54 protein-coding genes and 1 pseudogene (1 of these 55 running past the window's edge) are annotated in these 57671 nt (G+C 47.6%); 10 read left to right on the top strand and 45 right to left on the bottom strand.

Annotated elements, in window-relative coordinates; translation table 11 throughout:
* The 14 genes and pseudogenes from QVD32_RS00815 to QVD32_RS00745 all read right to left on the bottom strand — a co-directional run.
* Positions 1-141, bottom strand: the 5' portion of a protein-coding gene (locus QVD32_RS00815) for a hypothetical protein (protein WP_287709975.1). 99 nt of this gene lie to the left of the window's left edge; only the first 141 of its 240 coding nucleotides appear in the window; its start codon is at positions 139-141; the stop codon falls past the left edge of the window.
* Positions 142-159: 18 nt separating this feature from the next.
* The gene (locus QVD32_RS00810; protein WP_287709974.1) at positions 160-1431 is read right to left on the bottom strand and encodes a hypothetical protein; all 1272 of its coding nucleotides are present in this window, start codon (positions 1429-1431) and stop codon (positions 160-162) included.
* A 2842-nt stretch (positions 1432-4273) separates the two neighbouring features.
* Positions 4274-5899, bottom strand: a pseudogene (locus QVD32_RS13280) (hypothetical protein); the annotation flags it as partial.
* 44 nt (positions 5900-5943) lie between these two features.
* Positions 5944-6408: a hypothetical protein gene (locus tag QVD32_RS00795; RefSeq protein WP_287710016.1), complete on the bottom strand. Its 465-nt coding sequence runs from the start codon at positions 6406-6408 to the stop codon at positions 5944-5946.
* 32 nt (positions 6409-6440) lie between these two features.
* On the bottom strand, positions 6441-10187 hold the full coding sequence (locus QVD32_RS00790; protein WP_287709971.1) for a viral A-type inclusion protein: 3747 nt from the start codon (positions 10185-10187) through the stop codon (positions 6441-6443).
* Positions 10188-10194: 7 nt separating this feature from the next.
* A complete protein-coding gene (locus tag QVD32_RS00785; RefSeq protein WP_337804483.1) occupies positions 10195-10380 on the bottom strand; it encodes a hypothetical protein in 186 nt (61 codons plus the stop codon).
* A gap of 38 nt (positions 10381-10418) precedes the next feature.
* Positions 10419-10907, bottom strand: a complete 489-nt coding sequence (locus QVD32_RS00780) for a hypothetical protein (RefSeq protein WP_287709969.1) — start codon at positions 10905-10907, stop codon at positions 10419-10421.
* Between the two features lie 3 nt (positions 10908-10910).
* On the bottom strand, positions 10911-11402 hold the full coding sequence (locus tag QVD32_RS00775) for a hypothetical protein (protein ID WP_287709968.1): 492 nt from the start codon (positions 11400-11402) through the stop codon (positions 10911-10913).
* Positions 11392-11697, bottom strand: coding sequence for a hypothetical protein (locus QVD32_RS00770; protein ID WP_229036968.1), 306 nt, complete (start codon positions 11695-11697; stop codon positions 11392-11394). Before QVD32_RS00770 ends, QVD32_RS00775 begins: the two co-directional genes overlap by 11 nt.
* Before the next feature lie 25 nt (positions 11698-11722).
* Positions 11723-12166: a hypothetical protein gene (locus QVD32_RS00765; RefSeq protein WP_287709967.1), complete on the bottom strand. Its 444-nt coding sequence runs from the start codon at positions 12164-12166 to the stop codon at positions 11723-11725.
* 12 nt (positions 12167-12178) lie between these two features.
* Positions 12179-12571 carry a hypothetical protein gene (locus QVD32_RS00760; RefSeq protein WP_195331000.1) on the bottom strand — a complete coding sequence of 131 codons (393 nt, stop codon included), beginning with the start codon at positions 12569-12571 and terminating at the stop codon, positions 12179-12181.
* A 13-nt stretch (positions 12572-12584) separates the two neighbouring features.
* Positions 12585-13046, bottom strand: coding sequence for an N-acetylmuramoyl-L-alanine amidase (locus tag QVD32_RS00755; RefSeq protein ID WP_195330999.1), 462 nt, complete (start codon positions 13044-13046; stop codon positions 12585-12587).
* Positions 13047-13049: 3 nt separating this feature from the next.
* Positions 13050-14255, bottom strand: coding sequence for a BACON domain-containing protein (locus tag QVD32_RS00750; RefSeq protein WP_195330997.1), 1206 nt, complete (start codon positions 14253-14255; stop codon positions 13050-13052).
* Positions 14256-14257: 2 nt separating this feature from the next.
* Positions 14258-15295 carry a head maturation protease, ClpP-related gene (locus tag QVD32_RS00745; protein WP_287709966.1) on the bottom strand — a complete coding sequence of 346 codons (1038 nt, stop codon included), beginning with the start codon at positions 15293-15295 and terminating at the stop codon, positions 14258-14260.
* A 200-nt stretch (positions 15296-15495) separates the two neighbouring features.
* Between QVD32_RS00745 and QVD32_RS00740 the strand changes: the two genes are divergently transcribed.
* From QVD32_RS00740 to QVD32_RS00720, 5 genes are all read left to right on the top strand, one after another.
* On the top strand, positions 15496-15939 hold the full coding sequence (locus tag QVD32_RS00740; protein WP_195330992.1) for a helix-turn-helix domain-containing protein: 444 nt from the start codon (positions 15496-15498) through the stop codon (positions 15937-15939).
* A gap of 11 nt (positions 15940-15950) precedes the next feature.
* Positions 15951-17483 (top strand): hypothetical protein, encoded by a 1533-nt coding sequence (locus QVD32_RS00735; protein WP_287709965.1) that lies wholly within the window; start codon positions 15951-15953, stop codon positions 17481-17483.
* Positions 17484-17502: 19 nt separating this feature from the next.
* Positions 17503-17928: a phage protein Gp36 family protein gene (locus tag QVD32_RS00730; RefSeq protein ID WP_287709964.1), complete on the top strand. Its 426-nt coding sequence runs from the start codon at positions 17503-17505 to the stop codon at positions 17926-17928.
* A 12-nt stretch (positions 17929-17940) separates the two neighbouring features.
* Positions 17941-19320, top strand: coding sequence for a phage portal protein family protein (locus QVD32_RS00725; RefSeq protein WP_287709963.1), 1380 nt, complete (start codon positions 17941-17943; stop codon positions 19318-19320).
* A gap of 110 nt (positions 19321-19430) precedes the next feature.
* A complete protein-coding gene (locus QVD32_RS00720; RefSeq protein ID WP_287709962.1) occupies positions 19431-20864 on the top strand; it encodes a phage minor head protein in 1434 nt (477 codons plus the stop codon).
* Here the strand turns inward: QVD32_RS00720 and QVD32_RS00715 are convergent.
* A complete protein-coding gene (locus QVD32_RS00715; RefSeq protein ID WP_287709961.1) occupies positions 20835-21074 on the bottom strand; it encodes a hypothetical protein in 240 nt (79 codons plus the stop codon). The two genes, QVD32_RS00720 and QVD32_RS00715, sit on opposite strands and share 30 nt — an antisense overlap.
* Positions 21075-21144: 70 nt before the next feature.
* Here QVD32_RS00715 and QVD32_RS00710 point away from each other — a divergent pair, with 70 nt between their 5' ends.
* Positions 21145-21762: a phage virion morphogenesis family protein gene (locus QVD32_RS00710; RefSeq protein ID WP_287709960.1), complete on the top strand. Its 618-nt coding sequence runs from the start codon at positions 21145-21147 to the stop codon at positions 21760-21762.
* Between the two features lie 4 nt (positions 21763-21766).
* Positions 21767-22216 carry a hypothetical protein gene (locus tag QVD32_RS00705; RefSeq protein WP_195330977.1) on the top strand — a complete coding sequence of 150 codons (450 nt, stop codon included), beginning with the start codon at positions 21767-21769 and terminating at the stop codon, positions 22214-22216.
* Here the strand turns inward: QVD32_RS00705 and QVD32_RS00700 are convergent.
* From QVD32_RS00700 to QVD32_RS00640, 13 genes are all read right to left on the bottom strand, one after another.
* Entirely contained in the window at positions 22211-22480 is a 270-nt protein-coding gene (locus QVD32_RS00700) for a transposase (protein ID WP_287710014.1), read from the bottom strand. The two genes, QVD32_RS00705 and QVD32_RS00700, sit on opposite strands and share 6 nt — an antisense overlap.
* A 133-nt stretch (positions 22481-22613) precedes the next feature.
* Complete coding sequence (locus QVD32_RS00695; RefSeq protein WP_287709959.1) at positions 22614-23282, bottom strand: DUF3164 family protein; 669 nt, start codon at positions 23280-23282, stop codon at positions 22614-22616.
* Positions 23283-23306: 24 nt separating this feature from the next.
* On the bottom strand, positions 23307-23504 hold the full coding sequence (locus tag QVD32_RS00690; RefSeq protein WP_287709958.1) for a hypothetical protein: 198 nt from the start codon (positions 23502-23504) through the stop codon (positions 23307-23309).
* Entirely contained in the window at positions 23501-23689 is a 189-nt protein-coding gene (locus QVD32_RS00685) for a hypothetical protein (RefSeq protein ID WP_250793170.1), read from the bottom strand. Before QVD32_RS00685 ends, QVD32_RS00690 begins: the two co-directional genes overlap by 4 nt.
* 5 nt (positions 23690-23694) lie before the next feature.
* Positions 23695-24201, bottom strand: coding sequence for a hypothetical protein (locus QVD32_RS00680; protein ID WP_195330967.1), 507 nt, complete (start codon positions 24199-24201; stop codon positions 23695-23697).
* A 2-nt stretch (positions 24202-24203) separates the two neighbouring features.
* Positions 24204-24440, bottom strand: coding sequence for a hypothetical protein (locus QVD32_RS00675; protein ID WP_287709957.1), 237 nt, complete (start codon positions 24438-24440; stop codon positions 24204-24206).
* A 3-nt stretch (positions 24441-24443) separates the two neighbouring features.
* Positions 24444-24752 carry a DUF4406 domain-containing protein gene (locus QVD32_RS00670; protein WP_195330965.1) on the bottom strand — a complete coding sequence of 103 codons (309 nt, stop codon included), beginning with the start codon at positions 24750-24752 and terminating at the stop codon, positions 24444-24446.
* Positions 24709-24927 carry a hypothetical protein gene (locus tag QVD32_RS00665; protein WP_287709956.1) on the bottom strand — a complete coding sequence of 73 codons (219 nt, stop codon included), beginning with the start codon at positions 24925-24927 and terminating at the stop codon, positions 24709-24711. Before QVD32_RS00665 ends, QVD32_RS00670 begins: the two co-directional genes overlap by 44 nt.
* 141 nt (positions 24928-25068) lie before the next feature.
* Positions 25069-25731 (bottom strand): P-loop NTPase family protein, encoded by a 663-nt coding sequence (locus QVD32_RS00660; RefSeq protein WP_287709955.1) that lies wholly within the window; start codon positions 25729-25731, stop codon positions 25069-25071.
* Positions 25691-25957: a hypothetical protein gene (locus tag QVD32_RS00655; RefSeq protein ID WP_287709954.1), complete on the bottom strand. Its 267-nt coding sequence runs from the start codon at positions 25955-25957 to the stop codon at positions 25691-25693. The genes QVD32_RS00660 and QVD32_RS00655 overlap by 41 nt, the downstream gene beginning before the upstream one ends.
* Positions 25954-26835: an AAA family ATPase gene (locus QVD32_RS00650; protein WP_195330963.1), complete on the bottom strand. Its 882-nt coding sequence runs from the start codon at positions 26833-26835 to the stop codon at positions 25954-25956. Before QVD32_RS00650 ends, QVD32_RS00655 begins: the two co-directional genes overlap by 4 nt.
* 33 nt (positions 26836-26868) lie before the next feature.
* Entirely contained in the window at positions 26869-28974 is a 2106-nt protein-coding gene (locus QVD32_RS00645) for a hypothetical protein (protein ID WP_287709953.1), read from the bottom strand.
* Positions 28975-28985: 11 nt separating this feature from the next.
* On the bottom strand, positions 28986-29363 hold the full coding sequence (locus tag QVD32_RS00640) for a hypothetical protein (RefSeq protein WP_195330960.1): 378 nt from the start codon (positions 29361-29363) through the stop codon (positions 28986-28988).
* A 54-nt stretch (positions 29364-29417) separates the two neighbouring features.
* On the opposite strand from QVD32_RS00640, the gene QVD32_RS00635 reads away from it, so the two are divergent.
* Complete coding sequence (locus tag QVD32_RS00635) at positions 29418-29939, top strand: hypothetical protein (RefSeq protein ID WP_287709952.1); 522 nt, start codon at positions 29418-29420, stop codon at positions 29937-29939.
* Here the strand turns inward: QVD32_RS00635 and QVD32_RS00630 are convergent, their stop codons facing one another.
* Complete coding sequence (locus QVD32_RS00630) at positions 29940-30236, bottom strand: hypothetical protein (protein ID WP_195330958.1); 297 nt, start codon at positions 30234-30236, stop codon at positions 29940-29942.
* Between the two features lie 136 nt (positions 30237-30372).
* Complete coding sequence (locus tag QVD32_RS00625; protein WP_287709951.1) at positions 30373-30822, bottom strand: hypothetical protein; 450 nt, start codon at positions 30820-30822, stop codon at positions 30373-30375.
* 102 nt (positions 30823-30924) lie between these two features.
* Between QVD32_RS00625 and QVD32_RS00620 the strand changes: the two genes are divergently transcribed.
* Both QVD32_RS00620 and QVD32_RS00615 read left to right on the top strand, forming a co-directional pair.
* A complete protein-coding gene (locus QVD32_RS00620; RefSeq protein WP_287709950.1) occupies positions 30925-31653 on the top strand; it encodes a S24 family peptidase in 729 nt (242 codons plus the stop codon).
* Positions 31654-31674: 21 nt separating this feature from the next.
* Positions 31675-32202 carry a hypothetical protein gene (locus QVD32_RS00615; protein ID WP_195330954.1) on the top strand — a complete coding sequence of 176 codons (528 nt, stop codon included), beginning with the start codon at positions 31675-31677 and terminating at the stop codon, positions 32200-32202.
* Between the two features lie 395 nt (positions 32203-32597).
* Here the strand turns inward: QVD32_RS00615 and QVD32_RS00610 are convergent, their stop codons facing one another.
* The 15 genes from QVD32_RS00610 to QVD32_RS00540 all read right to left on the bottom strand — a co-directional run bounded on the left by QVD32_RS00610 (position 32598) and on the right by QVD32_RS00540 (position 57605).
* Complete coding sequence (locus QVD32_RS00610; protein WP_195330952.1) at positions 32598-32843, bottom strand: hypothetical protein; 246 nt, start codon at positions 32841-32843, stop codon at positions 32598-32600.
* Between the two features lie 356 nt (positions 32844-33199).
* Positions 33200-33427 (bottom strand): hypothetical protein, encoded by a 228-nt coding sequence (locus QVD32_RS00605; RefSeq protein WP_287709949.1) that lies wholly within the window; start codon positions 33425-33427, stop codon positions 33200-33202.
* A gap of 14 nt (positions 33428-33441) precedes the next feature.
* The gene (locus QVD32_RS00600) at positions 33442-35301 is read right to left on the bottom strand and encodes an FAD-dependent oxidoreductase (protein WP_046413867.1); all 1860 of its coding nucleotides are present in this window, start codon (positions 35299-35301) and stop codon (positions 33442-33444) included.
* Position 35302: 1 nt separating this feature from the next.
* Entirely contained in the window at positions 35303-36943 is a 1641-nt protein-coding gene (locus QVD32_RS00595; protein WP_021892474.1) for a glycoside hydrolase 5 family protein, read from the bottom strand.
* 17 nt (positions 36944-36960) lie between these two features.
* Entirely contained in the window at positions 36961-39174 is a 2214-nt protein-coding gene (locus QVD32_RS00590; RefSeq protein WP_021892473.1) for a GH92 family glycosyl hydrolase, read from the bottom strand.
* A gap of 42 nt (positions 39175-39216) precedes the next feature.
* A complete protein-coding gene (locus QVD32_RS00585; protein ID WP_118687129.1) occupies positions 39217-41772 on the bottom strand; it encodes a T9SS type A sorting domain-containing protein in 2556 nt (851 codons plus the stop codon).
* A gap of 23 nt (positions 41773-41795) precedes the next feature.
* Positions 41796-42656 (bottom strand): PKD domain-containing protein, encoded by an 861-nt coding sequence (locus tag QVD32_RS00580; RefSeq protein ID WP_021892471.1) that lies wholly within the window; start codon positions 42654-42656, stop codon positions 41796-41798.
* 30 nt (positions 42657-42686) lie between these two features.
* Positions 42687-44417 carry a RagB/SusD family nutrient uptake outer membrane protein gene (locus QVD32_RS00575; RefSeq protein ID WP_118687128.1) on the bottom strand — a complete coding sequence of 577 codons (1731 nt, stop codon included), beginning with the start codon at positions 44415-44417 and terminating at the stop codon, positions 42687-42689.
* Between the two features lie 17 nt (positions 44418-44434).
* Complete coding sequence (locus QVD32_RS00570; protein WP_229033618.1) at positions 44435-47215, bottom strand: SusC/RagA family TonB-linked outer membrane protein; 2781 nt, start codon at positions 47213-47215, stop codon at positions 44435-44437.
* A gap of 45 nt (positions 47216-47260) precedes the next feature.
* Positions 47261-49063 (bottom strand): RagB/SusD family nutrient uptake outer membrane protein, encoded by a 1803-nt coding sequence (locus tag QVD32_RS00565; protein WP_287709948.1) that lies wholly within the window; start codon positions 49061-49063, stop codon positions 47261-47263.
* Between the two features lie 51 nt (positions 49064-49114).
* Positions 49115-52537, bottom strand: coding sequence for a SusC/RagA family TonB-linked outer membrane protein (locus QVD32_RS00560; RefSeq protein WP_021892466.1), 3423 nt, complete (start codon positions 52535-52537; stop codon positions 49115-49117).
* A 36-nt stretch (positions 52538-52573) separates the two neighbouring features.
* Positions 52574-53794, bottom strand: a complete 1221-nt coding sequence (locus QVD32_RS00555; RefSeq protein WP_021892465.1) for a FecR family protein — start codon at positions 53792-53794, stop codon at positions 52574-52576.
* 89 nt (positions 53795-53883) lie between these two features.
* Entirely contained in the window at positions 53884-54444 is a 561-nt protein-coding gene (locus QVD32_RS00550) for an RNA polymerase sigma factor (RefSeq protein ID WP_008862207.1), read from the bottom strand.
* Positions 54445-54547: 103 nt separating this feature from the next.
* Positions 54548-55993, bottom strand: a complete 1446-nt coding sequence (locus QVD32_RS00545; RefSeq protein ID WP_118687127.1) for a choice-of-anchor Q domain-containing protein — start codon at positions 55991-55993, stop codon at positions 54548-54550.
* Positions 55994-56099: 106 nt separating this feature from the next.
* On the bottom strand, positions 56100-57605 hold the full coding sequence (locus QVD32_RS00540) for a choice-of-anchor Q domain-containing protein (protein ID WP_021892463.1): 1506 nt from the start codon (positions 57603-57605) through the stop codon (positions 56100-56102).
* Positions 57606-57671: the final 66 nt, after the last annotated feature.

Below are 57671 nucleotides of genomic sequence, written 5' to 3'. Positions count from 1 at the left end.
GCTGCCTTGCCCGACAGTGACATGGCCTTTTTCCACTCCATTCTCCACAATTCGGTAATTGACCGCTTGCAGGTTATCTACCGTTTCCTGTCCGTCGAATTGACGGCTGATGTTCTCGCTGATTTTTACTAACTCAATCATAATGTTTTGTATTTATGGTTAACTGATAATCCCGCTGTCGGGAATGTCGAATGTCACGTTTTTGGATAGGGAGTCGAGTTGTACGCCGGCCTCTCCCGACGAGGAGACCCCATACACGGAACAGGTCAGGTAATAGGTATGGGTTCCCGGTGGAAGGTCCGGATGTGTCGTCCCCAAAGGGATATTCAAAATGAGAATCCCGGTTCCCTTGTATTCGTAATCATATATCGCGAGGAATCCGGACCCCGAAATGCGGAAGGTGTATTTCTCACCCACCGGAGGATTCCCGTTCGGAAAATTGATACGCACCTGAAAGTAACTCGAAAGAAAAGTGAAATCCACGATTTTAATCGGGGTATATGTGCTGTTTATCTCGGCTGTCATGGCTATCGATGTGGGTATGGGGAAATAATCCGCCACGGTGATCTGTTTGTCGACCCCTGTCCAGTATTCGAACGACTTCTTATTGATAAGGAACAATGTCACCTTCAAATTTGCCCCTACCGAATCCTCCCCCGGAAATGTGTCGCTCTGTCCGACAGGAAGTATCGGCGGAGTAGTACCGTCACTGAAAAATTTTACCTTGAAAGCGGAGTACCACACATTGCCCACCCGCAAGGTGGTTACGGTATTTGTCGAGGTATTTGTCAGCAATCGAGCAAAACTGCTTCCATTTCCATCGGTTACCAAAATAGCCGGGTAATAATCGCCGATACTCTTGTCGGAGGCCAGCGACAGCCACGATTCGACGGGTACACCGGTAGGATTCACCGAAGTATCGTAATAGTTAATATCGACAAAAAGATACGGCACGTCCGCACTGATTTCGTCAATTTTACTTCCGGTAAGATTAGGTTCCGCATTGTGGTCGTAGCCGTCGAAATCGCTCAGGCGGCAAAAATCCGTCCCCGAGTGAGGATAGGCGACATAATCGAAAGAGGTATCATGGATAGCGACGATATTCGTGCCGTGCGGTATCGTAGCTTTCAAGCCATAGCGTATGCCTTGATTCTTATCCGTTTCGCTTCCTTCCCATTGATTGATGTATGTCGTGACCCCGCCGGATTGCTGAGGATAGTTGTCGGATAGCGGTGCAGCCTGCGGATAGCGCACGGGTTTATGACGACTCCATTTGTTGATACGTCCCGGACGGCCACCCTGCAACAGGGGACGTTCGAGGGCAACAATGTCGGCCACGTCCCATACCCCGTTTGCCGGGTATATTCCCAGCAGATTATACGGGTCGGTTATCGCTACCGGGGCTACGATCTTGTTTTTATCGATGGCCATAGGCTCACTTTCCTCCTTTCCCTTTTAATTCGGACAATTCTTTTTTCAATCGTTCTATATCTTCCATAAGGGCTTTAACCAGACGGGCGGTCTCCTGCGTTGCCCCGGCTATGGTGTTGATATAGTCGGGCGACAGGTAGTTCAGAGCCCCGTAACCGTCCCCCGTTTCGTAGGCCATCGATGGCAATACCTCTTTCACCTTTTGGTACAACAGCCCCGTATGGGCTTCCCCGTCCACACCGCCCTTGTTACGCTTCCGTGCTTTTTCGGTGTATCGGAAATCGCATACCCTGCCCATCGCCAAGAGGCGGTCGGTATAACTTCGGGTATAGTCGAAATCTCGCTTCAAACGCATGTCCGAAGTCGTTAGAGCGGTGACCGAGCCTTGTGCCGAGATATTGCCTTGCGACGATATATCCCCTCCGGCCGTGATGTTACCGTCCGATGTGACACTCTCCTTTGACCTTATGTTATTCGTCGCCACAATCCTTCCGGCGGAGATGGAGACAGACTTACTCCCGGTCGAAAGGTTTATACTCGTAGCCCTGATTACATTCGCTCCATCGATGTCTCCATCCATCGTTATATCCCGGACTCCCGACAGACTTCCGGACACATCGTTCGATCCGTCAAACGGATTTCCCCAAATCGTCCGGATATTTTTAAGCCTGTCGGCGGCGATGGAATCGTTATCCGTCAAGGCGACAGACGGGGTCACCACGGTCAGCTTGCTCACGCCGACTGCCGGCATGGGAGACAACGATATACTATCCACACAGTTCTCGCAAGTCCCGTTCAAAGCCCCGTATGTGTTATAGACGAATATGGAGCAGGTCTGGTAATCCGTCTTGGCCGAAACCCAAAAACACACGCGTCCCCCGTACAAGAACACCTTCACGTCACCCAAATCGTCACCGAAATGCGTACCGGCCGTAGCCGTAAACTCGACATCGTTCGGGGCATAATTATACGCCTGTACGATCGTATTGATAATTCGTCGGCTATAATATCCATTTCCGATCAGATGCAACGTCAACATAGCCGCCTCGGCCTCTTCGACTTTCGTGCGAATCAACCACCCGTTTCCGGTGGCTGTCTCATACATGCCGCCCCTCTTATACAGGAAAGCCCCGTTGTCAAGTCCGTTCAACTTTTTCGCATTGTCCGATTCGACCGCACGTCCGACTGTCAGCCCCGTATATGTGCCGCTCACGTTGTTTATCTCGGCCAGCGAATAGGCAGGCTTGTTCGGCTGCTGCACCCAATCGTACAGGGTTATGCCTTTGGTGACAACGATACCGAGGGCTGTCTTGCTGACGGCCGTCACCACATTCCCTGTACCTATCGTAGATGCGCCGGCGTTGGCGAGTTTCCAAATCTCGTTAATCGTGTAGGCATTGAACGTCTCCGTCATTGTGGTGTTGTCGAACACGCCGCCCAGATCGTCGAACCCATGAACGAGCTTGATGAGCCCTCCTCCGCCACCGCCGCCCCCTTCGAGGTTGCCGAGACCGAGAGCAGAGAGGCTGCCGGTGGTATAGAGGCTTATCGGTTCCCCGTTTTTCGAGTCGTACACTTTAATGGCCTTGTTGGCGGCGTCCCATACCAGCGTCGCCCCGCCGATGGTGACGCTATGGTTGACATCGATGTCGGTCATGGGCACGAGGGGCGTGACATCGAGCAGTTTCCCGCTCTCCGAATCTTCATTAAGCTGAAAGATGTTGAGATAGGCGTCGATGAGTTTGTCGCCGAAGTAGAATGCCCCGAGGTTGGTGTCGATTTTCCCTTTCTTGTCCCACCGGATATTGCCGGCGGCCAGATAGCCCGTGCCGTCCATGCGGATCAGGGCCGTAGCCTCGTTGCCGGCAAGGCCCTCCTTTTCGACGTATTTCCCGGATTCCTCGTCGTAGGTAAAGCGATCCACGGGCTCTCCGCCCGCCCAGTAGGAGATACTGCCGGCTCCCCGGTCGAGACCGCTCACCCCGCTCATGACGACATACTCGCCTTCGGAAGTGCGGTAACCGAGCTGCACGAGACTCGTGGCGATGACACCCCCGTCGATGGCGGTGTCGTTACGGAAGGCTTCTTTGAGGTATTCGCGCTCTTCGAGGGCCTTGTCGAGGTCGTCGTAGTGCTCGGTAATGAATTTGCCCTTAATTCGTAGCACCTTATTCACCGAGTCGTAGACCAGATAGGTGTTTTGTTCGGGGACACCGACGGCAAAGTCGCCGAGGACTTTGAGGAAAGCCCGGGCGGTGGTCTTGTCGAATCCCTGACTGACGACCTCCTTGCCCTGCAAGGTGTAGGAGCCGATACCCTGCAACAGCTTGATGCTGGGGGCGTCGATGGCGACGGAGGAGATGATGACGGCGTTCTGTCGCCCGGGCTCCTCGCTGCCGCCCACCACCGGATCGTAGCCGAGCTGGATAAGGGCGTCCCCGGCTACGGGGATATCCGAACCGGCGTCGGCATCCGTCTTGGAGAGGTCGACGTAGTTGTCGCCGACCCCGACCACCTTGCGCCAGTAGTAGCGGGGCTTCAAGGTCTCCGTCCGGTCGACCGCCCGGCAGATGGCCATATCCCCCACGATGAAGTCGTTTTCGGGGGCGACAGTCCCGTCGTCCGCATAACAGCGGTAATGCGTTTCGAACTCCTCCACCCGGAAAAGGTGGGCGAAGGAGGCTGAACTGACGATATACTCCCCGGCGATATGGGTGACCCGGTTGACCTGCGTCTCCTGTATGGTCGCCTTCTTTCGGATAAAGATGTTGTCCGCCTCGATATAGGTGTTACCCTGTTCATCGGTTCTGAACGTTCCGCCGCTTACGAGCGAGGAATAGACGCCGATGTCCAGCCCTTTCGCGAAAGTGATTTTCCCTTGTGCCGTGTCGGGGTGCAGGCGGCTGAGTGCCTCTTTGAGGGTACGCCGCGCGCTGAACACGTTGTTGTCGGTGGGCAGGGTGTTGTCCCAGCTCCGTATGAGGTCGGGGAAAGAGCCCGACGTGGCCTCCCGCACATAGTTCTCGACGGCGGTGATGTTGTCGTTGATGGTCGTCATCGCGCCGGTGCTCGTGGCGTCGCTGATTTCGAGGTCGACCTGCGAAGGGAGGTTGACCTTGCGGGTAATCTTGGTGATTCGGCTGCTGCGATAGCCCGTCTCCGGAAAATATTTGGCACTTTCGAGCCTCACCCGTCTCCCCACATAGAGGTCGATGGCGTGCTCTTCGATATATACATGGTCGGTCGGCGCCTTGTAACGGCTCACATCGACGGCATTCTCCTCGTTGTATTTGTCGACCGCCTCCTTGAATTCCTGCTCGGCCAGCGGATAGTATTCGTCCGGCATGCGGATATTCCAAAGGATATACTTGTCGCCTGCTTGGGGCGATAAGGTGTCGTTGGGAAGCTGCGTGTCGTCGTCATAGGGCCAGATGGTGATGATCTCGAACTCCCGGGTCTCACTGTCGTAGTTGACCTCGAAGTAATAGGTGTCGTCGGCTTCTTCTCCGAGCCCGGCCAGTTCCGAACCTTCCTGAAAGGATACCCGTTTGACTTGCCGGGCCAGTTCGTAATCGTTCGGGTCGAAATCGAGGCTTTCGTCCTTGAAATACCAGATTGTAAAGGGGTTGCCCTCCTCGTCCTTCGTCTCTTCCTTCCGCACCGAGCTCACCGTGCCGATACGCTTGGGGTAAATGCCGGCGAAAGCCTCGGCTTCGTAGTGATGCCATACGCCGTACTTGTCGACGTTCACATCGACGTGTTTCACGCCGCCGGGCAGTTGCAGCCGGGTGTGGCCGTATTTCTCCGGGTCGATGTTGCGGGAGCTGCCCACCGGGTAGATCCGGGTGTAGAACTTGGCGTTGTCGGCCATGTCGCCGCTCAGCGAGAGCAGCCCCTTGCCGTAGGCCAGCGTCACCTCCTCGCCCTGCTCGCAGCGGCAGATATTGACGGTCTGCCCCTCGACCCACCATTCGGCGCGGTGTCCAACCTTCTCGGCCACCTCTTTGAGCGCCTCGTCGCAATATTTTCCGAAATAGTCGATGACGATGTTGTCGGCGCCCTCCACCGTGCCCACCTTCCAGTCGCCGCTACCCATGCCGTTGTTGATACTTTTCACGATTAGGGCGACATGGTCCCTCGGCGGGGCGGTCAGGGTGAAGACCGGCTCGTCGTCCCCGTCCGTGTCGTTGATAACAAGGAAGCGCTTCACCAGACTCTCGATGCCGTAGAGCTTGATATCGTACTTCCATTCTACCGTCGACACTTGCTCGGGGTGATACCGTTCCATGAGCCAGTACTTCCTGCCCATAAACTCGGCATAGTCGTTGACTTCGAGCGCCACGTGTTCGTAGAGCGTGAACGACAGGCTGAGCGCGTTGTCGCCCTGCAACTCCATCTCCTGCGTCGAGTTGTCGTCGCAGGGAACCTGTGTCTTCGCCATGCCGTCGCTGCCGTATATCGTGATCATCTTACTCTTGTTTTAAGGTCGTTTTAATGCTGTTCAATCGTCATTTAAATCGTCGGGTTCGGCTCCCGAAAAGTGACGTAGAAGCGGCTCGCCTGCTTGCCTTCCCGCCAGAGGTAAGTGAGCGGCTCGTAGTCGCTCGCCTCCTTGTAGAAAACGCGAAGGGTCATGTCGAGGTCGGGAAATTCGATGTCGAGCCACCCGTCGTCGCCCTGCTTCAACAGGGTGATGAAGGCCTTGTATTGAGCCAGCCATTTCTCCCGGGTGTCGGCATAGAGGGCGAAACAGAGCTTCACGTCCCGGGCCTGATTCTTCACGTCGAGCGAGGCCGAGTACTTCTCGCCGTTCTCCTCGCGTATATCCACGGCCACATGGGTTTTCGTCTTGGCCGGCGACAGGATCGCCTTCAAGTTGTTGCGGTCGCCCCGCCTTTTCTCGGCCAGAAACACGCCGTACTCCTTCCAGATGTCCGTACCGTTGACGAGCGCTTTCCCGCCCAATATCGCATCCATTGCCATATCTCGTTGATTTTAACAGGTTGTCGTCATTTCATCTTCAAGCCGTCGCGTACAATTTTTTTTATTTCGTCCTTAATCTCGCCCAAATGCTTGGCGCTGGCGCCGGTGTTCTCCTCGATACGCCGCAGGTGGTCCACGGCTGCGCCCATCTGCTCGCTCACGTCCTGCATTCGCTCGTCGATGCTGGCCCAGTGCATCTGGCCGGAGACAAAGAGCCCTTCGAGCTTAGTGCCCTGTTCTTGGCTCATGGCGGCGAACCCGCCCGGTTTCCCGCTCTGTGTCGTTCCGCCGTCGTCCCCGGTATAGCCGGTAGCCTCCGATATGCTGTCGCGGATATGGAGGCCTTTTTTTACAAGTTCCTCCCACTGTTTGTTCAAGTCCTCGATTTCCTCGTCGGTCAGCTCTCCATTGGACATGGCCCTTCCGAAGGTGGCGTACCAATCCTCCATATCCGTTTTAAGCAATTCGTCCAGCTTGGTCTTCAACAGGGCGCGCATCAGATACTCGCTCATGTCGTCGGAAAAATCCTCCCAGTCTGACGACATGTCCATCAGCATGTCGATAAAACTGTCGTACACGCTGTCGAAGGAGACCTGCGTGATACTCTCGTAATAGGCCTGTTCCAACTCCTTCCGCTGCTCGGCGAAAGCGATATAGTCGTCCATATACCGGGCGGCATCCTTGTAGCCCGCATCGGCATAGTCCTTGATTTTCGCATAAAGGTCGGGCGCTTCCCGGGCGACCTTCGCCATCTCCTCGCTCGACAGGTTCCAGAAATAGGCGGCCTCGCCGATCGTCCTTCCGACCACCTCGCTGATACGCTGCCATTCGTTACCGCTCATGGCATCGTCTATTTTTTTGTTGGAGGACTTTTTGCCGCCTATGCCCCAAAGCCCGTTGCTGTAAGCGGAAGCGCTCCGCTGCATTTGTTCCCGCGTATGGGCTTCCGCCTCGTCCAGACGGGCCATCTGCTTTTCATAGAGCTCCGTGGCTTGTTGGCCGGAGGAGCCCTTTATCTCATCGGTCAACGACTCGATGGCGGCGATCAAGGCTTCGTTCGTCAAACTCAGGCGCTCCATGTCCTCCTCCAAATGGGGGTCGCTGTCCCCGTTCCCCACCAGTTTGCCCAAGCCCCCGAACGATAGCGCGTCGAGGATATTGGCCGCCCCTTTCAACAGGGACTCGCCGATTTGTTGGAAAAACTCCAACGAAAAGATATTGTCGATAATGCCACTGACGGCGCCGAGCACGGTGTCTGTCAACCCCGCGACGATACCCCCGATACCCTCCGTCGCCAATTCGTCCAAGATGGAGAGTATGGCGGAAATAATGGAGCCGGCCAATCCCGAATTGCCCAAGCCTTCCGCGAGGGCTTGGGTGACGCTGCTGTCCCCGAAGATTTTCTCGAAACCCTCCGCGAGGGAGCCGCCAAGTTTTTCGGTCAGCTTCCCGCCGTTAAACAGCTTGTCGAGTTGCATGACGCCTTGTCCTATTCCTTTCAGGTTCCCCGACGAAAGGTTTCTCAGCCCCGATTCGAGGTTGCGGAACATACCGGCTGCCTGTTCCGAGGACTCCCGGAGGCTGGTAGTGGTGCTCTGCACCTGCGTCCCGAACATCTGCACGTCCTGCGATGCCTTGTCGAGATTCTTCGAGGCCTCTCCCACGTAGAGCTCGGCTGCCTCTATGCTGCGGGCGTCACCGCTTCCCTCGGCCTCTTTCAGCGTTTGCTTGGCACGGGCCAGCTCTTCGGTCGCCTCGATTTCTCGCTGCTGCGCGGCCATGTAGCCCCGCATGGCGTTTTGATAAGAGACGAGGTCGTCGTTGATTTGCCGGAAAATCTCCCCGTTCCACATCGTCTCCGACTGTTGCAGGGTGGAAATCAAGCCATACAGGGCTTCCATCTCGTCGACGCCGGCGGAGGATTGAAACTCCGGGCTTCGAGCGATCGTTTTCAGGCGGTCGATAGTCGGCTGCACCTGTTCGCGGAACATCACCCCGAAATGGCCGAATACGTTTCCCCAGTCGATTTGCTGCCGGATAGCCGACAGTTCCAGCCGGTTGACGGCCGAGTCCCGTTCTTTTTCGAGCGAGAGCCGTTCGCCCTCCGATTGTGCCCGGCGAATCTTCTCGGCATACTCCTCGGCGATGGCCAGCTTCTGCTGCTGGTAAGAGCCGTACTCCTTTAAGTATTCGCGCATGGCGACAGCCTCTTCCCGGTAAACCGCCGTGACCTCTTTTTTCCGTGTATCTTCGGCAAGGGTATTAGCTCGGTCAATTTCCTCCTGCTGCCTATCGGTCAGCCCGGCGGCGTTGGTGTCGGTGACGCCCGCCTTTCGGTTCAGCTCGTCCAGTTCCCGCGCCTTCTTTTCGATCTCGGCTTTTTGCCGGTCATAGTCGGCGTCTATCCGGGCCAGTTTCTTCCTCGTGCCCTCCTCCTGCAAGTCGAGCCAATCCTGTTGGTTCTGTTGTTCCAGAGCCAGCAACTCGTCATTCAGTTTCTGCCGGGTCTGCTTCCGCTTTTCCGCCTCTGTCTTGGCGGTGTCGTCATCAGTCTCGATGTTCCGGTAATCGGAGAGTCCCGCTTCCTTGAAGATTCTGGTTGCCTCTTTCTGGAACCATTCGACCTCATTCAGGTAATGTTGTTTTTTATTTTCCTCCTCTTGCAGGGCTTTGTTAAAGGCTGTCTCTGCCGGATCGCTTCCATATTGGCCGATGTTGTCCCCGCCAAAAAACATGTTGAGCTTTCCGCCGGCGCCCCAGAACGGGCGGTACTCTTCCTTGCCCTTGCTGCGGATTTCGTTCGCTTTCTCGTCGGCTTCTATGGCTTTTTTAATATAGGACTGAGCCTTTGCCTGCATGAACAGGGACTCGACATAGGCATTCCCTTTTTGTATGAGTGTGTCATACCAATCGGTCAGGGACTTGTAAGTGCCGAACGTGTCGCCGTATTTCCGGTTCAACTCGTCGACCTTGTTCTTCTCCTGCTCTTTCGTGCCGATAAAGTCTCTCAACTCGCGGAGGGTGTTGTCCAGCTCGGCACGGGTGCGGATAGAGACGGCATGTCCTTCTTTTTCCACCTCGTTTTTCTCCTGCAGGGCTTTTTTCAAGGCGTCGACTCCGTCTTTGGAGCTGAACAGGTTTTTGGTCCACTCTATGATTTCGTCGCCGTACATGACCAGCAGCATGATGCCTGTCGTCAGGGCGGTTTGCCAAGAAAATAAAGAGGAAAGTATTTGTTTCCATACCGGCACGCCCTTTTGCCCGGATTTCACCAGATTGTCATATTCGACCCGCGCCCTTTTTACCTCGTCCGCGAAAATGGGCAGGTTGTTGGAGATGGCGAGAAAAAACATCTGGGGCCCCATAGCCAGAGAGGGCATTTCCCGGGCGATCTGTTGGATACTCATGTGCAGGCCGTTGAATTGCTGCTTGGCGGCGGGCAGTTCCGGGGGGACTGTCTGTGTAGCTTCTGCGGTTGCACCCAGCTGCTTTAACCGGGATTCCAATTCGGCGATTTGCTTTTCGAGCGCTTCGATACCGGCCATGTTTTCACTCTGGTCGAGGTTCAGGGAGGCGTTTTGTCCGACCCTGCGCAATTCTTCCATTTGCTCCGTGAGCCCGGCTATGGCGGTACGCAACCTTTGGGCTTGACTGTCCATTTCCGACGATGCGGCGGTCGCCTTGCCTTTCAGCCCGTCCACCTTGCGGCCGGCCTTGTCGAGGGCCACCGACAGGCGGTCCTTCATCAATATCTCTACTTCTACCGGTTTCATTGCCATGTTATCTCTTCAAATTGCTCTGGAAAAATCCCACGATGTCGGCGGCCTCGTCCTCCGCGCTCTTCTCCTCCTGTTTCTTTCGGATATAGCGGGGCGCGTCTGCCAGCATCATAATCAAGGTCTGGAAGTTCACACCTTCCAGTATGTACTTTACCTTCCAGCCGGTGGCGTCGGCCACTTGCCAGATAAATCCGAAGGGGCTATGGGAAGGCTCGAATACCGTCTTTAACTCCCCTTGTTTCTTTGGCTCAGTCTCAGCTTCATCGGGTTCGTCCTCTCGGCTGATCTGATAATACTCGTAAAAGGGTCTGTGCCCAACAGGAATACGAAGCTGCGCATGGCGGCCGAGACATACTCGGTGTCTATCCAGTTGCGAACCAGCCATGCCGTTGCCCCGACCAGCAGACGGCGGCTGATCCAGCCGCGGCACAGGGTATAGGCCACCATGCGGCTCACCTGTTTGCCGTGGGTCGCCAAAAAGGCCATTTCCTCCTCCTTCGTAAACTTGTTCATCTGTTCCGCCGTCACCCCTAACGAGAGGTACACCCGGGCCAAGCGAATAAGCCCGCCCAGCCGGGGGCGGCGCATGACGACCCGCAGGCGCAGGGGCTTGCGGAACGGAAGGCGGATATCCTTCAAGGGGACGGACACGCCCCGGTCCAACAGGGCGGCCGCCCCCTCGCGCTGTATGAGGCGTGCGACTTTCTCGTCCATACGTTATTCCGATGGGGTATCGTTGATTTCGTAAGGAGCGGTGTCCGCTTCCTCCGGCTTGTTCACTTTCAGCTGGCACTCTATCTTGGAAACCTCGGTCAGCGTCAGCTTGCCGCCCAAGTTGGCCATGATAGTACCGTTGGGGATCTTCATCGTCTGACCTGAGACGAACTTGATTTCCCACGGGCCGCGAAGCTCTACCAAGTCGGTGGGAGCTTTCCAGCCGGTGTACGACCCGGAGGTTCCTACCAGCGTGCCGCCCAGTACGGCTTGTATATTCTCGTAATCCAGCTGAATGAGGTTGAACGTCGGCGCGATGGTCGCGTTCTTGTTGGCCATCGTCAGTACCGGGGCATCGGGGACCTGCTCGGCCTCGATGTCCGTACTCTCGGCCTTTGTGCCGCCCCAGTCCCAACTGCCTTTTTCGATGTAGCCGATTTCCTTTTGATTAAACTTTACGACGGCTATGCCGTATATGAATTTCTTAGTTGCCATTCTTCAATTTGTTTTTGATGATTATCATTCCTAATATCGTTATCGCTATCCCGGCGACGAGCCCTGTGAAAAAGGTTTTAACGGGGTTCGAACGCTGTTTTAATTCCGCTTCGTACAGGTCGGCCATGCCTTCATAGCGCTCGCGCCATACCGAGGAGGATTTCTCGTAATACTCACACTGTCGCTGCAGGCTGTCGCAAGAGGCATGCACAATAATCGTATCTCCCTTGCGGTTAACCGCCACATTCGTCCGGCCGCTCCGTCCGCCGTACGATGCCGTCGGAGGTAGTTTCATCAGGCTGTCCGCCGGTATGACCAGCCTAATCTCCGACCCCGGGACCGTTTCCGTCCGTATCCGGAGGACTTCGCTGGTCGAACTGTCCGACCGGGTCAGTTCCTCCCGGATCTTCTCCTGCGTTGCCTTTCGGGTGCTCGTGCAGGCGGTTAAGCACAGGACAAGTATCGCGATGTTTGCAACTGTTAGCGGTATCGATGGCTTTGCGAAGGCGAGCCATCTCACGCGTGTTACGTGCCAACTCTTTCTTTGTCTCGTTAAACTCATCTTTCAAAGGTTTTACGATGTTCTCCATCAATATGCGGGTGGCGTGCTCAGCGTTGTCTATTCGCACCGCCTCGGCCTCCGCTTTCGCCATTTCAGCTTCGGAACCGGCCTTGCGGACGGTAGACTTTAAGGTCAACAGGCCGATAATGGTTGCCAGCAAACCGCCACCCAGTGCGATGTTCAAAAATTCACTGAGCTCCATAGGACTACCTGTTTATGACTTGCTTCCCGACTTTTTAGCGATAAGGCCGATAAGCCATTGAACCAGTCCCGTGTCCGCAATCCCGTTCGCCACGAAGGAGGCTCCTAAACCGTAAAGCAGGGCGATATACCATTGGACGTCCGATACGAATCCGGCATCAAGCCACCATAGCAACATGGCGGCCGCCATACCGACACACCAACTGACAAGCTGGGTAAGCAGTCCGTTCATCTTGGGAAACAGGGCTTTGATACCTTCCGTCAGCAATACCACACAACCGGCAAATCCGGCAAAAGTGGCGATCATGCTGTCATAATCTGTACCGGTGGATACATCGCCCGTTTGGGCAAATGCGGCTGATACAAACACGAGTATCAGCATGAAAAAACAAATCAACTTTTTCATTTCATTCTTCTTTTTATGGGTTTATTCCTATTGATTTCAACCAAGTCTGCACGTTGAACGAGGGGCAGGCTTTCGCCGCCAGCTGGTTGTGGCCGACAATCTCCACGTCGGGGAAGCGACGATGAAAATCCTTTACGTAGGTTTCCATCGCTTTCCGCTGTGCGAGGGTGCGGGTGTCCACGGGGGTCTTGCCGTCGGCGGCGACACCGCCCACGTACACAACGTGCCGAGCTGTCGTGTTGTACCCTTTTGCCCCGTTGGTAATCTCCCATGAATCGACCTGCGCATCCTCGTTGTTGTCCACCAGCCTCTCCACACGGCCGTCGAGGTGTATCATATCGGTGTATCCTACCTGCTTCCAACCCCTCCCGACAGGGGGTGCGGAGGTGTGCCAGCGACGTATCTCGTCAGCTGTCACCTCACGCCCTTCGGGGGTGGCGGTGCAATGCAGTACCAGATATTTCAACTTTCCCATGACTTATGCTCCTTGTTTGGCTTGCGAGATGGTTATCTTAGCGGTTTTCGAGTTGTCGGCATTCAGGGTAATGGTCAGAGTCCCACTTTTCGCATTGCCCGTGTCATTGGCCTCTGCCGAAATGGTCACACCGGTTTCGGTTTCTTCTACCTCAAAACCGGCCGGAGCGGCGCCTACGGTGTATTCACCGCTGGCTGTTACGGTCACTTCCTTGCTGCCACCCTCTGCCGGAATAGCCACCGTGGTTGGGTCGGCAGAAATGGTTTTTGCAGTCGGCTGAAATACGGGACTTTTGCGGCTGTCCAAAACCACGGTCTCCTCCCCGAAAGCGATATTGGTATCAGCCTTCATCAGCATCTTGAAGAAGTACAACTCGCTGGCATTGGAAATCTTGTCTATCTGAATGACATTCTCATCGTCTTGCAGATTGACGGCGGCGAACAGGTTTCCGTCTGCGCCCATCGAACACAACGTGGCCACAATCAGATCGTCGGGCCATGCAGCCAAAGTCTCGATGGCGATACCCTTGTAACGTCTGGCATTGACGTCCGTCTCGCTGGCGTTTTTGGCCTCTCGTTCCGTCAACTCGTCATCGTACTTGTCGAAATCATCGATACTCATGATAATACGCAGGTTCGGGTTGTTGCGGATTGCTTTGGGGATAGCGCTCCGAACGGCTTTCAACTTGCCGAGCATGGTTGTTTCCTCGCTGTCCACGATGATGAGTTCCGTATCTTTGGCCATTTGGGTGAGGATACCGTTAAACAGATGGTCATCATCGTCTCCGTATTCGCCGTTGATGTAATGGTCACCTAATTCGAACTGTACCTGTTTGGCCAGTTCGGCCAACAGCGCATTCTGGGCTTCGGGTGGTAGCTCTGCGAACACGAGGTTGCCTTTCGGCTGCCACTTGCGCCAGATTTGCTCGAAGGCACGGGGATTGAACACGGTGAAGGCCATGAAATCCTTCGGATCGAGGCTTTTTTCGTCATAATTGAAATTGCCCTTCGAATCTTCCACACCGGGATTTTCCTTGCGTTTTTGGAGCATCTTCCCGCTTTTCAGACGGGGCAGGCTGATTTTCTTCTCCACACCGGGAATGACCATAATCAGGCCTTTCTCCACGATTTCGTTGCCGGTGGCGGCGAGGGTCAGCAGCTGCTCCAGCACCTCGCCGTTGTAATTGGTGTTTTTTACTACTATCGCCATCGTTATTGTTTATTAAGTTTGTTGTTGATTTCCTTCATTCGCTTGCTCCACGGGCTCTCGTCTCCCGGGTCCACTTTCAGGTCCTCCATGACCTTGCGTTTCGGGGCAAGCGCCTTTAACGCTTTTTCTCCTTCCTCCGGGTTGGATTTCAGGATATTCTCATATACAGGACGCATTTCGGCATTGATGCGCCCGTCTGCCTCCGCAGCGTCAAGCAATGCCTTGCGTGCGGCTTCTTCATCGGCGGCCGCCTTGTCCTCAAACTCTTTCAGCCTGGTTTTCAGGTCGTTGTTCTCATTTTCCAGACCGGCGACACGGCCCGCTTCCCTTGCGTAGGACTGAGCCTGCGCGATTACTTCCTCCTCGCTCTTGCAATTGGCAAACGAGGGGTGTTTCCGAATTTCCTCCAAGTTCATCTTGCTTTTGTTTTGTGGCTCCGTGAGCCGGTTGTTGAATAAAGTATATATCTGTTCCGGGGTACTGCCCGCCGGAACCGGTTCCGCGTCATAGATGCCGTCGATAAAGCCGAGGCGGAGCGCATCGTCTGCCGTCAGCCAATGGTCCTCGCCGTCAAAAAACGTAGCCTTGACCTCCTCCTTCGTCATGCCGAGACGGGCGGCATAAATGTCTCCGAGACTATCTTCGAGGCTCTCTATCTCTTCGATGCACTTCTGCATCTCCTTTTTATTGCCATAGCAGCCTCCGCTCACGCTGTGCAGCATCAGCCTCGCATACTTGCTCATCTCTACCGGTTTTCCGCACAGGGCGATCACGCTGGCCATGCTGGCCGCGATACCGTCCACATAGATGTGTACGTCCGCCTTGCTGTTTTTGATGGCGTTGTAGATGGCGATGCCGCAATACACATCGCCGCCGTTACTGTTGATGCGGACATGGATCCGGCTCCCCGCCTTTTCGGCTTCCAACAGTTCCCGGGCCACCCGTCCGCTCTGTACTTCGTAATAGTCTCCGATGTCACCGTAAAGGAAGATGGTGCACACTCCCTCCGCATCGGTCTGTATATTGAAAAATCTGCTCATATCTGTCTGGTTTTAGCACATAATCACGCTGGGTTCACATCGCAAAAATGCGACAAATCAACAGCGTATGAAAATTGTATTTTTACCGTGTAACGGTATGATGTCATGGTGGTTTTGTAAAGTCTCATCATGCGGAACGATTTTTATTTCGCGGGATTTTTAGGGCATTTTTGCAGTTGAATCACAAGAATTAAAGCACTATGGCAGATTTGACGAACGCCCAAAAGAAGGAATGGGCCAAGACTTTATACATGCGGGAGAATCTCACGCAACAGGAAATAGCGGAGCGTGTGGGAGTGTCCCGCGTGACAGTGTCCAACTGGGTGCGTGCCGGGAAATGGGAGGAACAGAAAGCCGGGCTGACACTCACCCGGCAGGAACAGGTGGCCAACCTCTACCGTCAGGTGGCGGAAATCAACCGGGCCATCTCGGCACGGGCGGAGGGGGAACGGTTCCCGAATTCCAAAGAGGCCGACATTCTCGGCAAGCTGTCGGCCGCCATTCGGAACATGGAACAGGAAACCGGAATAGCCGATATCATCAGCGTGCTCACCGGTTTCATCGAATGGCTCCGTCCGTTCGACCTTGAAAAAGCAAAAGAACTGACAAGGCTGGCGGACGCTTATATCAAGGACAAACTATAAACGGGAGGCTCATGAAACAGATCGACAAAACAGCACTCCTCGACTGGGAGAAGTTCAAGGAGGACATCGATAGGGCCACGCCGGTGGACAAATCCATGTCCGCCGCCGACCGGGAGAAGCACCGCCGGTATCTCGAAAGGCATCCGGTGGAGTGGATCAAGTTCTTCTTTCCGAACTATGCCAAGTATGAGTTCGCCGATTTCCAGAAACGGGCCATACAGCGCATCATCGCACACGACGAATGGTTCGAGGTGCTTTCGTGGAGCCGGGAGCTCGCCAAGTCTACCGTCTCCATGTTTATCGTCCTGTTCGTCACGCTCACCGGGCGGAAGAAGAACGTCATCATGACCTCCAACAGCAAGGACAACGCTGTCCGGCTGCTGGCCCCTTACCGGGCCAATTTGGAGGCCAACGGCCGCATACAGGCCTATTACGGCAAACAGGAGACGCCCGGCTCATGGACGGAGGACGAGTTCGTCACCAAAGGAGGCGTGGCGTTCCGTGCAATCGGCGCGGGACAGTCGCCCCGGGGTTCGCGCAACGAGGCCATTCGCCCGGACGTGCTGCTCGTGGACGACTTCGACACGGACGAGGACACTAAGAACCCAGACACGATACAGAAGCGGTGGGACTGGTGGGAAAACGCCCTGTATCCGACGCGATCTATCTCGGAACCGACGCTTGTCATCTTTTGCGGAAACATCATCGCCAAAGATTGCTGCGTGGTACGGGCCGGGGACATGGCCGACCACTGGGACATCGTGAACATTCGAGACAGGAACGGTCGCTCCACTTGGCCGGAGAAGAACACGGAAGAGTTTATCGACCGCACGCTGTCCAAAATATCCACCAAAGCGGCGCAGGGAGAATACTTCAACAACCCGATTTCTGTCGGGGAAGTATTCGAGACCATCGCCTACGGCAAGGTTCCACCCTTATCGAAATTTAAATTTTTGGTCGCATACGGTGACCCGGCGCCGGGCGAGAGCAAGGGAAAGAAAGGCAAGTCCTTCAAGACGGTCTCGCTGCTCGGCAAACTCGGGGGACGGCTTTATGTCATCAAGACTTTTCTCTCCCAAGCCCTGAACGCCGAATTCATCGGTTGGTATGTCAAACTGTTGGAGTTCGTCGGCGGAAAAGCCACCGTGTATTGCTACATGGAGAACAACAAACTGCAAGACCCTTTCTTTCAGCAGGTGTTCAAACCGCTCGTGGCCAAAGTCCGGAAAGAGCAGAAAATATCGCTTTATATCCGGGGGGACGAGAAGAAGAAAACCGACAAGGGAACCCGGATAGAGGCCAACCTCGAACCCTTGAACCGGGAGGGGAACCTGATCCTTAACGAGGCGGAGAAGGACAATCCGCACATGAAAGAACTGGAAGATCAGTTCAAGCTGTTCACGCTTTCGTTACGCTATCCGGCGGACGGCCCGGATGCCGTGGAAGGAGGCAACCGCATCATCGATGAACTCATACATCGGTCGGAGCCTCCGGTGGTCAAGACCCGGAGAGAGTTGCGGAGACGGAACAAACGAAGATTATAACCCTTTAACCCCTATACCTATGAGTCAATTTGTCGAATTGAGGGACTATGACGCGAGTATCCACCGCGACATTCTGGATGCCCTCGTACGGGAGGACGAACCCGTCATCGAAATATGCGAGGACAGGGCTATCGCCGAAATGCGGTGCTACCTGTCGAAACGCTATGACTGCGACAGAATCTTCTCCGCCACCGGGGAGGAAAGGAACCAATTGGTATTGATGATGGTCATCGACATCGCGGTCTATCACATTTTTTGTATCCACAACCCCCAGAAACTCTCGCCCATGCGGAAGGACCGGTACGAACGGGCCGTAGAGTGGATGAAGGCGGTGGCGGCCGAGGAGATCTCCATCGAGGGGGCGCCGCTCCTGCCGGCGGAGGAACGGGCCGGAAACTCGAACTTCCGCATCGAGAGCAACCGAAAAAGGACAAACCACTGGTAATCACATAAGACTATGGCAAAGAAACAAAAACAGAATAACCGGGGCATCATCACCGTCGGAGGCAATCTGACGCTTCCCGGACAAAAGAGACCGAATGTCATCGTGCTCACGCAGCCCAAACGGTTCGGCATCGACATCGCCGACTATATGACGGCCGTCCGAGCCGCCGAGAACGTGGACTATTCAAGGCGTTACAAGCTATATGACCTGTATGCCGACATTCTCATGGACACGCACCTCACCTGCGTGATCGAGAAACGGAAGAACGCCGTGCTCTGCTCCGACATCGAGTTCCGCAGGGACGGCAAGCCGGACGACGCGGTGAACGAGCAGATTCGTTCCCCGTGGTTCAACCGGCTGGTCGGCGACATCATCGACGCCAAGTTCTGGGGCTTTTCCCTCTGCCAGTTCTACCGGGAGGGGGAATGGGTGGACTACGACCTTATCCCCCGCAAGCATGTGGATCCTGTAAGGCGGATTATCCTCCGTCACCAGACGGACATCGTCGGCCTGCCGTGGGAGAATTATTCCGACCTGTTGTTCATCGGCAGTCCCGACGACTTGGGGCTGCTGGCGAAGGCGGCGCCGTGGGTCATCTACAAACGGAACACCACCGGCGACTGGTCGCAGTTCTCCGAGCTCTTCGGTATGCCCATACAGGAGTATGTCTATAACTCCGATGACGAGCAGTCCCGCCAGCGGGCGATAGAGGACGCCGCGAATATCGGAAGCCTCGCACAGTTCTTCCACGACGAGGACACCAAACTCAATTTTATAGAAGCCGGCAACAAGACCGGTTCGGCCGATGTCTACGAACGGCTCTGCGAGCGGTGCAACAACGAGATTTCCAAACTCGTCCTCGGTAATACGCTGACGACCGAATCCTCGGAAAACGGCACGCAGGCTTTGGGTACTGTCCACAAAAAGGTGGAGGACAAAGTGGCCGAGGCTGACAAGCGGTATCTCCTCGATGTGCTCAATTACGACATGGCCGATATTTTCGCCCGCATGGGCATCGACACGGCCGGGGGGAACTTCTGTTTCCCGGAGAAGAAGGAGATAGACCCCACGGCGAAGGTCAATATCCTCACGCAGATCGCCCGGCAGTTCGACCTGCCGGTCTCCGACGACTACCTCTACGAGGAGTTCGGCATCGAGAAGCCGGCCGACTACGACCGATTGAAAAGAGAGCGGGAAGAGGTGCGGAAAAGGGAAGAGGCCGCCGTTAAGCGGCTTCAACAGCAGCAACGGCAAAAACCGGAGGAGGAAGAAATAGAGGAGCCTGCCCCGGACCCTAAGCCCGACTCCAAGCGCAAAAAATCCTTCCGCGACCGGCTGGCCCGTTTTTTCGGAAAAGCCCCGTCGGGCGGCGGGGCAGTTTTAGACTGGTAGTCGACCGCCTTTATGAGGCGAAGGAGGGTGAGGTCTCCTCGGGCTTCGAGTTCTCCGGCGAGGTGTTGCGCCGCGCCTTGCGGAACATATACGGCAAGAACTTCCACCCGATGACCGACATCGAGATAAACCTGTTCAACGAGATTTGCGACCGGATAAACGAGGCCGCCCGAAAAGGATTCGATGAATCCGAAGTAGTAGATCCGGACGACGACTTCCGCACGGCCATTCTGCGGAACAACGAGGTATTCGTGGCATTCAAGGTACACCGTATGCAGAACGACATGGCCAAATTATTGTTGGATTCGAACGGCAATCTAAAACCGTTCGAACAGTGGCGGAAGGAGGTGATGCCCATCGCCTCGCATCAGGTGGGGCAGTGGCTGCGTACCGAATACAATACGGCGGTCTTGCGGGCGCATCAGGCGGCCGACTGGCAGCAGTTCGAGCGGGAGAAGGACATCTTGCCCAATCTGCGGTGGATGCCTTCCACCTCGGTCAATCCCGGGAAGGACCACATGGTATTCTGGGGGACGGTTCGCCCCATCGATGACCCGTTCTGGAACGAGCACCGCCCGGGCGACCGCTGGAACTGCAAGTGCGACCTCTCCTCGACGGACGACCCGGTGACCGAAATCCCCGACTTCACGAAAAAGGACAACCCGCACCCCGGGCTGGACAACAATCCGGGGAAGGACGGCAAACTGTTTTCAGATTCGCACCCATATATAGAGAATGCGTATAAAGGGGCAAAGAAAGCAGTTGATAAGCTGACGGCTCGCATCGATAAAATGATTGCTGAAATGCCGGATAATCTTACAAAAGAAGAAAAGATTGCCATTGCCAGAAATAACCTTGAAATTGAAAAGGCCCTCAAAATTATAAAGAAGAAGCCGATGAGTGTGGAAAAAGCAGATAAGCAGAATGCCAACCCGAATCATGTAGATGAGTTCATTTTGGATTCCAAAGGGGCTTATCAGGACAAAAAAGGGCATAAATACAGAAAAAATAAAAAGTACAACCGAAAGAGGGATTATCCGTTCAGCATAAACTGCCAAACCTGTGCACCAGCTTATGCTTTACGATTAAGAGGATTTAATATTACGGCAAAAGGGAACACTCCGGGTTCCAAACTCGAATATTTAAGCAAAGGACGTGCCTTTGAAGTTTGGAAGAACACAGATGGAACACCAGCGAAACATGTTAGTATAAACGACTGGTTACGGTCTAAGGATTACTTGAAAATGACACCTCAAAGGTATATGGAATATTTTAACGAAGTCTGTAAGGATGAAGGAGTCTATGAATTATGTATAGGATGGAAAAGTGGCGGTGGACATGCAACTATTTTGCAACGGTTCAAAGATGGAGAACTGAGGTATATAGAACCACAAAGCGATAATTCAAAAGGCTCTGGAATGGAATGGAAAGATATCAAATATTTGTGTGAAATAGGAGCTCCAAACTCACACAATTGTAGAGGCATTATGAGAATAGATAACAAATTATTCAATCTAAATTTCCTTAGTATCTTTAATATATAAGTCAATGAAATCAAAAACAGAAGGCCCGGTTATTTCGACTGCCTCACCTCCCTTATATAAGTACAAAAATGGGAATCCTACAACGGTATCGTCCGGGAGACGAAGCAACCATGCTTTTTGGTTGTCGACATCACCTAGATATTCAAGGTGTCCACCGTACTGTTCCATTACACTACGAGCCTCGTTCTTTACTTGTTCAGGTATGTTCATAACATAATATATTAAAGATAATTTGATACCTCGTACAAAATTACGAATTATTCTTGAATTACTGTACCTTATGGATATAAAAGATTTTGCAAAATTGATAGAACAGAAACACAAGGAGCTGGATGAGATGATGCGCCGTAAGATGCCAGTTGTGGCTGGACGTATGGCCAAAGACCATTTTCAAAACAACTTCCGGTTAGGAGGCTTTGTGAACGGAGGACTGCACCCGTGGCCGAAGTCCAAGCGGCTCTCCTCCGGTAGAACCGATGCCGCCGGCAACTACGACACGCTACTTTCCGGTCGCAATCATCTATTCAAATCAATCAAATACATACCGTCTGACTACCGGGTAAAAATATCGAACGATGTGATCTACGCCCCCATTCACAACTGGGGTGGATCTGTCTCTGTAACTGTTACAGATCGTATGAGGCGTTTCGCATGGGCCAAGTACCGAGAAACCTCGGGCGAAACAAAGAAAAATACGGGGAAGAAAAGCCGGGGAAAGGCGACAAGCAAACGACCAACCAACCCACAGGCGCAGATGTGGAAAGGACTTGCCCTCACCAAGAAAAAGAAACTGAACATACACATTCCACAACGACAATTTCTTGGCGATAGTGAGGAGCTCAACGAAAAAATAGAAAAGAGAATCGAAAAAGAAATCAGAACTATATTAAACTTATAAAATCATGGAAGAAATTTTTATCACCATCATGGAGCAAATCGCCCGTGAAATGCCGGATCTGTCGCTCATCGACGAGGACTACGGCCAATTGGAAATGGGAGCCGACGAAGACCACTACCCGGTCACCTTCCCCTGCGTGCTGATCGGAAACACCGATTCGAACTGGCACGACCTCGGCTACGGGGCGCAGAACAGCGAGTCGTTCATTACCGTGCGCCTCGCCATCGACTGCTACCACGACACCAGTCACGCCTCGGGAACCTACGAGAAAGTACGCGAACGCCAGCAGACGGCGAACAAGCTGTACCAAACCTTACAATGCTTGCAGTGCTCGGAAAACGCATCGCCGCTCGTGCGGGAGAAAAGCCGGGAATATGCGCTGCCGGGATATATCAAGGTGTTCGAGACGACCTTTTCGTTTACGTTGCACGACGAGTCGGCGATGGAATCATAGTGTGGGAAACAGTTCGAGCTGTGAGGCTTTCAGCCGGGGAACTTTCACTTTGGGCAGGGGCTTGAAGTCCTTGTCGGTCCCCTCGCGGGACTTACGCCGGATAATAGTCATGATACGCTCCTCGGAGATAAAGAACTCACGCTCCGACAGAATGCGCAGCGCGTCATCGAACCGCAACCGTTGCACCTCGGTCCAGTAATAGTAACGGCGGCACAACGCCTCGTCCCTCAGCTTGATCAGTTCTTTGTCTCTCCCTTTGCCCATAATGCAAATATAATTGATTTTCACCCGTTTTGTATAAAAAAAGTGCCGATTTTTCACATTTCGGCACTTCCTGTTTAAGGAGTCAACGACTATTCTGCGAATCGCCATCGGCCCCGATTCATGACCTTATTCTTTACGATTCGGTCATTCCCAACGGTATGGGTCTCCACATGCTGTTCCTATCTTTCATCTCGGCGCGGATAAACTGCTTGCTCACCTCCGGCTGGTAGCTCTCCTCGATAATGCGCACACCCTCCATGAACCGTGCGTCACCGGTATCTTCGGCCACCTTGCGCAGCTGCACGATACGGCTGGCCTTTAACGTGCCTTTGGCGTCGCGGCTCAACAGCCGGAACACCATGTTCACCAATGCCTGCGTCTTTTCGTCGTTGGCCAGCGAGGCGATGTACTCCTTCACGATGGCGATTCCGTCCTCTACCGTGTCCCGGTAGCCGTCCGTCACATACACGCCCAGTGTGATGCGTTTGTCGCCCGCGCTGTTGGTGAAGGTATGACTGCGTTGGTCGTTGCGCATCTTCGTTTTAAACAGGTCGGACTTCATGGCAAGTATAGCCTTGAAATTGTCAAGCACCTTCTGTTTGCTCTCCTTGATCTCCTCGCTGATACCCAGCAACACGGGAATGGAGTTCTCGATCTCCTCGTCCACCATCTGCCTGTACATTTCCCGGTCGGCTTTGGCCTTCTCTTCGGCCGCTTTTCTCGCTTTTTCCCGTTGGAAGGCCTCGAACTCGGCCTTTTCCTCTTCCGTCATTAACACGGTTTGTTTGCTTCTCTCTTCCATAATTCTGATTGTTTTAATGGTTTGTTAATCACTGATAATCTTGTCGCTTTCTAAAAGGGTCTTGAACGCTTTGTCCCGCGCGGCCTTCGTCTCATACACTCCGTAAGTTTTCCACCCTCCGTTGTGCTTTGTGCTGACTTTGATTTTCGGCATCGGATAGTCGTCTTTGCGGATAATGGTGAAGCCGGCCGCTTTCACCTTGTTCTGGTCGTTCAGGGTCATGCATCGTCCTCCTCGTAATTCTGCATTTCAGGCTCTTGACAGACCAATGCCGCCTCGTACTGCTCGTATGTCCATTCGTTGATGTCGCTAAAAAACTCCTCCCGCTCTTCGGCCGACAGCCATGTCGCCGCTTCAAGGAGTTGGATTTTAATCCCGTCAAGGATTTTTCGTGCTTCTGTTTTCATTTCTATTAGTTTTTAGGGGCGTTGGGGTCTATGATTACATAGACGGCCCGGCCCGGTTGTTTCACTTCGTGTTCTTGTCTCTTTTCCGTTTCCTTCACTTTCAGCCCTCCCTTCCGCTCGATGGAGCGCAGCTTTACGGCCAGTTGTTCCAGTTCTTCGGTATCGAGCCGGCCGAAAGGCTTGCCGGCGATCCGGGGATTCAGGCAAAAATCGTTGACCCTTGCCCAGTCCGTGGTGTCGATGCCGATTTTCTGCATGAGTTTCAGACATACGCTTCGGCGGAACCGCAGCTCCTCGCGCAGTTTCTTTCGCCATTCGTCCTGCCCGGTCAGCTGTTCCAGAGCGGTGCAGCACTCGTTGTACTCCGCCCGGGTCATCTCGCGCAGGCTCTCGGTGCGATTCCGTGTATATTGCCTCACGATCGAGCGCTTAAATTCTTCCCGGTCGCCGTAATAGGGCACTTTGCCGAACAGGGCGTAAAACCGGGCGAAATTGGTTACTTCCTGTGCCATGTTCATTCCTCCAATCTATCGGCGATTGCATACATCGCCCAACTCACCATAATAACTTTCACATCGTATCTATCCCTTTCGTCGAGCAAGTCAACCTTGACAACCACCGGTTCCTTAACCATAGCATTCCACACCTCTTCCGCCGTTTCTTTTTCCTCCGGACTTTTCAGTGTCATGATCGACTCAAAGTCTTCCCGGTCAAACTCAAATACGACCTGCACCTTTTGTTTTTCTTCCATAATTCAAAGATTAAACTGGTTTTCGAACAACACTTCGATGCCGCACGAGCTGGCCACGTCGAGCTCGAGCTTGGCGCCCTTCGACAGCTCCCAGCCTCGAAGCATGTAGATATAATCACAACCGAGCAGCAGGGCGATGTCCGCCCGCATGTGCTCCCGCCAATGCGCCTCGTCGGGCAGCCCATTCTTGAACGGGTTCACGGGATTGTAGCCTTTCAAGGCAAGGAATCGTTCCGCATTTCCAAAAGCCGCCTTGCGCTCTTCCAAGTCATAATGGGCTATCGCCCCGCTGATGTACACTTTCTTGTTCATTTTTTTTTCTGTGGTTTTGTCGTTCGTAAAATTCATTCAATCGTTCTTCCAGTACCACCGTGTAGTTACACAGTTTGCAGCAGCGTCCCTCTTCTTTTACCGGATATGGGTTATACCCGTATCCGATGAACTTCCTGCCGCAAATGCAGCAGATGTTTTCTTGCGTCTTTTCCATGATCATACTATTTCAAATTGCACTACAAAATCATATTCTCTCCGCAGACGGCGAACCTGTGCGATGTTGTCCGGCTCGCTGCCGTAGGGCAGGTAAACACAGCGTTCTCTCGTGTTGACTTTCACTCCCTTCTTCCGGAGCCTATACAGCAGGTTCTTCCGGCGCATACTCTTTTTGTCCATCTCCCATCCATGTTTTGGCGGCGCCTTCCTCCCATATTGTGTAGGGCTCGCCCGGTTGTTCCATGAAACGGCTCTTGCACCATGCTTTGAAGCCGCTCACCATGATTTTGACATCGGCATCGTATTCCACCTTTCGGGCCGTCCTGCCGGCTGGGTGCATTCCCTCGGCATGGCTGATGAAAACGAACAGCTTTTTGGGATGCCGCTCCTTTAATTCTTTGTAAGCGGGGTAGCTCAACCCGCTATATTGGAAACTGTCTATGATCACCACTCTGGGACTGCCCCTTCGTTTCAACCGTTCCTCCAGTTGATCGATCGGTTCCCGGTCGAGAATCAGCAGCCGCTTGCGTACCTCTTCCATTCGATGGCGTTTCAATGACATTTGCAAAGAGAGCCCCGTGCTCTCCTCCAAACTGTCGTATATCACCTTGTCGAACGCGCAGAGGTATTTGGCCAGTTGCATGACAAAAGAGCTCTTGCCGTTCCCGCTCGACCCCCAGATGATCCACACCCCGCTCTTGGCAGGTCGGCCGATAGAGACGAACCACTGCCCGGTGAACTCGTAACAGGGTATCTTCATGTTAAGCACCTCTTTGGGGCTGTACGCTCGTTTCAGTTTCATGGCTTGGCTCTATTGATATGACCCTATATTGTAGAAAATTGAATATAATATACGGATAAAAGGATATGGGGGGCAATTGTCCGACACGGATTTTCCGAAAAGGAATATATGCGTCTTTCCATATTTCATTCTGGAATGGACCGGCTTCTTCGACAATACCGTCTTCGTTTACCTTGAACCACAAGATGTTCTGACCTTTATCCTCTAATGTTATTTTCGTCATCATATCTGCACCCTCCTCAATTTCTCGATTTCGGTATATACCCGGCGAAGCCCGCCGCCGGTAAGGTTTACGATCCGGGCGATGTCCGAGCCCTCCGGGGCGTTCATCTTCGCCACGATGGCGGCCTGCGCCCGCAGGAATTTCTCGCGCTCTTTGGCATCGTCGGGGGTCACCTTGCTGTATGTATCGCCATACCGGCTCAACATCTCGGTGTAACCCACCTTCTTGCCCTCGATGGCCCGGTTTATCTTCTCTTTCAACCCGTCGGCTCCCATCATGTACCATGCGCAGCAGCGTTCGGTGGCGTTCCACAGGGCTTTCAATTCCAAAAAAGCCTCGTACTGCAAGTCTCCGGCCTCGTCCAGTACGATAAGCGGGGTGTCTATCGTGCGCAGGTAAGCCACCAGATCCTCGTAGACGTCGCCGTAACGTCCGTAACTGCTCACGCCGAACTCTTTGGCGATATACCGTATCAGTTTGAGTTTCGTTTTCACTTGCGAACAGTCCACATACACGGCGTTTTTGTGGTTTTTGACGTACACCTTCGCCGAGAAGGTCTTCCCAATGTTGGGCATGTCGCACAGAATGGCGCTCAGTCCGCTCTCCTGACACATCTCCAACTGCTTGCTGATAAACGCATAGGTAGGGGTCTTGGCCGCCGTCCACGGCATTTCGGCCCGCAGTTGCACACCCAGCCTCCGGGCGATACCCACCCAGTTGGCATCGCTCACTTGTTTTTCATAATTTCCTCTTTTGATGGAGTTGTACACGCTCGGAGAAATACCCAGAGCCGTCGCATGGCGGTTGTCGCTGGGATAGTTCCCCCGGTCGGCTGCTATCGCCTCCGCAATCCGTTGTTTCAATTCGTTCGTTATTTCCATATTGAATGCTGTTTGAATGTTTTTTTAATATCGTTAGAGTTTGGACATGGCATCTCTTTCAAAAGACGACACATTGAGATATGCCGAATAGTCTTCCGTATCGTCGGCGGGCTGCGTCTCCACCGCCTCGGCTTTTACGGTGGATACCGTTTTCGAGGCCTCTTTGCTCAGGATTCCCAACGGCTTGATTTTGCCCTCCTTGATCATCTTGTCGAACTTGGCTACATATTTTGCCTGTTCGGTATAAGCCTCGCGGTCGGCCGCTGTCTGCTCGACGGTATTCTCGTTATAACGCGGTGCGGGCTTGCAGGCGGCGAGATACCGTCCGTTCTGGTAGATATACACCTCGTCGATGTTTCCGTCGCTGTCGGGCAAATAATAGGCTTCAACCTTGTAGTTACGGGGTTCGAGCCGGGCGATGACTTCCGGGTCGGGAAGGCGGAAATCCTTGTATTGTACCTTGAAATAGCTGTTGTTCCGTATGGTCGTGTTCGTGTGGAAGCCGATATACCGGTAAAGCACGGCCTTGTCCCACGGGCGGAGGTTCGGGTTCTGCATTTTGCAGAATACGTCCCAGCGGGTCATGCCGGGGTATCGCTTCTGATTCGGGTGTAGCTGGTTGTTATACTCGTCGATGGAGCGAATGTCGTCGGCCACCAGCTCGTCGTAGGTATAGCTCTTCACCTTATAGGTGTCGTTGTACTCGTCATATACTTTCTCTTCCTTCGGACGGTTCGCTTCCAGACGGGCCCACCAGCGGCCTATGCCCGCCTGCGAGCGTTTCTCCACGCCGTATTTCTTCTGGCGGTTGAAATGCTCCGCCCGCTTTTCCCGCGAGTTGCCGGGGTTACACCAACGGATCAGCGGGAACACCGTGCCGGCCTGCATCAGGCCGTCGGCGAAGTCCTTCACCAAGTGGTGCTCCACTTCCAGCTCCGCCGGTATGTACATGCCGTTGCGGTCAAGGGTCCGGAACATGTTGCGCATGCAGTCGAGGAACAGTTCGGCGGTTTTCAGCCGGTTGTAAGCGTAGCCCACCACGGCGCCGCTCACCACATCGTAGGCGTAGTAAGCCTTTACCCGGTTGCCGTCCTTCATCGGACGAGGGAGGTCACGGTCGTCGAGGGAGATCTTGCTGAGCGAATAGGCTCCCGTGTAGCGTAAATGGTACGGACGGTAGGCGTTGTTGAAGTCCCATTGGCTCATGTGATGTTTCGCCCTCAACGCCTTGTTCTTGGGATTGGTCAGATAGTTCGCCACCGTCTTGGGACTTAACACGATCGGGTTGCCGTTTTTGTCTGTAAAATCGGCAGGATCGAGTATCTCGCCCGTTTCCGGGTCAAATAATTCGCATTCTCCTTCCAGAAACAGGTTGTATTGTTCCCATACCGTCGTGTTATAGGGCTGTTCCGGTTGGGCGTCTATCGCCAGCAGCACCCGCTCGATGCCGTAAGTCACCTTGCGACGGTTCTGGTTCATGAACTTTCCGCTGATTAAGCTCTCATATCCCTGAGCCTTGAAATCCCACACGCGCCTCTTGAAGCGGTTGGCGCTGATCGGCAACGTATGCCCGAATTCGATTTGATAGTAACTGATCGCCCCCGCCATCTCGCCCCAGTTCACCGGGCCGCCCTTCATGGCTTTGCGCATCAATACCGTGTCGGCCATCAGCGCCAGTACACTCTCTATCACCGAGGCGTTCACCGTGTACTCCTGTATGCGTTCCGGAGGGAGCGTATTACCGTTGTCGAAACGGAATCGGGAATAGAACTCTCGTGCTTTTGCGTCGATGTGGAAGTGGCTGCCGAACCAGTTCCTGAGAATATCGTCTTTCATGTCCCCGTATTTTAGCTTTATCTTCTCCTGAAACCGAATGGGAAGGGTGGCCACTTCTACCAGAGCATAACCTCCCAACCCCCTTCCTGAACGTACCACATGGATTTGTCCCCGGGCTGCCAGCTGCTTATAATTGGCCTCTGACATGATGGGTGCAAGTTCTTCCTCGGAAAGCATCGACGGATGTACATCTTTCAACGCACGACTTCTGCTGTAGTCGCCCTTCCCATCGATGATGACGGGGCGGTCGTCGTATGTCAGATCGTGGTACGATATGCACAATATCTTTCCGTAGTATTCCATATCGCCTCCTCTTACAACACGGCTGCCATCTGTTCCACCTCGCTCTGCAACTGCATGAGGCTGCAAACGTCCAAATTCTCGTAATTCTCTTTCAGTCGGTCGTCCACGAACACGGATACATTCCCGGTCTCACTATACGCCACTATCTTTACACGTGACCCGAATCTCTGGGTCATCGTTTTTTCTCCCTCTTCGTAGGAAGTCTCGCACTTCGGTGCATAGCCGTCTGTCAACTTACCGCCGCGTTGCAGGGCGAGATGGCGTATCCGCCGGGCTTGGTCGCTGTTGCGCTGGAAGGTCAATGCCTGCCATACCGCTTGGCGCGAACACTGGAAGGTCTTTATCAAGAAGGCCTTAGTTTCGTTGTCTGTCAATATCTGCTTTCTCATTTGTCTGTTTATTTGGTGATTGTTATATTTGCGATTGTTTACAATAACTACATCATGAAACCGTCCGGAAAAACTCCCAAGAAATGGAGATTGAACTATGTGATTACATACTTGGATGCCGAAAAGGCAAATCGGTATCGCCAGTTTGTCCTTGACACCCTAATCAGTGCCGCGACATTGCGTAGAATTGACTACGCGATAGACATCGAAGCCCCATTGTTCGACGAAATTCACGATAAATTGCATACGCCTTTTCAAGGATTTGTCGCCGACCTTGTTCGGTTTCGTTCTTCTTCGAACTCTTTATCCTCGATAAAGGAGTTCCGAGCGATAGTCGACGGCCTGTTTCAAGACTATGACATCTTTTTTCGGGGTGATCCGTTCGAGGCTCAGAGTCAGCTCCAAAAATTCCTGAAAGAGGATCCTTTCCCGGAACAGTTCTGTCGCCCGCTGGCCTATCCGTATACGGAGTTCCATAACGGGAAAGAATCAACTCTTTGTATAACTGAGGAAGCTCTTCAAAAGATAATAGACGATAAAGAGGGTTCCCCGAAAAATTCTCAATGGCTTTCATAATCAAAGGCTGTCAATGGCTTTGGTTCGCATTCCTTCTTCGTTCAGAATCTCGTAAAGCCGGGTTCCCTTTTTCAGTTCCTCGCACAACACTTGTAATGCCTCCTCGCACACGCACGACAGGTTCTCGACGACGCGGCAGGTGTCCGAGTCGTTTCGCTCGTCCTCTGTCAGGATGCTCTTGATAAGCTCCAGCGTTTGGTCGGCGACATTCTGCATGTGTGTCACGTTGCCGATCAGCGTGCGCAGCTTCTGTTTGATCCGCGCCTCCATTTTTGTTGGATTCATTGTTGCTTTCATAACTTTAAGTTTTAATGGTTGGATTTTGTGGGGCATGGGGAATCGAACCCCAACGCAAAAACCATTGCCCCGTGTGTCTTTCCACACCGTCCGCCCGTCTCTTGACGCCTTCCGGGCTGTCACGCTCGATTTTTTATTATCCGGCGACATTCTCGTCTTTACCGATAAAGTCAAGGAACATGATAAACTTGCCGCGTAAATCCCGGATCAATTCCAGTTCTAAAATATGGGCAAGCTGGGTAGTGGCGCCGGTAGTATTTAATCGCAATTTTTCGCCAAGCAGGGTATTGGTAATGTTATTCACTTTATTTACCAAATATGACCGGATATCTTCAAGGCTTCCGGAGCTTACCACGGCTTTCAACTTGCGGTATTCGGAAAGTTCAAGCTGTACTTTATACATATCTTCCGCATGATCCATAAAAAATGACTCATAATCCTCATTCATGATTCGCGTATAGTTGTCGGCCTCTTCCAATAGGCCATCGATACGGCATTTCACCCGTTCGGCTACAAAATCCCGCTTTTTCATCATCGTTTCTTGATTTTCCATCATCTCACTTGTTAATAATAGGTTTCGGTTCATATTCTTTAATCTCTGACACTCGTTAATTTCAAGCCAATTTTGTATATTTGGCCGCTGTTTACTACTTAAACACTCTGCAAATATAAACAAGATTTCTCGTCTATGCAAGAAAACAAACAAGAAAAGTCGGCTATAAAGCAAAATATCTTGCTTTATTTATCGAATAAAGGGGTAACGTCCTATGAATTTTATAAAATATCAGGGGTTACAAGAGGTATTTTACAGCAAAGCAATGGTATTAGCGAAGATAATATTGCGAAATTTCTTGCCTATGCTCCTGATGTCAATATAGAGTGGCTGCTTACGGGAAAAGGGGATATGCTCAAGCATGCCTCAACCAATGTGGACTCTACTATTGTAACTCCGCTCGACAATACAGACCAGCCCAAAGCCATGCCTTTGGCGAACGTGTTGGGAAATATAAAAGTAAAACCAATTCCTTTGGTTACTGAAACAGCAGCGGCTGGCTTTGGTAACGGTCTCCTCTCTATTGAAGAAAAAGATGTAAAAGAATACTACGTTATACCCAAGTTTCGCTACTGCAATGTGGATTTCATGATCGAAGTATCCGGTCTTTCCATGTACCCGCATTTTAACCCCGGGGACGTGATAGCCTGCACTATACTTAAAGACCGAAAATTTTTACAATGGAATAAATGTCACGTCATTGCTACACGTGAGCAAGGTATTCTCGTGAAACGGCTTATGCCGAGTACAAAAGATGGTTATATTACAGTAGTGTCCGATAACAAGGAATATCCAGCTTTCGATGTACCGTTCGATGAGATAACAGGTCTCGCCCTTGTGGTTGGATCTGTCGGCCTTGAATAATAAGCCCCCTTAACAATTTGTATGGAGTTTACAAAAGATTTTATTATTAAAATTTTAATTCGTCTCTTTGAAGAAAAGAATTCTCGCAAGGCAACAGCGGAAGAAATATCGACAATACAACAGACGACCGAAGAGAGCTTTGGATCATCTGACGATACAACATCTTTTCACGGTGATGAAATTTGCCAATTACTCCAAGAAGAAGAAATTGACGAAGCAGCACATGCCATAAGAATAGTTATAGTCTGTTACGTCGAATCAATAAATGAAAGGTCTTTTTATAAAATAAAGCAAAACATTGCCTTAATTAAGGAATTTCACCCGAAAGTCTTAAAGTATAGCCAAACAGAGTTATTCTCTAAAATCGTAAAATACGCAAGAGAAGATATGTTTACCGGAGACTTGTGTATATTGGGAGACCAAACTCAATATTTAAATCTATTTGAGGAGTATACAAAGGATCCCAAAGCACTGTCATTGTCTCGTATAAAAGATAATAAACCTGAATTGGTTGCATACTTAGGCGGTCCGCAAGCATTTGACCTTTAATTTCCCATACTTTGTGTAGTCATCACACACTACCATAGTATCACATATAAGCCGCACGCACACTTTTTTCAATGTAATGCAAGTAAATATTTAATTTAATATATTGTAAATCAATAAAATATTTAGTTTAAGACTAAAAAAATAAATATCGATTTCCTCCTCGAAAATGGCAAAAAATTGGACTTATTTGCATTTTAGCACCTTTTTATATTTGTGGGTACACGTTAATAATAGTTGTTTTGTAACCCCTAATATAACCCCTAACTTCATAAATTTGTAACTCCTAACAGTAACCCCTAATGTAACCCCAAATCAAAACGGATACAAAAAAAGAGGGCATTCAGCCCTCTCTATCAGCATTTATGGAATAACGTCCGAAAGTTATTATAACGGCGTTATTTTTCGTCTTGATCGATAGTCTTCCTACTGCCTGAGATAAGCGTAGATTGCTTAATTATAGCTCTTTTTGTACATATCGTGCCATTCCCGGACAGCCCGGCATGGAGCAGGTAATTCTTCGTCGCTCCCACTTGTTCAGCCGTCAAAACTGTATATACCGCCGATATACTGCTGAAATACCAGTCCTTTTGTTTCGTTCCGCCTATATTATGCAATAAATGCACATGTATTACCTTTGCCATATCGTAACTTTTATACCTCCAAATATACTAAATAATTATTATTTGGAATAAAATAGATAATATAATTTTAGATAAATCAAAAAAAAACGGCAGCGAAACCGCCAAACCACCTTCCCCCGATCAGTGCACCCCATGACTCTGATGGAGCGGACACAGCCATAAAAAACACACTTATAAGCCCATTTGAGCAATATTCACGACCCGATGTAAAGATATGGCCCCCAAAAAGCCTTTTTCCCCTCGTTTTTGTAAAGCCTATGTAAAGCCCATGCAAAGAAAAAAACCGCTTCGAATTTCCGACCTATTTTTCACTCAACCCCGTAACCCCCTATAAACAAACGCTTTTCGCCTCATTTTCACCAACTCTCAAAAAACCGCTTCGAATTACGCCCCATAAATACGGCCACGCATCTAGCTTCACCGGTCGATATAAAAGTCTTCAAAACATTTACACCGATGGAATCGCAACCCACTAACCCGATATTGTAAATCGCCATAGGAGAAATATCATCTATACCTTGCGCCCGAAGCGAAACATTACCCGTTAAAAGCAAAAGCAAACAACAGAAACTTTTATACCCCATAATACCGTAAAAATTTATCTGATCAAATCATAAACGGCTTGAAGAATATCTCGACGAGATTTCCCTTCAAATTTTTCTATCGTTATACCTGACATCGTACTCCAAGACTTAGCCGTATCCCTATCCATAGGTCTGTCCAAATCGGCAACCCAATCGGTTATATACCCTCGAAGTCCCATATATTGAACCATCTCGAAATCTGGACTATCGACGGTTATATCCTTAAAATACATTAAGGTAGTTTTTTCTTTTAGCAACTCCGCTTGAATATCCTCTATATCGAGCTCTTTCACCGATTTATTCTGCTCAATCGCAAGAGCGGCAGCTATACCCGCAGCCTGTCCCAATGCCATCCAACAAGGCTCCATACGCAAAGTAGAAAAGCCTACATGAGTAGCAGAAGCAGGTACTGGAATCAACAAATTATTGACTTTTTTTGGCAGAATCACGCCAAAAGGAACCGTATAGACCGACGCTTGATAGTTAAAGAATCCGTCCAAAGCAATCTTACCTTTCTCCCGTTTATGAACAGCATGTGAATCAAGAGCATAATGACTAGCAGTAATGCTATTGCTATACAAAGGGGGACGTTTCCCTTTCGCCACGGGATAAGCATCATTCGCTGTAAAAAAATGTTCTCCATGTAAACGACGCCCCTCTCTCACATAAACTTGTCTCGGGAAATTGCCATTATCGATATACTCGTCTTTTGCCAGTCCCCATTCTCTAACATTATCTCGAAAAGCTTTCGGAAGTGCTTCATCATTTTGGGCAAACCACAATAATCCTAACGTATACTCTTTCAATCTTTGAGCAAATCTATCTCGCCATTGCCAATTTTCTTCGGGCCATTGCCAATTTTCTTCGGGTAAATCTGTCGAGATTAGAGCTAAATGCTGGTTATTTGCATCCGTTTTTCCGTTAGGTAAATCAACCATATTCGTAATTTTCGCTATTCCCCAAGGATCGCCCGGTATTTGTGTAGTTCCTCCATTTTCGATATGTCTTCGGTTAGCTACCTGCATCTCAGGAGTAACACTCAACATCTCTACTCCGGCAAATGTACCTGTATAAACGTCCTCTACCAAAGAAAGGTATTCCTTACGATTATATCTCTTCGGCTTCTCTGGCAAAATACGATTAGATGGATCATTCGTCAAACAAAGGCGATAATTATATGCCTGAATATTTCCATCGCCTTCATTAGTCGTTCCTTCTAATTCAGGGCCCAACCACAATTTATAAAGACGCCCTGCTCCTATTTCATTATATTCGTCCTTACCTTCGCGACCTATCGAATACGGAACTCCTGCCGCTGCTCCTAAATCACCTTCATAAGTCGCATCTATAAACACTTTACCACTATACTGTTCCCATTTCTTGGTATCCCTGTTGTATATTCTGACACATTGAATCTCAGCACCGTCCATCACAACATTCTTCGTTTCGGAATCGAATTGGCGCATGGTCAAAACAGTAATATTCTTTCTCTCTGGTTCAAGCATCTTTTCAAAAACTAAAGCCGCTACATGAGGCTCAAAATGATACCCATCGCTACAAACCTTCACCTGTTCGGAGTCTTTCCCGTATTTTTCTATATAATAATCCAGTACATAATTAACAAACTCTCGGAACAAACCGGTAGTAGCTCCCCGCGTCGCAATATCGGTAGCCCCCAATCCATTAGCGGGAAGCCCTCCAATATGTGCCGAACGTTCTAAAACCACCACTTTTTTCCCTTCTCTCGATGCTGCGATAGCAGACATAATTCCCCCCGGAGTTCCACCTACCACGACCACATCGTAATAATTGTTTTGGGCAAACAAGATAATCGGAAAGAATATAAACAAAATTTTCAACAGTACCTTTTTCATTTCAATATTGCTCTTTGGGTTCATACAAGTTTTTCAAATCGTCCATATCGAATCCACTCACAGTCAAAACAGACATGGATAACGGTAAATGTGCCATACCATCAATGATGGGTATCTCTATGGTACGACCAAATATATCAACCCCAGTCAATGACTTCGTATACTTTACCGGGATAAGTTCCTCTTTTTCATCAGCCTCTCTCCAAATACTCAGTACAGGGGCTCCGCTCTCTTTTTCATTCTCGTAAATAAAACCATAAGTTTTACGATCTTTTGCTAAGTACTTTCCTATCGGTTTCAAATATCGATAGTTATTAACCATATTGGCGAATGCTACCGCTGCCGGCTTAACAGTCAACATAGTATTATATCGAAGTATACCGAATCCCGACTCTGGATGATGAACGCCGAAAGGCTCTTCCACCAATTCATACCAAAACATTTTTCCTGCCCCAAAATAAAGCTGTACCAAATAATTACGTACCAAATACTGAGCCTGTTGATATTCCGTTACAGGTGGGAAATGACGACGTATACTATCGGGAAGATAAGTTGTCCACCCGGTTTCGGTTACCCAAATCTCGGTCGGGATATTCCGTTTTTTAAGCATCTCTTTCTGTATTTTATAAAAGCCATCATAGAATGGAGATGTTTCGGGATATTTCCTCCACAATATATATGGGTGTATCGCTGTAAAATCGATATGATTGGCGACATCTTCCCGATTGTCGTCGAAATATTCGATCCACTCTTCCTCTCCGGGCCAAATCAATTTTATATCTCCGTTTACCGCTTTAATAGAATCATGCATCTGTTTCACCAGATCGGTAAAAGGGACACCCCAACCCTGCGGACGCCATTTCTGTCCTTGCGGATGGGGCCATCGTTTATTCCACCCTGCAAAATTACTAGGCTCGTTTTGCGACTCATAAACAAGAATACGATTCTCATTCATCTCGACATATTTTTTGATATTCGTCACATCTTCGTCCCAACGCCAGATACCATTTTCATCTCGCCAGCCATGATTGGCATCCACATAGTCTAAAATAGGCAACCAACAAATATTGTGTCGGTCTAAATAATCGATAAAAGGATCGGGCGTATTTCTCGCAGTACCGATAAAATCTTTCCATCTCGCAACATCTCTGACCCAAGCAATGCCCAATGCTTGCTGAATCTCGGCCACCCGCCAGTCTCCATAACGAGCATAATGAGCTCCTACTCCAAACGGAGAATCGTAATCTTTCTTCGTAAGGGTCACATCGGGTATCACGCCAAAACCTTCCTGTTTCGAGAATATGACTTTATCTCCGTGTAAAAAACTTACGCTCAAATAATAATAGCCCAATTCCGAGAACTGGAACGGAACGTAATAATACCGTTCGAAAGGACTCGACAGCGTGTACGTTTTCTTATAACCAATCGGTTTTTTATCGATATCCACTATCTCGACCACAACCTCATAGGTAATATCGTTATTTGCTTTTATAACCTTACAAACTGCATTCCCAGACTCGTTTTTATGATAAACAGCACCTAACTTATTAAATGTAATATCTATAACATTCTCCTGAGATTTCCCGAAAACTACTGTCACAGCTAAAAAAAACATCGTGACAAATCCAATTATTCTTCTCATACGGCAACATTATTATATTACTTCAACACTCTTTTCACCGGTTCATCGGTCATTGTAAATACCAAATGACCTCCACTCATTATATCCTCATGCTTGATCGTCAACCCTCTCACCGGCTTTCCATTCAATTCGACCGATTTGACATATTTATTCTTTCTGGAAAGATTCTTCGCCTCTACGACAAATGCTCTGTCTTCCGTCAACTGAATGGATATTTTATCCATTTGTGGAGCACCTAAAACATACTCTCCACTAATCGGATCTACCGGATAAAATCCCATCGAAGAAAAAATATACCATGCAGACATCTGTCCACAATCGTCGTTTCCACACAAACCACCGGGTTTCGGTTTATAGAATCGTTCGAATATCTCTGGTATCAACTCTTGGGTTTTCCACGGTTGATCCACGTAATTATACAAATAAACGACATGATGACTCGGCTCATTCCCATGTGCATACTGCCCGATAAATCCACTGACGTCCGAGACAAAGCCTGTATTCTCGGCTATCGTATCCAACATAAACAACGAGTCCAATTTCATAGCAAAAGATTCCTTTCCACCCATTAAATCAATTAAACCCGCCACATCGTGTTGCACATGCCAAGTATATTGCCATGCGTTACCTTCGGTATAATCCCCACCGCAGCTGGCTGCATGAGACAACAAAAACGGATTAAACGGAAAACGCCATTTTCCTTTCGAGTCCTTTCCTCTCATCAACTTCGTGCCGGGATCAAATAACGATTTATATGCACTGGCCCGTTTCATAAAAAACTCATAATCCTTATCCTTACCCATTGCTTTTGCCATTTGCGCAGCACAATAATCATCGTAGGCGGATTCTAATGTCCGGGATACCGATTCTACCGTAGTTATATCAAATGGATAATAACCATATTTATCATAAGTTTCCCAATCCGATTTTTTATGACTCACCGTCAACGAAGCCTTAATCGCATTATAGGCATCTTCTGGACTAAATCCTTTAACCCCTTTTAAATAGGCATCGACAACGACAGGAACCGCATGATTGGCTATCATGCAATATGTCTCTTTATCCCATAACGTCCAAACCGGCAAATGCCCTTGTACCTTCTGATAATCCAACAAACTATTTATCATTCCGGGTACTCGTTTGGGGATCAAAATCGTATAAAGAGGGTGTGCAGCCCGATAGGTATCCCACAAAGAAAACGTCGAATAATATGTGCCTGATTTAGAAACGAACACACTGTCATTAACACCTCTATACTTTCCATCTATATCGGCAATATCGTTAGGCTGAATATACAGATGATATAACGATGTATAAAAATTTGTTTTTTGCTCTTTCGTTCCTGACACAGAAACTTTCGACAACAATTCCCTCCATAAATCCTGACTCTCTTTTTTAACCGCTTCGAAATCCCAATCGGGACTCTCAGTTAACAAAGCACTTTGAGCCCCCTCGATACCAACTGTTGAAAGAGCGACTTTTATCTGTACCGATTCTCCCGGTTCTAAATCAAACTCTAAAATCATTCGTTTGGCTTTCTCCCCTTCACGAGCTGGCAATACCTCCTTCACGGTATAGGGCTTATCGAACTTTACCACATAAAAGAAATGGCGTCGTACCCAATTTTTAACTTCTTGATGTCCGGTTATAGTCCAATTATCAGGCATATTCATGTCGGCATACAAAACATGTGTTTTCAAATGGTCCTGATTATACACGACTCCACTTTGCATATCCAACAACATTCGTGCGGGCGCATCAGAATTATAAGTACATACATAATAAGCGGTACGCTGTGTCGCTGTCACCTCGACATCTATATCCGAATCGGTCAATTTCACCTTATAATATGCGGGTGATGCCGTTTGAGTCGCTTTATCATATGCACTTTTATATATGCCATTTTTCACATCTCCGCTAAAAGGGAATATCAATACATCTCCCAAATCGGGACAACCGGTTCCATTCAAATGATTTTGGGCAAATCCCATGATAGAATCGTCTGCAATATTAAATCCCGAACAGTATTTCCACTCATCGTTCCCTGTTTCTGGACTTGCTTGTATAAACCCAAATGGCACACATGCTCCGGGAAAAGTATGTCCATTATCGGCATTTCCTATAAACGGATTAACAAAGGAAAGCACGTCTTCATTTCCATCAGATGAAGAAATATTATTACATGCAGTAACCAACAAAACTCCTGATAATATCCACAATAAATTTCTCATAATATAAGATATCTAAAAAATTAGCAATTCAACCCGACAAGATTAAGACTTTATCACTTTCTGCTTTTTTATACAGTTGCCCGACTCATCGAGAACACTCAGTATATAAGCACCCGCAGGCAAGTTATCCATATCAACAGTGTAAACTTTGTCATATACTCTGCCCGTATAGACACAATTGCCCATCATATCGAACAAGGAAACTTTTCCTATTTCCGTATCGGAATAAATCGTTAAATTCCTAATTACAGGATTCGGGAATGCACGAATCTGGAAATCATCGTTTTTCATATCCTCCACAGAAGATTCTGGATGTTCCCCTATTTCAATAACATAAGGATGATTAGAGATATCCAACTCTATTGAATTCACATTGTTCAATACCATTTCGGGAGCAGTCCCCTTAGTCGGATTATAAACCCATACCTCGTCATAAGTTTGATCAAAACCGACAGTTATCCGATCGCTACCACCTTCATACTTCTCTCCCCAGATGACCAATTCAAAGGTCCCGTTATTCTTTTGGAGCAATAAATCATGAACAGTTATCGTGCGGCCTGTAATAGAATAAGTTAATTCACCCGGTTCGTCAATATCTTTATCATCTTTTAGAATAGTCGTTAAATTATGAAGATAATGAGCCGATTGTCTCGGATTATAAAACTTATCGTAAAAACCGAAACTTTGGTTTCCCGATTCATCTCGTCGGTCGGTCAGCAAATACATGGCCGTGTAATCAAATCCCTGAGCGAATTGTGCAAGATAAAGCGACATATATAATAATCCCTGCATCTCTTCCGTCACAGCATCGCTTATCGTAGACCCAGTTTCAGTCGTGACACGAGGTAACGCCTCTAACTCCTCATCGGTCAAATACCCTTTGTATTTATTTAACCACGTCACACCGAAATGCCGATACAGCACATCGCAACCCGGTGGCACATTCGTACTCGGCTCAGCGGCTCTCCATGTCTGATTATTTTGTGGAAACTTGAAACTCGGATGATTAAAATAGTTGTGTAAATTAGCGACATCGGCAAAAGTTACTCCTCTGAATTCCTCGGGAACTGCCATATCGTCCTCTGGAACTTTGAGATACTGTAACCCGACATTTTCTCCCGAAGCTCCACCATACGTAAGGCTCCAAACCGGATAATTATACCCGTCTTTCCCCAACACGGGATCGGCTTTCACATCTTCATACAACTTCTTCTGCATACGAGCCACCGGCTTCCAATTATTTTTTCCTTCTTTATTCCCTCCGCCGACTTCTCCTTCAAAAATTACATACCAATTTCTATTATTAGGCTCGTTGTTCCCTTCGATCGCAATAATTGCGTCCGGAGAAGTCGCATCGATAATTCGCTTGACATTATTTATTAAATTGGGAATATTCCGTTCCTGTCCCCCGGCTCCCAGTCCTGCACTGAACCGAATACCGGCATTATCATACAATTGTTTATACGAAGCTATCGACGTGCCGGCTCCCGGTAACGAAGTCTCCGGCAGATTAGTAAGCGAGCTCACACTGCCCCCCACACTCGTACGAATCCACCGAGCACCCAAATATCGCATAATCTCCTCGGTGGTATTCACATTTTCACCCCTACTGTTTATCGATGTATTCATGCCAATGGAATTGAGAAACCGATTGGCCGGCACAGCTTTGAACGTTCCACTTATATCTTCAACCACCTCGTAAGGACACGGTGACAAACTATTAAAATCAATCAGGCTGGTCGACCGCCCCAACTGTACCGTGGCTTCTTCGTCCAATATACCAGCCATTTCATAATATTTGATTTTACAAAATCCGATAACATTGTCATCAGAGGGCTCTTCTGGTATCGCACCGTTATCTAAAATAGAAACATTACCCCCTAAATGTTTTAAAGAACCAAAACCGTTCAATCGCTGCAAAGACCGATTATTCGTCAGCACCAAATCTCCTCCGATATAAGTCAAAGGCATGTTCTCTGTATTATCCCCATTGGTGAAATAATAAAGACGACTACACCCATCGACCACAAAATCACCTTCTACTTTTTCCAAATAAGGGAATATCTTTTGTGGTTTATTCATTGCAGTGGTTATATTGGTCAACTTCAAATCGCCCTGTACCTCACGTATCTTCGAAAAAGATTTATCAAGATGTGCCGTAGCCGCACCCGTCATGACTTGGGGACAATTTTCTATAATAAAATCGCCATGAATAACCGAGAACTTATCTTCATCGGCAAATGCATCCATATCGCTCAATACAGGGCAATCCCTAAACACAAAACCGGCTTCACTACAATCGATCACATCTATCAACCCTGTTGTAGTAGTCAATTGAGAAAGACCTTCCATCGTCAACGTTCCCGTAATTTTCTTTACTCTATCGGTCAATTTCAAAATCTCTGACTCTGGAATCATCTCGCTTCCCTCCGGTTCAATCAAAGTCAAATTCTCAACAGTCTCTTCCACCGAACCGGCCGTAAACTCCTTTAACTCCGAAAGCCCATTCAACGTGTAACTGTTTTGGGCGGCAACAAATCCGCACATTACATACGGAATAACCAACACCCTAAAAATACTACTACATATCTTTTTCATCGTATAAAAATTAAATTATCTGTTTAATTACTTTTCACAGAAACCGTATTGGTTACCGTAACCGTCTCGCCTGTAATCCCCCTTACCGTCAATGTTACATTATAATCGCCAACAGCTCCATATTGATGTTTCGGATTAATTTCATGCGAAATCGCCGACCCATCTCCAAAATCCCAAGAAAAAGGCTCCTCGCCCGAAAAGAAATCCCAATAAAGAGAAGAATTAGTAAATACGAACGTATCGAATGAGCTACCGTCGAGTTGTGTAGTAAATGTAGCTACTGGTATCGTTATTTTCGTATCAATCAATATAATGCCTGTATTCAGCTGTTTATTCACACGATTATTCTCATCAGAAATCACAATACCCATAGCATACTTTTTAGGAGCATCTTTTCTCAAAAAATCTAATGCCACGGAGACATCAAAAGTCGTTTCGTTTTTCCCATCGGGTATTTGGATATTTTGTGGTATTTGAAGGACATATTCAGAAGGCACAACTTCCACATCGGTCAAAACACCATTATCTATCAAGGTTTGAACCGTATCCGCATTCAACATTACCGAAACATTTACAGAGCCTTTAATAGTTTTTCCCGTACCCGAACGATAAATACCCAACGGAATGACAAAGGCATTATCGGCGTTCCTCACTGTATATTTCATCGGTTGTCCCGGCGTAGGAGAAACCCACGCCGTCGATGCTCCTTCTTCAATCGTATAGACACCGTCAGGTGAAATACTCCCATTAACAGCTATCGGTAAATAAACCAAAGATTCGGGATAAGGAATATCTACAATTTCATCGTATTGACATGATGTACCCGCAAACAAAAAGCAAATTGCAGTCACAAGTAAAAGACGATTTTTTATCATTGATTTCATCTTATTTCGTGTTTATTAGTTATTATCTCTTTACCAAAGTGGATTCTGTACCCAACCGGTCGTATTAAGATCGGCCTGAGGAATCGAATATAAATACATTTTCGGCTCGAATGTTCTTTTTTCCACCTCAATGGGGTTATATTCGAACTCTTCATCTGAAATTTTCGTTATTTCCACGCCCCGAAGCGGTGCGCCCAATGTCTCTGGCGCAATCATCCAACGACGCACATCCCAAAAACGATGATCCTCGAAAGCCAATTCCACCCGACGTTCGTTCCGAATCTTTTCTCTCAACTCCTCTTTCGATATAGCCGTAGGTACAGCCGGCATTTCAACACCGACTCGATTCCTCACTTGATTCAAAGCCCTGACGGCATTTAACCGGTAACCAACATTACCCGTAGGCCCATAAGCCTCATTCATGGCTTCTGCATAACTCAATAAGATTTCGGCGTATCTCATTATTACCCAATGATGCACACTCGTACGGTTCTGCAACAAATCTAAATTAGGATCTATGAATTTATAAATATAATAGCCGGTACGCGTGGCATGAATAACACCCTTTCCATCTCGACCGCCGGTCCATGCTTCGATCGTACGATCCTTGAATTCCACGTTATTCGTCAAAATCGACATCGCTAACCGAGGGTCTCTATTGGCATAAGGATTGGACTTATGTTCTGGATTATTCCAATCAAACGGAGTACCGTCAATCATCTCATAAGCATCCACCAAATTCTGTGAAGGCGTATTCCCGCTCTGTCCCAAATTATATCCAACCGGATAATTATTCTTTTCAAAAGTATTGGTCGAACCGTATCGTCTGTCGAATATTATCTCACCATTCTGATAATCCCGTATTAAACGATACTCGTCCATCGGATATTTATTTCCCAAAGTCGTAATAAAATCGTTACAAGCCGCAGCGGCCTCCTCCCAACGTTCTTGCTGGCTCTTCCCGTCTTGCATGGAAATATATTCTTTATGAGTATAACCGGGAGCCCACTCCTCTGGCTTATTAAACAAATCGCTAGCCGCATAAAGTAGAGCTCTACACTTCAACCCCATAGCAGCTCCTTTCGTTGCACGACCCAAATTATTGGCAACGTCGGTCATTCTATCGGGAGCCTGTAAAACTGCCGCAGCCGAGTCGCACTCACTGACAATAAACCTTATACAAGCAGATAAGGAATCTCTCGAAAAAGTCGACAAATCGGATTTCAAACCCAGCGGTTCCGTTATAATAGGAACACCGCCATACCGCTTCACCAATTCGAAATAATAGTAAGCTCTCAAAAAACGAGCCTCATATTTCCATCGATGAATATTATTCAATCGATTCTGATAATCTTGCTGTTTTGTAGGGTCATATTTCAAATAATCCAAATCGACCTCGTCAGATTCTTTCAAAAATAAATTCGCAGCAAATATTCCTTCAAAGTTACGTTCCCACGCCGATCCGTCTGGATTATTATTGGCATTCCAGCTACCTACGTTAAAACCATGAATAGAAGCTGTTTCCAAAGTATATTCAGCCTCGTCGCTCGCAGCTGCCATCATTGCCCCGTCCAGATAAGAAAGACCATCTGGCAAATAAGAATAAAGACCTATCGATCGAGCCAATGTATTATTATACGAAACATTAGCAAACTCTTCTGTTAAATTAGTCTCCGCCTTAGGATCGAGGAGATCGTCACACGAATAGAAAACTACCGAAAACAATAGCCCGACAATAACCGGAATCTTATATGGTTTCATAATACTTAATTTTAATATTAAAGTTGAACACTAAGTCCTAAACTCACCGTTCTCATTGCCGGATAACCGGTCATAGTCTCCGGGTCGGTAAATCCGGCCATATGGTCTAACGAGAACAAGTTAGTCCCATTCATGAAAACTCTTACTCCTTCAATTTTTATCTTTCGAGTCAAATTCTTCGGAATTGTATACCCTATCTCCAAAGAACGAAGTTTCAAAAAATCACCGTTCTTCTGCCAAAAAGAAGAAGACTGATAATTGTTCAGATTATTGGAGGCCGAAAGCCGAGGATAAGTAGCTGTCGATTTTGTATCCTCTGTCCACCTATTCAGTGCAATAGAAGAAATCTGTCCATCATTCTGGAAGGCTTCGAAATATGAGCCGCTCCAATAAACCGACCGATTCAAAGCTCCTTGAAATAAAACATCGAAATCAAAACCCTTATATGTCAATCCCGCATGCAAACCCAAAGTACACTCAGGGACATCGGTATAACCTATGGCTTTAAAATCTTCCGAATCGATTCTTTTATCGTTATTTAAATCGGCATACTTCAAATCGCCCGGTTGAACCGCTGCAAAAGTCTGCTTCGGCGAACTATCTATTTCGTTTTGGTCGTTAAAGAACCCCAGTGCTTCTAACAAAAACGGTTGATCAACCCTATGCCCGATTCTATACTGATAAGCATAATTTTGAGGAGCCTCGGCATTATACAATATTTTATTTCTTGCAAACCAAGCACTTGCCTCCACAAACCACGTCAAATCTTTGGTTTCTTTTCCGGTATAACGCACCACAGCCTCGAATCCTTGGTTACTCACCCGCCCAATATTCAGTTCAGGACGCTTGAATCCTACAAAACTAGGAAGTACATCATACGGCATCGTCAAAATATCATATCGCTTTTCTTTGAAATAATCAGCCGTAATGCTTAATCTATCGGAAAGAACGGCATCGATACCGATATTAAATTTTCTGTCTTTTTCCCATGTAGCATCTGGATTGGCATAATAATTCTGAACGTAATAATACGATGCAGCATTCGACTGACCGAGATAATAGTTTCCACCTGTATAATACTGATTATACGGGAATCTTGTAGATCCGTTATCTTTATTCCCTGTGAGTCCATACGAAGCCCTCAATTTAAGGTAATCTACTATTTTGTTACCTTTTAGGAACTCTTCATTAGAAATCACATACCCCAACGATCCGGCCGGAAAAAATCCAAAACGTTTTCCGCGTGCATAATTATCGTTGCCCGAGTAAGCAAAGGAAAACTCTGCAACGTACCGCTTATCGTAAGAATAAGTCAAGCGACCACCCGAAACGATATCCTTATACGGTAAATCGGTAGATGATACGTTATATTCCTCATAACCACCCATCAACATAGCATCCACATGATGCTCTCCGAAAACCCTATCATAGTTCACAAAACCATGAACGACAAAATTCCGCCATTGATTATACGCACTTTCGCTTATAGACATAGAAGAGGTTTCACCAAACTGTTGTCCGGACATATCATATCGGGCATAATCCCTAGATGCTATGGTATACGATTTATATATCGTATTGAAACCGACCGCTCCCGAAATACTCAACCCCGGGGTAATCATACCCAAATCGCCTATTAACTTAGCGGACAATTGTGCAGATCGCTTATTCGTAGAATAATATCCTGTTTCTGTAATCTCTGCCCACGGATTATAATAGGCAGAATTACCTCCTATTTGGCCATTTTCATGATAAATCGGAAACGCATTGGGCGGAAGTTTTGCCATTAAATTGAATACATTCGTACTATATTCACCGCTTACGTCATTCCTTACTCGCCCAGGATTCACACGATCCTCTACACTTCCCCCCAAAGTAAATTCCGAAGAGATGCGTTTCGACAATTTCACATCGACATTCGTCCTGAAATTATATCGCGTATACGAAAAGTCCTTCGTATAATCCGACTCTTTTTCTGTACCCTTATATAATCCCTTATTCGTCGCGACATTCAACAAAACGAAGTATCGTACGACATCGGAACCACCTCTTGCCGACAAATCATAGTCGGCAATCGGCGAAAGAGTTCGAAGCAGTTGATTATACCAATTTACATTCGGATACCTATATTTATCCGTTCCATTCTTATAAGCCTCCAAATCGGCAGGAGAATACACCTCAGAGCCCGGACCTAAATCGTTAACCATAGCTTCGTTGTATAACTGGGCATAGTCATACGATCCTAAAAAATCCGGTAACCTCATGGCCTGCTGCATACCGAAGCGAATGCCCAGTTTCAGTTCCAAAGGTGCATTCACACCTCTCTTTGTCTTTACAAGCAATACACCATTGGCAGCCTTATTCCCATATATCGCCGCAGAGGCAGCATCCTTTAACAAATTAACCGACTCTATTTCCTGAGGCGTCAACTGTTGAAATAATTCCAACGTAGAAGGGAAACCGTCAATTATAATAGTAACGTCCCGCCCTGTTCCAAACGTGCTTATACCGCGAGCATGCAACGTAGGGGCATCGTTCCCGGGCTCTCCACTCTGTTGACCCACTGTAAGTCCCGGAAGTCTCGCATATAAAGTATTTGCAACATTCGTGGTAAACGACTTCGACATTTCATCTCCCTTTACAGAAGATATCGCACCTGTCATTTCCCATTCTGCCCGCTCTCCATAAGCAATCGGAACCATTTTTTCAGAAAACGTCGAATCGGTATGAACCACCTGAGCAGATAAAAGCCCAGTAAACAACAAACCTTGAACCAGCAAAAATATTTTATGCTTCATGAGGCAATCTTTCTTTATCTTCATGTTGATCATAGTACATCTGAATTAATAACCTGGATTCTGTATCAAATATCCCTTATTAACCTCGTTCGTAGAAAACGGGTGCAAATACATTTTTTTCGTAAATGTACGGTTCTCATACAAATAGGGCGTATAGCGGAACTCTTGCGGACTCGAATTAATCCAATAAATCTTAATGCCATACATAGCTCCACTCATCACTCCTTCTTGCTCGGCAATCATCCAACGACGCACATCCCAAAAACGATGGTTATCGAACGCTAATTCAATAGCTCGTTCATTACGAACCAATTCCCTAAAATCGGAATAGATTCCACTACCCGACAAAATAGCCGGTTGTCCCGAACGCTCGCGAATAATATTTATAGCCTCTCTTGCCGAATATTTATAACCATGTTTATCGTCCGGTCCATAAGCCTCATTCATAGCCTCGGCAAAATTCAAATAAATTTCATTCAATTGGAAAAGTGTAGAATTGGGAACAGGCTCTTGGTTATCGGGACGCATGATAGACGGAGAGACTAACTTATGCAACCAAAATCCACCATAACAATCATTGATATGCTTACCGGCCGCAACGCCCAGTTCTTCATTGGCTTCCCAAAGCTGAACCTCGGGCGTCTGTGAATTCCACCAAGATAAATTATATGCGATAGTCTGTGCAAAACGTCTATCCAAACTTGCCAACTTCGCTTGTAAATCATCGCCGCCGTTCCATTCGACTTTATTACCGTCACGATCTTCGTACTTACGCACAAAGTTCAACAAAGGTGTCGTCCCGTTTGTACCCGAACTACCGGCAATAATCGAGCCCGGAATAATACCCGACCACGGACGATTCCAACAACCCATACCCTGAGCGGCCTTCTCGGCTAAAATAATCTCGGGATTATCATACACCTCCCAACTATATTGATAATTGGCATCCACTCCCTGATCGGTAATCAAATAACAACCATTCGTTTCCGCCCAGCGAATGCAAGAATCGGCAACTGCGGCAGCACGCTCCCACCACACCATATTTTTAGGTTCGTTCAAACAAATGAGATTATTATTCGTCCCGAAATCCATATAAGGCTCGTTGGTATTAAACAATGGACTAGCAGCATACAGCAATACTTTAGACTTTAACGCCAACGCTACTCCCTTATGAACACGCCCCCTCAGATTCTGCAAAGCATTATCGAGCAAAGCCGGATAAGCCTCGTCAATATCCTGCAAGATGAAAAAAAGCATCTCCCTTAAACTGGCACGAGGTATTTTCAAATTATCGTCCAACTGCAAGCGTTCCCGAATAATAGGCATCCCGCCATAACGCTTCATCATCTCAAAATAATTCAACGCTCTTATCAACTTAGCCTCGGCTATCAACTGGTCTCTATATTCAGGAGTAATATCGGGGACATCATAAATCCTGTCCAAAAGAACCGTTATCTTCCTGATAGCTACAAAACGATAATCAAATCGAGAATCATCGGTACGATTAGCCGAGATAGAACCCTCGTTCCACCAGTTCATGCGATACCAGTTGGCACACGTCTCGGCCTCGTCGCAAGCTCCGGCGAAAATGTTCTCGTCCCTATTGGAATAAACATTCGAGTTCGCCGAAGCATACCCCAAATTAGAATGGATACCCATCTGATAAATACTCGTTAAGAATGTCTCCACTTGTGTTCTCGATGAAAATATAGTATCTTCTGTCACATCTCCTCCCGGCGGTTTTTCCAAATAGTTTCCCATCATATCTTCGCACGATACGACAGCGACCGGCAACACCAGAACTAATAAGATTAGTAAGGGAGAAACAAGCTGTTTAAGCCTTTTCAAATTTATATTCTTCAAATACATGGTATAATATTTTAGGTCGTTACTATCCAATTAAAAATTAACATTGAGCCCGAAGTTGAATACCCGTGTAACAGGATAAGGTTCGCTATTCGTCACTCCGGCATTGGCGACTTCGGGATCCTGTCCGGGTAACATATCGGTCCATGTCAATAAATTGCTTCCATTTACATAGATTCTGATCGAACCGATACCTGCTTTCTTCAAAGATTCTTGTCTGAATGTATAACCGACTTCTACGTTTTTCAAACGGAGGTATGAAGCATCTTCCAACCAATAAGTCGATGTTAGGTAATTATGTCCTACTCCATTCACACCATAGCGAGGATAAACGATTTTCTGGTTATTGACAAAACGCTCGTAACTCCAACTCTTCAACAAATCACGATTAGCTCCCGTATATTCGTAAAAGCCCCGCATAATACGACGAGAAGGCATATTGGACACGTGAGTCGCCCCCTGAAACAGCAATGAAATATCGAGATTTTTATAAGACCCTCCTAATGAAATTCCATACATGATTTCCGGAAAATTGGAATACCCGATAGGAACTTGGTCATCGTCATTGATTTTGCCGTCACCGTTAATATCCACATAACGAACATCTCCCGGCTGTATCTTATTATTATTGTTAGCCATCACATACTCGGGTCGTCCTGCGGCATTTACCTCTTCCCAAGAGTTGAAAATTCCATCGGCCACATAACCGAAGAATTGCCCGTAACGTAATCCTGTCCGATAGAGATAATCTTCATTACGGATAACTTCGTCTTGTTCCAAAATCTTATTATGGGCATACGTAAAATTAGCTTTTACAAAATAGCTCCAATCACCAATACGATCGCCGACAGAAATTTCTCCGTCCCAACCAGAATTTCTCATACGACCCATATTATAAGCCGGAAGATTCGATGCCGAAATACCGATGATAGTAGGAACCGTATTACGGTTACAAAGGATATTATCCCGATGCTCCATAAAGTAATCGAACGTTAAACCTATGCGATCTCCCCAAAATTTAACATCGGCCCCAACATTCCATTTGATTGCTTTCTCCCATGTCAAATCAGGGTTACCGGCCTTACTCTCGTTAGACCCCACATATCCCACATATGACGAACCCACTTCTCCAAAATAATACGAATTGCTACCTGTATAGGTATATACCGATGGCAAATATAAAAAGCGGTCTCCACCGATTTTATCGTTACCTACGGTTCCATACGACCCTCTTATTTTCAAGAATGACAAGACTTCATTTCGAGGGAAATAAGGCTCCTCGGTCAAAACCCACCCCAACGAATACGCAGGAAACCACCCGAAACGTTTGCCCGGGGCAAAATTCTCAGTACCGTTATATCCTACGTTTACTTCGGCCAAATAACGGTTGCCGTAATTGTACGTAACCCGACCGACCAATCCTTGATATCCATTAGGAATATTATACTTTAATGTAGGATTATAATATTTCCCTTGATTGTACAAGACCAATCCCGTTACCGTATGCTCCCCGAACTTGCCGGTATATTCCGCTCCGATTTCCGAATAAATGCGTATATTCCTGCTATTTGTTCCTTGATAAGTCAATTTCCCGGGATCGGTAGACGGAACAAAAATCAACTCATCGCCGGCTCTTCGCAAGTCATAGGTTATTCCACGGTCATTATAGGTCTTCGTTTCTGTACTATAACTCTTGTAAGAAAGAGCTCCACGCAAAGAAAGACCTTTCAATAAATAATCCATTTTATACGTGAACCGTCCCGATAAATTCAAATTATTTTCATACTTCGATTTCCAACCTCTCGTATAAGGACTGGCAGGATTGCGCCCGCTACCGAATACATCGGTTATCGTCACAACCTTGTTGTCAATCACTCCCGGTGCAGCATTAGACGGTGTCGAATTCAACGACTCCATAATTTGTCCTGTACTCCAATTGGGGTTCTGCAAATTTCCCATCTGGTTAGAAATATCTAAACTCAACAACAGGTTTTTCGTAACATTTATATCGAAATTCGAACGCATATTATAGCGTCTGAATGCAATTTGATAGCTATACCCCGGGTCATATATACCGGTATCCAACATACCGTTCTGCGTAAACACACCCAATGAAACGAAATATTTCACCCGCTCGGTTCCCCCGCTCACATTAAAGTTTGTCTGAGTCTGAGTCGAGAAATCCTTCAACATATAATCATACCAATTGATATCTGGATAAAACAGAGGATCAGAACCGGTTCGATATGCTTCGATAGCTTCCTCAGAGTAACGTGGAATATACGATAACTGAGAATAATAATCGTAAGCCTGAGCCTCATTATAAGCCCTTGCATATTCATACGAATTCATCGGTTCGGGCAAAAACGGGAAATTCGTGATAGCGACATTTGTCGAAAAACTAATTTTCGGTTTTCCCAACTCACCACGCTTTGTCGTAATCAAAATAACACCATTCGCACCTCTCACACCATATACGGCAGTCGCCGAAGCATCTTTCAAAATAGACAACGACTCCACTTCGTTCGGGTCTATATCGTTCAAGTTATTCACTTCGATACCATCTACCATTATCAAAGGATTCTGTGATTCCGCATCACTGGCGAAAGTACCGACACCGCGTATACGCAACGTAGACATGTCTTGCCCCGGTTCACCGCTTCGTTGCACACTCAACAATCCGGGAATCCTACCGCCGAGTGCATTGCTAATATTAGCTTGCGGCGATTGTAAAAGATCCTTTGTGGTTACCATAGAGATAGAACCGGTAACCGTTTCTTTTTTCTGTGAACTATAACCGACAACAACGATGTCGTCCAACGTATTGGCAACCTCCTCCAAAACAAATTGGAACCGGGTTTGTGAACCGACCTTTACCTGCTGAGGATTATATCCTATATAAGAGGCTTCCAATACATCTCCGGGGGAAACTTCCAGCTTAAATGCCCCGTTTATATCGGCCATAGAACCAATCGTCGTCCCCAATACCCGAACACTGGCGCCAATCAACGGTTCGTTATTGGCATCGAAAACGGTTCCCGTAATCTGTATCTTATTTGACTTTACAGCCTGAGCCTTACTTTTCGGTGACGATTTCTCTACCAGAAATAAACTCACTTGACGTTTATTCTTTATTTCATAAGAAATATTCGTTGTACTGAAAATCTGGTTCAAGACAGTAACAACCGGCGTATTATTGACTGTAACATTCACCCTTTTAGACAATTCGGAGTTCAAATTATCCGTATAGAAAAAAACATAATAATTGGTCGACTTCTCAATTTGAGACAAAACACTTTTAATAGGAACATTTCTCAAATTGAGAGATACATTGGTTTGCTGGCCCCATGCATACGGGAACATACCCAGCAAAAAAAGTAATAGAATCGAACGTTTCAATTTATTACAGAAATGCCCTCTCCCATACATTCCAAATAGATTTTTCCAAGGTAACATAAGTTTTTCTGTATTAGTAGTTAACAAGTTTTATAATTAACTTCTCTTCTTCAATAAAATAGTATTTCCGTTCATTTCATACGACATGGGAACCGTTTTAGAATCGGCCTTTTCCAATGAAATCGTACGGGAAATAGTTTCCAATACGTCTTTCGGATCATCGAACAAAACCAACTTTCCACTGCATTTCAAATCTTTAATATCCTTTTCGCAATCGATATAAAGGTCATAATGTCTGGAAATTTTCGCCAATATCATCGACAACGGCTGGCTGCGGAATTGAAGCAATCCATCTTTCCAACTGATAAAATCATACGTATTCGCCGCAGTAATATCCATAGAGTTGCTCGCCAAAGTCAGCATATGGTCAGGTTGCAAAATTTTCTTTTTCGATTCATCATTCGATTGAACCTCGACCAATCCTTCAACCAAGACAACAGACTGAGCCAACTCATCGTGATAAGCCATCACATTAAATCGAGTACCCAATGCCCTCACACTCATTTCCGAAGTTTTTACAAAAAACGGCCTTTCGGCATCTTTGGCAATCTCGATGTAAATTTCGCCATCGACATATACTTCTCGTTTATTCTTCTCAAAAGTTGTCGGAAAACGAAACGTCGAGCCCGAATTGACCCAAACCTTCGAACCGTCTTCCAATACCAAATGAGAAGCTCTGCGACCCTTAGGCACGATCAATTCATTATATTCGACCTTACTATCGTTTACATCTACTGCATATCGTTCGTCCTGCTGGTTTATCGACGAAATAGTCGCCTCGCCGCCTCCATACAACACATCGTCCCCCTCTTCAAGAGGAATCGTCCTTTCCCCGGCAATGACCAATCGGGTATCTTTCTCAAAATTAGATCGGTTCTTCTCTATCGTCGCTACTTGATTATCGGAAGTAAAAGGAGCAAAAAAAGAATAAACACCTACCGAAAGTAAAGCGACGATACATGCCGCTGCAAAAATCTTATAAAAGCCCACATACAAACGATGCCTCCGTATCGATTTCACTTGATCGTTGACATGCTCCAAAAGTTCCAGCTTCTCCTGTTCGGAATAAGTTTCATCATCGAATGTCATAGACGAAAGAAGTTGTTTCGCCGCTTCAATTTCTTGTTTTTTCTCAGGATTCTCTAAAACATAATTATCCCAAAATTCAACATCATCGTCGGTCAAAAGCAAAACACTTCTTAAAAACGAATCATCTTTAAGAAAATCAAGAATATTATATTCTGCCCTTGTTTTCATCTCTATCGTTTGGATATATTTTTTTTCAAATTTCTTTTATTATACAGACGACAAAATCCATTTTTTGTCCCCTCTTTTTCCAATTTTCTTTACCATAAACAGATTATTATAAAAAGAAAAGCCACTTTCAACTTTCGCATTTTACCAATTGCTCTCGACACGGCTTTTCTTGAAGACTGTATGGTCATGTGCATAAGAGAGGCGATCTCTTCATACTCCAACTCATGAATGAATCGCAGATATATAATCTCCCGTTGTCTACCGGTAAGAGAACTGAGTAATTTATTCAATTTTCCTTCTATTTCTTTCTTATCCTCCTCGGCTATCAACTCATTCAATATATTCCATTTTATAGTGAATTTATATTGATAATCATCTATACTACAAGTATCTACCGATACTTTCAACATATCTAATAAATTATTCTTCAAAGACCTGAATAAATAATATTTCAAGTTCCTCACTTCGCTAAGGCTCCTCCGATTAAGATATAGTTTAACAAAGACATCTTGAATGGCATCTTTCAATACTTCTTTTTCAAATCCCAAACTTCTGCCATATTGCAAAAGAAGATCGACATACTTATTATAAATAAAAGTGAATGCCGCATCATCTCCATCGACAAATCTTTGAAAAACGACCTCATCCATTGTTTCTGTTATTTTTCGATAAATTTAAAATCTAACACTACAAACCCAATTTCCTCGAAAAAAGGACTGCACCGGATAGTGGTGCAGTCACTCTTCCAAAAAACTATTTATATACAAATACCATCTTCGAGACTTCATATCTCCGGGAGGCATATATCTTCTTTATCAAATAAATTCCTGTGGATTGAGGTTTTTCTAACCGAAGGCCCGACAAGGTAAAATATTGAATTTCTATTACAGGCTCATCAGACTCGATAAAACTCGATTCTACGGAACTCGGAAGCCCGTCATATTCATAAGCGCCCATATCCACTGTTCCATTAACAACCCGCTCTTTTCCGGCTAAATCTTTATCATAATCGCCAATAGCCTCGTTATTTCCCGCATTTATCGCCAGACTCGAAGATTGAAGCATATAAGTTCCATCGACAAACTGAGGTTCGGCATTGAGATTGCCTACACCGCCCTCGGATTCAGGCCATATCGTATATGTAACTTCCGCCGTCGATTCGGGTCCCAGAAAAACGTTAGATCCGGCTGGTGTCGATTCAGACCGAGCGACATTATCGACAATGATACAATTCACAACCTCCGAACTGCCTTTATTTCCAAACCCTATACCACCGCCGCGGCCACTCGTCGCATCGTTTCCTACGACCGTACAATTTATTACATGAGCCACAATCTCTTCCCCAGCCGGTTCGGTTACCATGCTACAATCTATTCCGCCTCCATAATTGGCATTATTGGCCGTCCCGCCAATTTTATTGCCCTCGACCAAACAGTTCACGACATAGCCCGTTTTAATCGAAACACCACCTCCATTATTACCTCCTGTCGATGTATTGTTCGATTCGTCTGCGACACAATGATTATTTCGTATAATGGAATTCAATAAATACCCACCATCTAAACAGACTCCGCCTCCGACACCCGGTTTCTTTCCATCGGCTGCTATGGCTATATTATTCTCAACGATACAATTCTTTACGATTCCGCGAGCATACACGCCTCCGCCCACACCTTTAATGGAGCCATCGGTTTTTGATCCATAATTATCGTGGACGATACAATATTCTATCATTCCATCGGGGTGGTCGATATAAACACCACCGGCACGACCTGCGGCTCCCGCAGTAGAATTATAAGCATCCCCACCCGATATATCGAACCCTACAAAGTAAGACGCCGTCTTAAAATACAATACCCGGCGACCACTGCCTTTCAAAAAAGTCTCGATATTGTCCAACTGATAAGAAACAGGTTTTTCACTCTCTGTACCCTCACAATTTCCATACACCTTCACATCGGCTCTATTACAAGTAAAACTGGCCCCCTCTGGAGCTACGTATGTTCCTTTCTTTACAAAGATTTCGTCTCCCTCCGACAAATTGGTCGACGTCAATATTGCATTCAACGAAGTAGAGGTTTCCCAACTCAATCCGTCACTGTCTTCACTACCGTCTGGGGTAACAAAATATTTTACAGCATATGCGCTTTGAAATGAAAATACTGTAAAAACTAAAAAGCTAAGTAGATTTGTTTTCATGATATAAAGATTTAACGGTGACTGAAAAAGGGGTATTCGGCAAGCAATAGCCTGAGACGATATCGGAATTCCCTACCGAATACACCCAAACAAAACATCGAAATATTTATTTAACCGTGATGAACACCTTCTCGGTAATTATTTGCTTCGTATCGAAGGTCTTCTTAACGATATAAAGTCCTGAAACACTGGGATAAGTAACCTCTACACCCTGCAACGTGTAATACTGAGTACGTACCACTTCTCCCTCTTGAATTTCAACATCATCTATGGCACTACCGTCCGTTACCTCATAAGCACCTAAATCGACCGACGTACCGAATATACGGGCATTACCAGCCAAATCGGTATCATATCCTTCGATAGCAGGATCATCACCGGCATCGATACAAGGGCTACCTTCTGCCAAACGATAATTTCCTCCTGCTACATCGACAAATTTTGGATCGGAAGTAATTGCGCTGGCACTGACCGTTTTTTCAGGTACACAAATGGCTCCGATAGTCACTCTTTCCGGTAATTTACCATCTGTTTGAGGGTTACCGAAACGAATATTGGCATTACCTGTACCATAATCGTCTTCACGACATGTATTGTTCCATGCGATACAGTTGGCAACAGTAGCAGTCATACCGTCGGCATTTGTCGTCTGAAATCCGATACCGCCACCCAATCCTTGAACATGGTTCTTCGCAACGGTACAGTTAATCACATAAGCATCTTTTTCAGTACAACAGACGCCTCCACCTACCGATTGATTATTCAGCGACCCATTCACCGAATTCCCGACAACAAGGCTATTAATTAATTTACCCGACTTGATGGCGATACCGCCTCCTTGACTTTGGAAAGAATCCCCATCGTCGGTTGGAGTCGTACTGTTATTACGAATGATACAATTCAATACAATGGCATTATCGGGATTACACCCATTTCCCTCGGTTGCATCCAAGCAAATACCGCCTCCGATACCCGTAGACCAAGTTTTCGACGTATCTTCCCACGGAGCAGTAGTCGCAATGTTGTTTTCAATAATACAATTTTCCAACCTACCATTCAAGACATAAAGGCCTCCGCCAACACCTTTTAGAGCTTTCCCATTGGAACCTAAAATATTTTTAGAGCCATCGACACCTATATTATCATGAATATTGCAATACTTCAAAGTTGCCCCTCCATTATTAATATAGACACCACCGCCACGACCGACTCCTGTGGTCTCCGTCGATGCATCTCCACCAGATATATCCAGTCCATAAATTTCCGATGCCTTTCCGTCCAAATAAAGTACCCGTTTTCCTCCGGGACCCTTCAAAAAAGTTTCGAGCCCTTCGGCTGTCGTATACGTAGGCGGTTCGGTTTCCGTGCCGACACAATTCCCATAAACTTTGGCAGCAGCCCTCAACTTAAAACTACCCGTATACGTCCCCTTAGCGACAAAAACTTCGTCACCGGCAGCGGCCCAACTAAGAGCATCTTCCAAACTGGCGGCACTACTCCACGATGTTCCATCGCCCGAACCGGATTCTGTCACATAAATAACATCGGCATTCATTGTCGAAAAACCTCCGGCCAGCAATAACGCTCCCACTAGTAAAAATTTTTTCTCCATGTCATTTAAATTTAAGATTAGTAAATATTACTATTATTTGAGACGATGGGTATAAAATTTTATACC

This window comes from Barnesiella sp. (assembly GCF_022723415.1).
Lineage (GTDB): Bacteria > Bacteroidota > Bacteroidia > Bacteroidales > Barnesiellaceae > Barnesiella > Barnesiella intestinihominis.
The sequence above is the reverse complement of the archived record's forward strand: the minus strand, read 5'-3'. Positions and strand labels throughout refer to the sequence as shown.

What these genes read in the sequence shown, in the direction of transcription:
- QVD32_RS00810 (WP_287709974.1), bottom strand. Translation starts at nt 1,431, where the DNA reads ATGGCCATCGATAAAAACAAGATCGTAGCCCCGGTAGCGATAACCGAC.
- QVD32_RS00795 (WP_287710016.1), bottom strand. Translation starts at nt 6,408, where the DNA reads ATGGATGCGATATTGGGCGGGAAAGCGCTCGTCAACGGTACGGACATC.
- QVD32_RS00790 (WP_287709971.1), bottom strand. Translation starts at nt 10,187, where the DNA reads ATGAAACCGGTAGAAGTAGAGATATTGATGAAGGACCGCCTGTCGGTG.
- QVD32_RS00780 (WP_287709969.1), bottom strand. Translation starts at nt 10,907, where the DNA reads ATGGACGAGAAAGTCGCACGCCTCATACAGCGCGAGGGGGCGGCCGCC.
- QVD32_RS00775 (WP_287709968.1), bottom strand. Translation starts at nt 11,402, where the DNA reads ATGGCAACTAAGAAATTCATATACGGCATAGCCGTCGTAAAGTTTAAT.
- QVD32_RS00770 (WP_229036968.1), bottom strand. Translation starts at nt 11,697, where the DNA reads ATGAAACTACCTCCGACGGCATCGTACGGCGGACGGAGCGGCCGGACG.
- QVD32_RS00765 (WP_287709967.1), bottom strand. Translation starts at nt 12,166, where the DNA reads ATGGAGCTCAGTGAATTTTTGAACATCGCACTGGGTGGCGGTTTGCTG.
- QVD32_RS00760 (WP_195331000.1), bottom strand. Translation starts at nt 12,571, where the DNA reads ATGAAAAAGTTGATTTGTTTTTTCATGCTGATACTCGTGTTTGTATCA.
- QVD32_RS00755 (WP_195330999.1), bottom strand. Translation starts at nt 13,046, where the DNA reads ATGGGAAAGTTGAAATATCTGGTACTGCATTGCACCGCCACCCCCGAA.
- QVD32_RS00750 (WP_195330997.1), bottom strand. Translation starts at nt 14,255, where the DNA reads ATGGCGATAGTAGTAAAAAACACCAATTACAACGGCGAGGTGCTGGAG.
- QVD32_RS00745 (WP_287709966.1), bottom strand. Translation starts at nt 15,295, where the DNA reads ATGAGCAGATTTTTCAATATACAGACCGATGCGGAGGGAGTGTGCACC.
- QVD32_RS00740 (WP_195330992.1), top strand. Translation starts at nt 15,496, where the DNA reads ATGGCAGATTTGACGAACGCCCAAAAGAAGGAATGGGCCAAGACTTTA.
- QVD32_RS00735 (WP_287709965.1), top strand. Translation starts at nt 15,951, where the DNA reads ATGAAACAGATCGACAAAACAGCACTCCTCGACTGGGAGAAGTTCAAG.
- QVD32_RS00730 (WP_287709964.1), top strand. Translation starts at nt 17,503, where the DNA reads ATGAGTCAATTTGTCGAATTGAGGGACTATGACGCGAGTATCCACCGC.
- QVD32_RS00725 (WP_287709963.1), top strand. Translation starts at nt 17,941, where the DNA reads ATGGCAAAGAAACAAAAACAGAATAACCGGGGCATCATCACCGTCGGA.
- QVD32_RS00720 (WP_287709962.1), top strand. Translation starts at nt 19,431, where the DNA reads ATGACCGACATCGAGATAAACCTGTTCAACGAGATTTGCGACCGGATA.
- QVD32_RS00715 (WP_287709961.1), bottom strand. Translation starts at nt 21,074, where the DNA reads ATGAACATACCTGAACAAGTAAAGAACGAGGCTCGTAGTGTAATGGAA.
- QVD32_RS00710 (WP_287709960.1), top strand. Translation starts at nt 21,145, where the DNA reads ATGGATATAAAAGATTTTGCAAAATTGATAGAACAGAAACACAAGGAG.
- QVD32_RS00705 (WP_195330977.1), top strand. Translation starts at nt 21,767, where the DNA reads ATGGAAGAAATTTTTATCACCATCATGGAGCAAATCGCCCGTGAAATG.
- QVD32_RS00700 (WP_287710014.1), bottom strand. Translation starts at nt 22,480, where the DNA reads ATGGGCAAAGGGAGAGACAAAGAACTGATCAAGCTGAGGGACGAGGCG.
- QVD32_RS00695 (WP_287709959.1), bottom strand. Translation starts at nt 23,282, where the DNA reads ATGGAAGAGAGAAGCAAACAAACCGTGTTAATGACGGAAGAGGAAAAG.
- QVD32_RS00690 (WP_287709958.1), bottom strand. Translation starts at nt 23,504, where the DNA reads ATGACCCTGAACGACCAGAACAAGGTGAAAGCGGCCGGCTTCACCATT.
- QVD32_RS00685 (WP_250793170.1), bottom strand. Translation starts at nt 23,689, where the DNA reads ATGAAAACAGAAGCACGAAAAATCCTTGACGGGATTAAAATCCAACTC.
- QVD32_RS00680 (WP_195330967.1), bottom strand. Translation starts at nt 24,201, where the DNA reads ATGGCACAGGAAGTAACCAATTTCGCCCGGTTTTACGCCCTGTTCGGC.
- QVD32_RS00675 (WP_287709957.1), bottom strand. Translation starts at nt 24,440, where the DNA reads ATGGAAGAAAAACAAAAGGTGCAGGTCGTATTTGAGTTTGACCGGGAA.
- QVD32_RS00670 (WP_195330965.1), bottom strand. Translation starts at nt 24,752, where the DNA reads ATGAACAAGAAAGTGTACATCAGCGGGGCGATAGCCCATTATGACTTG.
- QVD32_RS00665 (WP_287709956.1), bottom strand. Translation starts at nt 24,927, where the DNA reads ATGGAAAAGACGCAAGAAAACATCTGCTGCATTTGCGGCAGGAAGTTC.
- QVD32_RS00660 (WP_287709955.1), bottom strand. Translation starts at nt 25,731, where the DNA reads ATGAAACTGAAACGAGCGTACAGCCCCAAAGAGGTGCTTAACATGAAG.
- QVD32_RS00655 (WP_287709954.1), bottom strand. Translation starts at nt 25,957, where the DNA reads ATGATGACGAAAATAACATTAGAGGATAAAGGTCAGAACATCTTGTGG.
- QVD32_RS00650 (WP_195330963.1), bottom strand. Translation starts at nt 26,835, where the DNA reads ATGGAAATAACGAACGAATTGAAACAACGGATTGCGGAGGCGATAGCA.
- QVD32_RS00645 (WP_287709953.1), bottom strand. Translation starts at nt 28,974, where the DNA reads ATGGAATACTACGGAAAGATATTGTGCATATCGTACCACGATCTGACA.
- QVD32_RS00640 (WP_195330960.1), bottom strand. Translation starts at nt 29,363, where the DNA reads ATGAGAAAGCAGATATTGACAGACAACGAAACTAAGGCCTTCTTGATA.
- QVD32_RS00635 (WP_287709952.1), top strand. Translation starts at nt 29,418, where the DNA reads ATGAAACCGTCCGGAAAAACTCCCAAGAAATGGAGATTGAACTATGTG.
- QVD32_RS00630 (WP_195330958.1), bottom strand. Translation starts at nt 30,236, where the DNA reads ATGAAAGCAACAATGAATCCAACAAAAATGGAGGCGCGGATCAAACAG.
- QVD32_RS00625 (WP_287709951.1), bottom strand. Translation starts at nt 30,822, where the DNA reads ATGAACCGAAACCTATTATTAACAAGTGAGATGATGGAAAATCAAGAA.
- QVD32_RS00620 (WP_287709950.1), top strand. Translation starts at nt 30,925, where the DNA reads ATGCAAGAAAACAAACAAGAAAAGTCGGCTATAAAGCAAAATATCTTG.
- QVD32_RS00615 (WP_195330954.1), top strand. Translation starts at nt 31,675, where the DNA reads ATGGAGTTTACAAAAGATTTTATTATTAAAATTTTAATTCGTCTCTTT.
- QVD32_RS00610 (WP_195330952.1), bottom strand. Translation starts at nt 32,843, where the DNA reads ATGGCAAAGGTAATACATGTGCATTTATTGCATAATATAGGCGGAACG.
- QVD32_RS00605 (WP_287709949.1), bottom strand. Translation starts at nt 33,427, where the DNA reads ATGGGGTATAAAAGTTTCTGTTGTTTGCTTTTGCTTTTAACGGGTAAT.
- QVD32_RS00600 (WP_046413867.1), bottom strand. Translation starts at nt 35,301, where the DNA reads ATGAAAAAGGTACTGTTGAAAATTTTGTTTATATTCTTTCCGATTATC.
- QVD32_RS00595 (WP_021892474.1), bottom strand. Translation starts at nt 36,943, where the DNA reads ATGAGAAGAATAATTGGATTTGTCACGATGTTTTTTTTAGCTGTGACA.
- QVD32_RS00590 (WP_021892473.1), bottom strand. Translation starts at nt 39,174, where the DNA reads ATGAGAAATTTATTGTGGATATTATCAGGAGTTTTGTTGGTTACTGCA.
- QVD32_RS00585 (WP_118687129.1), bottom strand. Translation starts at nt 41,772, where the DNA reads ATGAAAAAGATATGTAGTAGTATTTTTAGGGTGTTGGTTATTCCGTAT.
- QVD32_RS00580 (WP_021892471.1), bottom strand. Translation starts at nt 42,656, where the DNA reads ATGAAATCAATGATAAAAAATCGTCTTTTACTTGTGACTGCAATTTGC.
- QVD32_RS00575 (WP_118687128.1), bottom strand. Translation starts at nt 44,417, where the DNA reads ATGAAACCATATAAGATTCCGGTTATTGTCGGGCTATTGTTTTCGGTA.
- QVD32_RS00570 (WP_229033618.1), bottom strand. Translation starts at nt 47,215, where the DNA reads ATGAAGCATAAAATATTTTTGCTGGTTCAAGGTTTGTTGTTTACTGGG.
- QVD32_RS00560 (WP_021892466.1), bottom strand. Translation starts at nt 52,537, where the DNA reads ATGTTACCTTGGAAAAATCTATTTGGAATGTATGGGAGAGGGCATTTC.
- QVD32_RS00555 (WP_021892465.1), bottom strand. Translation starts at nt 53,794, where the DNA reads ATGAAAACAAGGGCAGAATATAATATTCTTGATTTTCTTAAAGATGAT.
- QVD32_RS00550 (WP_008862207.1), bottom strand. Translation starts at nt 54,444, where the DNA reads ATGGATGAGGTCGTTTTTCAAAGATTTGTCGATGGAGATGATGCGGCA.
- QVD32_RS00545 (WP_118687127.1), bottom strand. Translation starts at nt 55,993, where the DNA reads ATGAAAACAAATCTACTTAGCTTTTTAGTTTTTACAGTATTTTCATTT.
- QVD32_RS00540 (WP_021892463.1), bottom strand. Translation starts at nt 57,605, where the DNA reads ATGGAGAAAAAATTTTTACTAGTGGGAGCGTTATTGCTGGCCGGAGGT.